This is a genomic window from Erwinia sp. ErVv1 (assembly GCF_900068895.1).
In the GTDB taxonomy this organism is placed as follows: Bacteria; Pseudomonadota; Gammaproteobacteria; order Enterobacterales; family Enterobacteriaceae; genus Erwinia.
Genome location: NZ_CDPK01000001.1, coordinates 298,772 through 356,442 on the forward strand (window position 1 = coordinate 298,772; position 57,671 = coordinate 356,442).

The window sequence follows — 57,671 nt, forward strand, 5'->3', positions numbered from 1 at the left end:
CAACCATGAAGCGCGTCACCAGTATGGCCTGATGCGCGAAGGTGGCAAATTGGACGGCAATAAAGTTGTTGATGAATATTGCAGAGCCCATGGTGATAATATTTTTAACCGTGGTGGAGCGAAATATAAAGACATTATCAAGACTGAATGTTATAATTTAAAAAACCTGGTTGAAAACGCCATTAATGATTTTTATACCCCTTCAAATAAAATGAGCACCACCTACCGTGGGCAGAGAATGACGAATGAGTCGATCAACACTTTAATCAGCCAATATAATACTGATATGAAACATAAAGATTATACTGTTTATCAGACTGGACAATTCTTTTCCACCTCCAGCGTTAAAACAATTGCTAATGGTTTCGCTAACCGCAGTCAGAGTAGCGATAAAGTGATGTTCACGGTGAAAGGCAACAGCGGCAATGATATATGTTCAAAATGGCATGGCATTTGGTCACGGTGAGGGAGAAAGACTGTATTCTCCTAAGGCTCATTTCATAGTTACCGAGATGACAATGCCATCATCGGATGTTTACAATATCACCCTTGAAGAGGTCGAAAGAGTCGACAATGCAATGTTCCTTCCAAGATAATTGTTCATGATGAAAAATATTTACTTCTAATATACTTCGAGAGCAGGATAGTTTCACCGATCCTGTGCTCGTGTCATCATCCGTAATTTCATGGATAATTAAGGATGCTTTTTATTCGTATTGTTCAGGCCATGGATCTGCTGGGGGAGTTTGGATATCTAAACCCGGCACGTTGAGAGCGTTTTCTAACGAAATATACGCTGGTTCACTCACCGCAGTAAACAGTATAAGCCCTGTGCGGCTGATCCCATAATTTACTCCCCGGGATGATATTTATAAAAACGACGCGATTCCTGGGTACCATTAACCCTGGTATTTATGGGTGTTCAAAGAAGGGAATATGATCCATCAAGGAACCCCGCCGGAAGGGCATCAGGCTTATTGCAGTGAGTCGTCATCTTACCCTACAGGTGCAGCTCGGCAAACTGGCCGCACTTTTCCGTAAACAAACTTAATTCATCCCTGCTGAATATTGCTGAAACGAAGCAGTTCGTTATTACACTCGTCAGAAGTTCCAGATTATGACCGGCCCGCCTGCGCAGGCTGAATCCGGAAAGTCGCGGCTACTGCAATGATAATTACGGTAGTTACTGTCCCATGATCGCCTAACGCGAAGCAAAGTATTAATCCTGCCGCGCCAGCCAGCCTGCGCCGCTGAGGGCATCGCCCAGCGGCGGTACCAGCATCGCCAGAATGTCGGGCGCAAGCCAGGGCTGGACAGGTTCTGCCAGGCCGCCCATTAACGCCAGACGGCCGCCGTCGGCCCCCATCAGACGCCGCACCAGCAGCGCGATATCATCAGCAGTTTGCTGTATCAGCTGGTTTGCGTGGGGATCGCCTGCCTGCGCCGCCGCGAACACCTCCGGCACCACGCTGCCCCAGTCGGCGGGCATTGCCCGCTGCGTCCACAGCAGCATGGCTTCCGGGCTGCGATCAAACCTGCCCATCACGCGGTCGGTAAACGCCGTTTCGGGCACAATGCCCTCATGTGCCAGCAACGCCAGCCGCAGGGTGCGGCGTCCCAGCTCGGCACCCGATCCGTGATCGGATAGCGCAAAACCCCAGCCGCCTACCCGGGAAAAGCGTTCGCCATCCCATAAGACGCCCTGACTGCCGGTGCCGACGATCAGCGCCGCGCCGGGCGCACCCTGATGTGCGCCCAGACAGGCAATATCCACGTCGCCTACCACCCGTAAAGAGGCGCAGACGGGCTGCCAGTCGGCAAGGCGGGCTTTGACCGAGGCGACATTGGCCCCCGCAAGACCGGCAACCATTGCGGTTTGTGCCCGCGCGGCGGGTGGCAGACCTGCCGCCGTCATCACCCGCTCTGTCAGTGCCTCCACGCTTGCCAGCGCCGCCTCAAACTGTGACCAGACGTTGGCGGGCCCGCCAACCGCTTCGGCCAGCAGATGATTCTGACGGTCAGTGAGCCGGGCGCGACATCGCGTACCGCCGCCATCAATACTTAGAAAATAGTGAGGTTGCACAGGTTTTATCTCCCTTCTCGCGCCCCAGGTGATCCAGCGTTATGGTGAAGATCCTGAGTTAAAACAGGCTGAACCGCAATCAAAAGATCGCCAAACTGACCCCGCTATGCTCCCCAACAACTTTAAGTAGCACCTCCGGTCTTTGCCCGGAGGCAAGGAGTCAACTGAATGCACTACAGCGAAAAGGCGCTTTTCGCCCTTACCTATTTCACCGCTAAGAGTAAGCTAAAAACCCGGTCTGGCTGGAAGGGGGCAAAATCCTGTTAGGTGCATTCGTTGACACCAGGAGCTGGTATTCCTGTCATTGTGTTAATAGTTCACACAGGGGGCGTTATGGCCAGAACAACAAGCGTTACGATTGGCGACCAACTCGATTCGTTTATCAGTCGATTAATAGACAGTGGCCGTTACGGCTCTGCGNCAGAACAACAAGCGTTACGATTGGCGACCAACTCGATTCGTTTATCAGTCGATTAATAGACAGTGGCCGTTACGGCTCTGCGAGTGAAGTTATACGCTCTGCTCTGCGATTGCTGGAGCAACAGGAAACAAATGATGAAGTTGTTCGCCAGGCTGTTATTACCGGGCTGGAAAGCGGTGAAAGCTCGCTATCACTGCGGGATATTGCAGAACAAAGAAAGCTGAGACATCGTGTATAAACTCACCGAACGGGCAGCAGACGACTTCACCGGGATTTATGATTATACACTCTTGAAATTTGGTGAAGTTCAGGCAGACCATTATACCGACGCACTTGAGGCATTTTTCGAGACACTGTCCGGAATGCCAAATATGGGGCGGGACTACCATGCTGTTCCTGGCGTGATGCGCATTGAATTTCAGCGACATGCCATTTTTTATACGCTTCGTGATACGGATATTCTGATTGCACGTATTTGCACCAACAGATGAACCATAAACGACATTTTTTGTAAAAATACCTGCCTTCTTCTTTTTTAGAAATTATACTTTAGTATTAAATTATGTGGTTTTTTTAATGTCCGAGCCTTGTCTTTAAATCTAAAATCAATCGTTGACGCAGAATTCATCCTCCCTGGTAGACGTTCTTTAACAATAATCCTGTTAATAAGAAGGTCGGAATTTTCCCATTATCTCATTTGAACATGTATATCTTTTAACTGTTTAAATATACGTTTTCATGCAGTTGGTTCCTGAAATGCAAAAAGGCCCACCGAAGTGAGACTATAAATACTTTTGAAATTGTCAGGCTGCGGTAAGTTCCAGCCGCCGATCCCGAGTGACAGATATTTAACCCAGTTTTTTATATTCTGACACTGCCAGATCATTATTATAAGGATAAGGAGACGTTTTATAACTATCGTGACCAGCAGCAAACGGCATCCCGTTTTTCTTAGCATCCTTGTCCATTTCTCTTCTGTATGCATCTTCTATATGTAATAACCTAAATCCCTTTTCTCTTTCTTCTGTATCATGAAAAGAAATAATTGTCTCAGTACCGAAATTTACTTTTTTTCTGTTTTCATGATGGTCTACCTTTTTCACTTCCGTGGTAAATTGCGTGTTAGTCACGGTATTAATCTTCCCCGCAAAAATAGCATTCCTGTTTCCCTCAGTTTGAGATGGAACACTGATATCGCGGATTTCAAGTAAATATGACAAGCTTTTTTGACCAGGTGAAATATTCATAATCACTGCCTCTTTTTGATAACTGGATAAATATTATATAGAGTTATTTAATATTTTATTGCAGAAATCGACTTTGCAGGGATCATGGCAGTATCATTAAGCGATGGACCCTGGTTCGCCAGCCCTGCAATCACCAACTGCGTCAGTATCAACTGGCACCGGGCCTCGCTCACGCCGGTAATACCGGGGTCAGTTTGGAGATCGGAAATTATTGTACGGTAAGCCTGTTTTTTGGACAGGCCAGGTTATCGCAATAGGGTGTACTCCCGCGCTATACGCCGTTTGCCGTGGGTTTTTTCTAATCGGATAACCTAAATGCGATACTGCTAAGGCGAGAATTTAAAAGCTATAGCCACTGGTACTAAATCAATCCCTTACGGGCTGACGTGGTTAAATAATGTGCTAAACGTTCAATAATTTCCGATATCCAAACTGCCCCCCAAAACATCGTCTGCGGAGAACAGTGGAGCGAGGCAAAAGTGCCAATAATCCGAATTTATCCCGAACCCGGCAAAGCGACGTGTAATCGCTTAAGAAAATTCTTACAATAGCGAAGACGACCCTCGACCATTATCATGGAGTGACCAATGGCATGTCATTTCGCGCGCTGGACGCCCGACTGGGCCGGGATACCCGCGCAGCACCTCCCGCCCACCCTGATCCGCTATGCTGCCGGGCTGCCTGACAGGCGTCGAAGGCGCTATCTGGCTTCCCGCACGCTGCTGGCACAGCTGATGCTGCACATTTATGGCATCACTTCCCTGCCCGAGCTTACCGTGACGGCCAGTGGCCGCCCCTGCTTTGTCGATCCGCAGCTTCCTGATTTCAGCATCGCCTATACCGGCAATATTGTCGGCATCCTGCTGGCTGATGAAGAGGGTGCAGTTGGGCTGGCAATGGATATTTTTCGGGCCCACAGTCGGCAGTTGCAGAAACAGTTTTCCACCCTCTTCTCTTCGGGCGAAAAAGCGTGGATTAACGCCCAAAACGATCCGGATGAAGCGGCGGCCCAGCTATGGATGATACGGCAGAGCATACTGAAGCTTCCGGATAATGACCCGTCGCAGCCGCTACGGCTGTTTCCCGCATCGGGGCGTCTGCGCTCAGAGGCCTTTCCCGACATTCAGGCCATTTCTGATGCGGAGGAGTTTATGGTCTGGTCCTGCGCACGCTCTCCGGGCAGCGAACGCCTGCATCTCTGGCAGTATGAAGGGGGCGATCGCTGGGTTTCTATTACCGCTATCGAGGGGAAGAAGATGGGGCCGCGCACGTTGAAATTAATCAGCTCCCTGCCAGAAAAACGCAGGGAGCCGTAATGACTCAGCTTACCAACAGCAGGCAGGTTTACCTGCTGTCCGCGATCTATCTTAGTGTGCGTCAATAAAGACGATCTTGAGAACAAACAGAAGAGTCACGGCGATGACGCAGGGGCTCATTTCACGCCAGCGGCCGCTGCCGAGCTTCATCACGCAGTAAGAAATAAAACCGAGTGCGATCCCCTCGGTGATGGAGAAGCTAAACGGCATCATGATAGCGGTAACGAAAGCCGGAACGGCTTCGGTCAGATCCTCCCACTTTATCCGCGTCAGGCTTGAGGTCATCAGTACACCAACGTAAATCAGGGCACCGGCTGCCGCATAGGGCGGCACCATACCCGCCAGGGGTGAAAGGAACATCACCAGCAGGAACAGGATCCCGGTGACCACCGCCATCAGCCCGGTGCGGCCACCGATAGCGACGCCCGATGAGCTTTCAATGTAGGCCGTCACCGAAGAGGTGCCGATATATGAGCCAACCACCGAGCTGATGCTGTCGACATAGAGCGCCTGCTTCATACGCGGGAAGGTGCCTTTCTCATCGGTCAGACCGGCTTTATCCGTTACGCCGACCAGCGTACCGGAGGAGTCGAACAGGTTCACCAGCATAAAGGAGAAGATGATCCCCGCCATGCCGACGTTGAGCGACCCGGCCAGATCGACCTGGCCGATAATCGACGTGATGCCCGTTGGCGCGGAGAATACCCCGCCGTACTTCACATCGCCAATGGCCAGGCCAATCAGCGTGGTCACCACAATGGAGACCAGTACCGCAATATGGATATTGCGTGACGCCAGAATGGCGATAATAAAGAAGCCCAGCGCCCCCAGCAGTACGCTATGGGAGGTTAAGTGGCCGACGGCCACCAGCGTCTCCGGGTTAGCAACCACAATGCCGGCGTTCTTCAGACCGATCATCGCAATAAACAGGCCGATACCGGCGGTAATGCCCACCCGCAGGCTGAGAGGAATATTGGCGATCATCCAGTAGCGGACGCGGAAAATAGTCAGCAGCAGCAGGCCCGTCGCCCCCCAGAATATCGCTCCCATGCCGACCTGCCATGAAATGCCCATGGCCCCTACCACCACAAAGGCAAAAAACGCATTCAGTCCCATTGCCGGTGCCAGCGCAACCGGCAGGTTGGCCACCAGGCCCATCAGAATACTGCCGAACGCGGCAATCAGGCAGGTGGTGACAAACACCGCCTGGGTATTCATGCCCGCTGCACCCAGGATCTGAGGATTCACGAAAACGATGTAGACCATCGTCAGAAAGGTCGTGAACCCCGCAATCACTTCCGTGCGCGCGGTCGTGCCGTGCTCCTGCAGTTTAAAGATCCGCTGTAACAGGCCAGGATTATTCATTGTGTGATTCCAGAACGAAGAGAAGTTATCGTCGGCTATCCTAACCTAAAAATTTAATATTGGTAGACGGCCGGGCGGTTTTTTCGCAACCGATTGCGCCGCGTTTACCTTCAGATCGCTGCCGCTAACGGGAATTGACAATTGCGGGTCGCATTTCGGTGTCAGACAGGTAAAGTGGCATGATGATAATGAATACAGGAACCCACCATGTCTGTTAGCTGTGTGTTTTTTGATTGCGACGGGACGCTGGTTGACAGCGAATTACTCTGTGCTCAGGCTTACGTCAACATCTTTGCCCGCTTTGGGGCGGAGCTGCCGCTGCAGGAGATGTTTGAGAAATATAAAGGCGTCAAGCTGTACGAGATTATTCCAACCGTCGCTAACCGGTTTAACCTGACCGTGCCGGTGGAGGAGTTTGAATCCGCCTGGCGGGCAGAAGTTGCACGCCTTTTTGACCTTGAACTTAAGCCGATATCAGGCGCTTATGCCCTGCTGGAGCAGATAACCGTGCCCGTCTGCGTGGTGTCAAACGGCACCGTGCCGAAAATGCAGCATTCGCTGGGCCTGACGAAGATGCGCCGCTTTTTTGATGACCGGTTGTACAGCGGCTACGATATCAACAGCTGGAAACCGGACCCGGACCTGATGGTCCACGCGGCGAATCAGATGGGTGTGCCACTGGAAAACTGTATTCTGGTGGATGACTCCGAAGCGGGCGCTAACGCCGGCGTTGCCGCGGGTATCCCGGTATTTTATTACTGTGCAGATGCCCATAATAAGCCGATCGACCATCCGCTGGTGACCGCGTTTAATGATATGGCGCAGCTGCCGGGGCTGTGGAAGGCGCGCGGCTGGGATCTGACCACAAAATAAAGGCAGTGAACACCCTAAGCCAGGCGTGTTCACTGGGTAAAAATGGGTTATCTTCCGTCAGGAAAGATAACCAGCTTTTCCTCCCGCGAGGGGGTCAGCCCCGAGGGCAGCATCAACTCAGTTAATCTGTTTCCATGCCATCTGCCAGTGCGAACCCACGCCGGGTTCAAACTGGTTTGCGCTCTGGCTCCACTGCTTGCAATACCCGCTGTTGGGGAACGGCAGACATTCATAAACTTTCTGGTTTTTTTGCTGAATAACGCGCGTCCCGGCTTTATAATCTGAAATACCGGCCGGGAAGACAGGCAGATCGTTTAATTCAGCGTCAGGCCTGGCATCTGAAGGATCGTTTTCCAGTTTGAATTTAATATATTCTGGTTGCAGAATATCGCCTTTTTCGTTAGTTGCGATAACCTTGAAAATATATTCCCCCGCTTCAACACCATCAAGGTGAATACTCAGCGCCCTGTTGGTATTATTCAGCTCGGATTTGAGATACCCTCTGACCAAATCAGCACTATCGTAAACTTTTGCCTCAATATTCAGCTTACCAGACACATGGACATTAAATTTAACCTCCGATTTCCCGCCTTTGATTTTTTCAGCCGTGAGATGGCTTAAGGTAATACGTTCCTGAATCGCCGGCGCCTGAGTTTCCTTATAAGAGAGTGCGAAGCTTTTAACGCTTGAGAGATCGCTACGGGAATAGAGGTTGTTATGTCCGAATACGGGCTCGATAGCTTTCGTGGTGCTGTTCATCACTCCGGCCTGAAGCCGCCCCTGAGATTCTTTGTTAATCACCTCCGCCAGGGCTTTTGACCAGCGATTTTTGTCAGTCAAATCTTCGCTGGTAATGTTCAGCTGATACTTAAGAGCGTTAACTATCCCATTGGTATCGAAAAAGCTGACTGAAACAGTATCACCGACCTTAAGGTCCTTGCCGTAAAGCACACCACTCAGCTGCGTCCATTCACTTTCTGCAGGAGTCTGGTTTTGATCGCCGCCGCTGCCAAAGTCCAGATCAATAGCCTGATAGAAGCTGTTAACCGTATCGGCAATATGCCAGACGCCATAAACAACCTGATAGCCGGTACGTTCTGGAACCCTACATTCATGGGTTACGAAGCGTGCAGGTGCCCGATTATTGCCCGGTACGGTACAGAAAGGCGTTAACTCAAAGGCGCTTCTGGTGAGGGGTTTGTTCGCGTCCCAATCCTGCCTGGTGATGTAATAGGTCCAGCTGACGGTTTTATGCAGTGCGGTATGATTCCAGGTAAATTTCTGCTTGCCTGATTTAAACGGCGTTTTCGCCCATGCATCCGCAGACTGGCGATCCAGCTGCGCAAAAGTAGGGATACTTGCGCTGGCCAGTTCACCGTCACGTGGCAGCTTAGTAAACGGAAAACCGGAGCTTTGCTCGACACTTTGTGGTTCCCAGGTGACATTACCACAGTCCAGATTTTTGCCCAGTTTACATTGATAGGCGCGGCTGGCAGGCTCCTGAATATAACCGTGCGCCCAGGCACCGGTAACCGTCAGAGTGGAAATAGCTAATGCGAGGATCTTCAACTTCATAACTTACATTCCCTTTAGATAAATATTCACCAGGCTGAAAAATACCGAAAAATCGGATACTCAGTGATTTACCTAAAGGGCTCAAGCAACATCCTCTTAAGCTTGAATAATTATACTTAACTAAGGCCGGTGGGATCAGCTATTGTCATCCGTTAACAGTTTATCCAGCTGATCCCCGCCGATGTGGCGGAAATCCTGCCCCTTTACAAAATAGAAGATGATTTCGCAGATATTCTGGCAGCGGTCGCCAATGCGCTCGATGGCGCGCGCGCAAAACAGGGCGGTGAGTACGCTGGGAATGGTGCGCGGATCCTCCATCATATAGGTCATCAATTGCCGCACGATGCCTTCGTACTCCTGGTCGACCTTTTTGTCTTCGCGATAAATTTCGACGGCGGCATTGAGATCCATACGCGCGAAGGCGTCCAGGACGTCGTGCAGCATCTGAATAGTATGGTGGCCCAGCGACTCCAGGCTCACCAGCAGCGACTGATGCTGCTGGCCAAACTTCTCCAGGGCGGTGCGGCAGATTTTATCCGCCACGTCGCCGATGCGTTCCAGCTCGGAAATGGTTTTGATGATCGCCATCACCAGCCGTAAATCACTGGCGGTGGGCTGACGCCGGGCGATGATCCGCACGCAGGCTTCATCAATCGACACTTCCATCATATTGACCTGCTGATCGCCCGCAATGACCCGCTTCGCCAGCTCGCCATCCTGATTATGCATGGCGGTGATGGCGTCGGTAAGCTGCTGCTCCACCAGCCCACCCATGGCCATCACCTGGGTACGGATATGCTCCAGCTCAGCGTTGAACTGCCCGGAGATATGTTTGTTGAGGTTAAGGTTATCCATCGTATTCTCCCGTCAATCAACCGTAGCGGCCGGTAATATAGTCTTCAGTCTGCTTCTGGTGCGGTTTAGTGAACAGCGTGTCGGTATCGCTGAACTCAATAAGCTCGCCCAGGTACATAAAGGCGGTGTGATCGGAGCAGCGCGCCGCCTGCTGCATATTGTGCGTAACGATCACCAGGGTGTAATCCTGCTTCAGCTCGGTGATCAGCTCTTCGATACGGCCCGTGGAAATCGGATCCAGCGCCGAGCAGGGTTCATCCAGCAGCAGCACTTCAGGGCGAATGGCAATGCCGCGCGCAATACAGAGCCGCTGCTGCTGACCACCGGACAGGCTGTAGCCGCTCTGATGCAGCTTATCTTTGGTTTCCATCCACAGCGCAGCCTTGGTTAGCGCCCATTGTACCCGCTCGTCCATATCGGCACGTGACAGTTTTTCAAACAGGCGTACACCGAACGCGATGTTTTCGTAAATCGACATCGGGAACGGCGTCGGCTTCTGAAAGACCATCCCCACCCGCGCGCGCAGCAGGGCGATATCCTGGCTGGCGGTCAGGATATTCTCGCCGTCGAGCAGGATTTCCCCCTCCGCGCGCTGCTCCGGGTAGAGCGCGAACATCTTGTTAAAGGTGCGCAGCAGCGTGGATTTCCCGCAGCCCGACGGGCCGATAAAGGCGGTCACCTGATTTCTGTAAATATCCAGGTTGATATTCTTCAGGGCATGGAATTTCCCATACCAGAAGTTCATATTTCGCACCTGAATCATATTACTGGAGGAGTTGTCAGCCATTGTTCTTCTCGCATGGTTCATGCCGCCGCAGCCGCACGCTTAATTAATGTTTGCCCCTGGCGAAGACCACGCGCGCCAGAATATTCAGCAGAAGGACGCAAAGCGTAATTAACAGTACGCCCGCCCAGGCCAGGCTCTGCCACTCCGTGAACGGACTCATGGCAAATTTGAAGATCGTCACCGGCAGGTTAGCCAGCGGCTGCATCATATCGGTGCTCCAGAACTGATTGGAGAGCGAGGTAAAAAGCAGCGGTGCGGTCTCTCCGGCGATACGGGCTATCGCCAGCAGCACGCCGGTGAGAATGCCGGAAACCGAGGCTTTCAGAGTAATCGCCGAGATCATCTTCCATTTTGGCGTACCCAGCGCATAGGCCGCTTCGCGCAGGCTGTCCGGCACCAGCCGGAGCATGTTTTCCGTGGTGCGGATGACGATCGGGATCTGCAGCAGCGCCAGCGCCACCACGCCCGCCAGGCCGGAAAAGTGCTGCATCCGCGCCACCACCAGCGTATAGACGAACAGCCCCACCACGATAGAGGGTGCGGAGAGCAGAATATCGTTAATGAAGCGGATAACCTCCGCCAGCCAGGATTTACGGCCATACTCCGCCAGGTAAATGCCGGCCATGATCCCCAGCGGCGTCCCCACCAGCGTTGACCAGAGGATCAGCAGCCCGCTGCCCGCGATGGCGTTCGCCAGGCCGCCGCCCGTCGTGTTTGGCGGTGGGGTATTCTCGGTAAACAGCGACAGCGTGAGGCCATCCATACCGCGCGTAACGGTGGCAAACAGGATCCACACCAGCCAGAACAGGCCAAACGCCATCGTCATCAGCGAAAGCGTCAGGGCGATGCGGTTTTTCAGCCGTCGCCAGGCCTGCATTTTGCGACGCGAGGCCGCCAGTCCGTCAGGGGTATGCATGTCCAGCGCGGTCATGAGCGCCCTCCTTCACTTTTCGCCAGGCGCAGGATCATCAGCTTAGAGCAGGCCAGCACGATAAAGGTAATGACGAAAAGGATCAGCCCCAGCTCCATCAGCGCGGCGGTATGCACGCCCGATTCGGCTTCGGCAAACTCATTCGCCAGCGCCGAGGTAATGCTGTTGCCCGGCATAAACAGCGACGGACTGTCGAGCTGGTAGGTGTTGCCAATGATAAAGGTCACCGCCATGGTTTCACCGAGCGCGCGCCCGAGGCCAAGCATTACCCCGCCGATCACGCCGTTTTTAGTAAACGGCAGCACCACGCGCCAGATAACCTCCCAGGTGGTACAGCCAATGCCATAGGCAGATTCCTTCATCATCACCGGCGTCTGTTCGAAGACGTCGCGCATAACCGACGCGATATAGGGAATGATCATAATGGCGAGAATAATCCCGGCGGCCAGAATGCCGATACCGAAGGCCGGACCGGAGAAGAGTGCGCCGACGATGGGAATATTCGCCATCAGATCGCCGAGCGGCGTCTGGAACCAGGTGGCAAACAGCGGGGCAAAGATAAACAGACCCCACATGCCATAGACGATGCTCGGGATCGCGGCCAGCAGTTCAATGGCCACGCCGAGCGGACGGCGCAGCCAGTTGGGCGCCAGCTCGGTCAGGAACAGGGCGATACCGAAGCTGACCGGTACGGCAATGATCAGCGCAATAAGTGAAGTGACGACGGTGCCATAAATGGGCACCAGCGCACCAAACTGTTCGTTGGGCGCATCCCAGGTTTTGGTCCATAAAAATGCGAAACCAAACTTCTGGATACTCGGCCAGGAGGAGATAATAAGCGAAACGATAATGCCGCCCAGCAGCAACAGTACAATCAGCGCCGCCAGCTTAACCAGCGCGCTGAAGATAATATCGCCCCGCCTGCCGGGAGGCCTGAATGTCGGCGTGGTTGCACCCATAGCGTTCTCAGTAGGTGAAGTGTAGGGGCGGCCCAGGGCTCGCCCCGTACCGGGGTCAGTCAGCGAGCCCCTTGACTAAAAGAGGACCTTGCCTGAGCTGTCTTTAACGTTGGTTTTCCATGCGGCGCGGATCTGCTTAACTACCGCATCCGGCAGCGGCGCATAGTCGAGGCTGGTGGTGGTTTTGCTGCCGTTTTTGTAGGCCCAGTCGAAGAATTTCAGCACGGCTGTGCCCTTGTCGGCGCTATCCTGCACGTTATGCAGCAAAATGAAGGTGGTGGAGGTAATCGGCCAGGCATTTTCGCCCTTCTGAAACGTCAGATCCTGAGCAAAAGAGCGCTGCCAGTCTGCGCCTTTCGCCGCATTGCTGAAGCTCTGCTCACCGGGTTCAACCGCTTTGCCATCGGCATCCAGCAGTTTGGTCCAGGCCAGGCCGTTTTGTTTCGCATAGGCATACTCGACGTAGCCAATTGAGCCCGGCAGCCGCTGAACAAAGGCAGCAACGCCGTCGTTACCCTTACCGCCCAGGCCAACCGGCCAGTTTACGGTATTCCCCTTGCCCACTTTGCTGTTCCAGTCGCTGTTCACCTTTGCCAGGAAGCTGGTGAAGACGAACGAGGTGCCGGATCCGTCGGCGCGGCGCACCACGTTGATATTGCTGTCGGGCAGCTTAACGCCAGGGTTCAGGCGACTAATAGCCGGGTCATTCCACTTTTTAACGTTGCCCAGATAAATATCGCCGACGGTTTTCCCGTCCAGCGTCAGCTGGCCGGATTTCACCCCAGGCAGATTAACGGCCAGTACCACGCCGCCAATCACGGTAGGAAACTGGAACAGGCCATTTTTTTGCAGTTCGTCGTCTTTCATTGGGGCGTCAGACGCGCCAAAGTCGACGGTTTTCGCGATGATTTGCTTTACACCGCCGGAGGATCCAATGCCCTGATAGTTAACCTGCGCACCCGTCGCCGTGTTGTACTCTGCGGCCCATTTGTTATAAACCGGTGCCGGGAAGGTGCCGCCCGCGCCGGTCAGATTGGTGGCCGCCATGACGGAAAGAGTGCTGAGTGAAAGGGTTACTGCGACGAATTGCGTCAGGGTTTTGCGTACCAGTGTCATATTCCCTCCGGGGGATTAAAAGTCAGACTACACGCGGTCTTAATCTCAGTATTTTTTGCTGCTGGAGGGAAAATAGGACATTTTGATGACAGTGACATGTACGCAATATGACATTTTTATGACACGGAAAGTGACTGACTGCCGGGCATAAAAAAACTCAGCGCAGGGTTATCCCACGCTGAGTTTTCGGGCTGACTGAGGCGTTACGCTGAATTAATGCGCGTATTACCGCTGCACATACCCCAGCACGCTATCTGGAACAGCGACGTCGCATCAGAAGTCGTAGCCGACGGTCGCCATAATAGTCCGCTCAGCACCCCAGTAGCAGTAACCGGTACCGTAACAGGCCGAGACGTAGTCACGATCGGTCAGGTTATTGGCGTTAACCTGCACGAAGGCGCCTTTCAGGCTGCTGTTCCAGGCGCCCAGATCGGCACGCACTGACGCGTCAAACAGCGTGACGGAGGGCAGGCGCGTAGTATTTTCGTTATCTGCCCACTGCTTGCCGATATAGCGCACGCCCGCACCGACGCTCAGCCCATAGTCAAACTGGTATTTAGCCCAGGCCGACGCCATGGAATTCGGCGTGACGTAAGGGGTATGTCCGTCGTTGCCGTCCACCGAGTCCTTATAGCGCACGTGATTCAGCGTATAGCTGGCAAGGGTGCTCAGGCGCGGCGTGAGCTGGTTGTGTGCTTCCAGCTCCAGCCCCTGTGAATGCACTTTTCCTGCCGGATCATAGTAGGAGCCCACCACCACGCGGTTGCCGACATCCTTCTGCGTTAAATCATAAACGGCGATGGAGTAGAGATCGGAGGTACCCACCGGCTGATACTTCACACCGGCCTCATACTGCTCAGAGGTCGTTGGCTTGAGCAGGTTACCGTCCCGACCGGAGAGGGATTGCGGCGTAATGGCCTGGCTGTAGCTGGCGTAAGGCGAAATGCCGTTATCGAAGGCATAAAGCAGGGCCGCGCGACCGCCAATATGGTCATCCTGACGACGATATTTGCTGTCGTAAGCATAGTTTTCCGTCTGCGAGACGATGCGATCGTAGCGGCCGGACAGGTCCAGATGCCACTTATTCCACACCATCTCATCCTGCAGATAGACCCCGGTCTGGTAATAGCGGCGCTGCGACTTACTGAAGGCGTAGTCCGGGTTCAGCCCCACAGCCCGACCGGTAACGGCATTCAGCTGGCTGGCATAGCCGCTGGCATCGCTCAGATCATTTTTATACTGATGATACTCAGCGCCCAGCACTACCTTGTGGTCAACCTCGCCGGTAGCGAAGTCTGCTTCCAGCTGGTTGTCGATGGCAAAGGCGTCCAGCGAGGAACGGGAGCCGGAGTAGTAGCGATTCAGCAGGTCAGGATTGGCGGTGTCCCAGCCAATCTGATACACCTGATCGAGATCGACGTTTGAGTGCGAGTAGCTGGCATTCGAGCGGAATGCCCAGGTATCGTTAAAGCGATGCGCGAATTCGGCGCTGTAGATTTGCTCATTGCGCTTGAACTGATCCAGCGAACTGTCGCCGTCATAGAAGCCGGTGCTCAGCTTACGACCATTATGTTCGGTGATGCTGCCGTCACCCGGCACCGCGCTGTGGTAGCCGCCGGAGGGGTCTTTTTGCAGATAGGCGCGCAGCAGCAGTGAGGTATCTTCATCCGGCTGCCACAGCAGCGACGGGGAGATAGCATATTTCTCTTCGCGGGTATGGTCATACTGGGTATCGCTGTTGCGGGTAATACCCGTCAGGCGAAACGCCCACTGTTCGTTGATTGCGTCGGTGTAATCAAAGGCCGCGCCGTTAGTGCTGTTGGTGCCGGTGAACAGGCGGAAATGGCCCTGCGGGGAGAACTGCGGGCGCTTAGAGGTTTCCATCACCAGCCCGCCCGGCACTGTCTGACCGTAGAGTGCGGAGGAAGGACCTTTGATGACGTCGATACGCTCAAGGAACCAGGGATCGACCTGTAGCACATTGTAGCTGCCGGGATCGCTCATCAGGCGCAGGCCATCAAGGAAGATGTTGTCCACGTCGCCGCCGTGGAAGCCGCGCAGCGAAACCGTATCGTAGCGCGTGGCCGCCCCTGCGAAGTTGGTAAAGGCCCCGGCGGTATAGTTCAGCGCCTGGTTGACGTCCATCGCGCCCTGATCTTCCATCTGCTGACGGGTCACCACGGAAACAGACTGGCCGGTGGTTATCAGTGGGCGATCGGTTTTGGTGGCACCGCTGCTGGTTTTCGCCGTATAGCCTTCGGTCGGCGAAGTAGCCGTTTCGACAGGCTGTGCGGTAACGACCAGGGTATCGGCGGCCCAGGTGAGAGCGGGTGTGCAAAGTGCGACAGAACAGAGCAGAACGGAACGCTTCAGGATAAAAGGCATTCTCATTATCAATCCCTTAAAAAGTAGGCTTATCGCTCCCGTCTCGCAGGAGTGAAGTAGAAAGACGCGCGTTATAGAGATGTAAGAATATGTGTAATCTCAATGAGAATTATTATCTTTCCTATTCAGCTTTTCAAGCGTTGATTTTTCTTATCTTTTCTCATTAAAAGTGTAGGGATATAGGCGGGTGGCCCTGATTCGGCTGCGCGAACCCCAGGCCGGGCCACGAATTAATAAAGTGCACACATTTCCTGCGCCAGTTTACTTATTTTGCCTTCTCTGAAGAGCGTGCTTGCACAGCTGGCAGACGGGTTTCAGGTAATGTCATTTTAATGCTTTCCCTTTTCCAGATATAACCTCATCTCGGTGTCAGGCACCATTCCTCCGCCTGTTGCCCAGACAAGGTGCGTCGCCCGGCGCATCACCTCAGGCGTCAGCCCGTGTAAGTGCTGATAGTCGGGGCTGGCCGAGACGCGCCATGGCCCCGCCATACCCGCCAGCGCAGAGGGTTCAAGCTGAATATTTTCACTTTGATCGAGCATGGCCAGCAGGTCATACATCGTCCGATCGCTCAGCGTATAGCAGCCGTCAGTTAACGGCAGCATGGCCCGGCCAACAAATCCCGACGCGCGGCCAACGGCGAGCCCGTCGGCTGCGGTTTTGTTATCGATCCCGATGTCCTGAACGGAGACGGCATCATGCAGGCCTGTGCTCATGCCGAGCGTCATGCAGGGTGAATGGGTAGGTTCAGCAAAAAAACAGTGAACATTATCACCAAATACCAGCTTCAGACCGAAGGCTACACCACCCGGCCCACCGCCTACGCCGCAGGGAAGATAAACAAAAAGAGGGTGCTGCGCATCAACGGTTAGCCCCTTCTGCTGCATCTGACGGTGTAATCTCAGCCCGGCCACGGAATAACCCAGAAACAGCGTGCGGGAATTCTCATCATCAATAAAGAAGCAGGCAGGATCGGCTTCCGCTGCACGTCGCCCCTGCGCAACGGCCATGCCGTAATCCTCGGCGTATTCGATGACCTCAACCCCGTGTGCGCGAAGTTTCTCTTTCTTCCACTGCCGTGCGTCTGACGACATATGCACGGTGACGTGGAAACCGAGCGCGGCGCCCATTATCCCAATCGAAAGCCCAAGGTTACCCGTTGACCCTACCGCAATCTTATACCGGCTAAAGAAGCGCCTGAACGCCGGCGTATGAAACACGCGGTAATCATCGCCCGCACGGATGATCCCTGCGTCCAGGGCCAGCTTTTCAGCATGGGCAAGCACGTCATAAATACCGCCGCGCGCCTTAATTGACCCGGAAATGGGCAGGTGGCTGTCTTTTTTGAGCCATAGCGCCCCGCTTATGGCTGCACGCTCCGCCAGTTTTTCCTGCATCCGCGGGATGGCAATCATGTCGGACTCGATCATTCCCCCAGCCGGTGCCGTTTCCGGGAAAGATTGTTACGTCACCGGCATAACCAGGCTGCGGCGCTGACGCTCGCGCAGAAATGCCCGTACCAGCCAGAGCCAGAGCAGGCCGCAGACCAGATTAAACAGGCTGAACCACGCGCTGCCTCCGCTGAAGTAAGCCGCTTTAGCAGCCTCAATCCCCAGCGCAAAGACCACGATACTCGCCATCCCTAACATCGCCGCCACGCTGCCTTTTCCGGCGCTGCTGGAAAACAGCGTCAGCCGGTAAAGCCCGGCATTAACCAGCCCGGTGCCAAAGCCGTAGAGGCTCAGTCCGGCGGTCAGCCACAAATAGCTGTGCGTATTGATGGCGGTGCTGATGGCCGCGATTGCCAGGCCAGCAAGGATCGGCCAGGCCCCCAGCCGCAGCGGCTGCTCAATGGGGAGGCGGCTGGCGAGGCGACCCAGCGTCAGGTTACCGGCGATCATCGCCACGAAGACCGGCAGCTGGAGCAGCGCGTAATCCATCCGGCTTAGCCCTTCGTCATGCATCAGGATAACCGGCGACAGCGCGACCCAGGCGAGGCAGGGAATGGTCACCAGGCCAATCGCCAGCGAACCGCCCATCACCTGGCGGTTCTTCAGCAGCGCGTAATAACCTGCCGCGAGCGATTTGACCGACAGCGAGGTATTTCTGTCGCCCGACGTTTCAGGCATTGTTCGCCACAGACCTATCAGCGCCACGGCGGTCACGCCGCCGAATAGCCAGAACATGGTGCGCCAGTCGCTGAACGAGAGAAACGCCGCCCCGGCCAGCGGGCCCGCCAGGGGTGCCAGCAGCGCCACGTTGGCCATCAGCGCCATGATCTTCACGCTGAGCGATTCGTCGAATGCCTCCTGAATGGTGGCGTAGCCCACCGCCCCGATAAAACATAGGCTTATCCCCTGCAGAAAGCGCAGCAGAACAAACTGCTCGATGCTTTGTACCCAGTGGGTTGCCATGCAGGTGAGCATGAAAAAGGCGACCCCGGAGAGCAGCACCGGACGGCGGCCCAACCTGTCAGACAGCGGCCCGAGCAGCCACTGGAGAACAATACCGCCAATCAGGTAAGCCGTCAGCGAGGCGGAGACCCATTCCGGCCCGACGTGAAACTCGCTGGTGACCAGCAGCATGCCCGGCTGGATCATGTCGTGCGCGATATAGGTGGCAAACTCGAACAGCACCAGCGACAGTGGAAAAATCAAATGTCGGCGGGTCAGGCGCGACACGGGTGTAAAAAGAGACATTGCGGTTCCTTCCCCAAAACAGAATGATAAAAAACGCGGCCACCGAAGCGACCGCGCCAACATACACCACTTTTTTAGCGGGCAGAGGAAAATATCTGCACAGCGGGGCGTAATACCGCGCCACGTTGTTGCCTACCCGGCTACGCCGTGCGCTCTTTTGAACGGCAGGTTAGCGCCAGCGGGCAATCGGGTTATCCAGCGTCCCGGCAAACTTCAGGTTCTCCGCCGGGTCGGTCAGGTTAATCATCTGCTGATTGTTCGCCAGCTGCAGGCGGTTCAGGCAGGAGCGGGTGAACGCCGGAGCGAACAGGTCGTAACGGGCAAACTTACTGGCAAACTGCGGATGCGCCTGCTGATACTCTTTCACGCAGTCGGCAACGGCCTGCCAGAACCTCTCTTCCGACAGCGTGCCGGACTGGTGCAGGACGGCGCTGATAAAGCGGAAAATGCAGTCGAAAACGTCAGTAAATATCGACAGCAGCTTGAGGTTTTCCGGCACGTCCACCGCCAGGCGCTGGACCTTCTCAGGCAGTACCGCATCCGGGTTCATGACGGCGATCTCTTCACCGATATCCTTCATATAGGCGCTAACGGGGACGTTGTTTTCCAGCAGCAGGATCAGGTTTTCCCCGTGAGGCATAAAGACCAGGTCATACTGATAGAAGCAGTGCAGCAGCGGGCTGAGGTAGCAGGTCAGATAGCGCGCCACCCAGCGTTCTGCTGACAGACCGGAATCGGCGATCAGCGCGGGCAGTAGCGGCTGCTGGTGTTGATCAACGTGCAGGAAGGAGGCCATGGTCATCAGCCGCTGGCCCGGTTGCAGATCGGCGACCGGGTTGTCCCGCCACAGGGCTGCGAACATTTTCTTATAGGCCGAGTCACCCTTAATGGCGCTTTCGTAGTAGCGATTGTGGTAGCCCACGGCCGCTACCTCACGCAGTATGCGGAAGTCACAGCGCTGTAGCCACGCATCCTTCGCCACCAGCTCTTCCAGCCATTCATTAATCGCCGGCGTGGTAGCCATATAGTAAGGCGACAGGCCGCGCATAAAGCCCATATTGAGCACCGATAACGCGGTTTTCACATAGCGTTTAGTGGGCTGACTGCGGTTAAAAAAGGTGCGAATGGATTGCTGAGCCTGGTACTGGTCATCGCCGGTGCCGAGGTAAACAATATCATGACTGGCAATATCCGCAGCAAAGACGGTCAGCAGTTTGTTCTGCCACTGCCAGGGGTGAACCGGCATAAAAATATAGTCATCGACCGGCAGCGCTTTCTCCGTCAGCAGCGCGTTGAAATGGTCCAGGGTTGACTCCCCCAGCTCGTCGCGCATGAGCTGCTCGTATTCCAGCGTGCTGATGCTGGAAAAGTGCGCGTTGCGCAGATGCACGGCCACCCAGACGAGGTTAACTGGCGTGGCGGCTTCCGGCGCGAACGCCAGGTAGTCGCGAGCATCAAAGCCAATGCGACCATTGTTAGCAACAAAACAGGGATGGCCTTCGGTCATGGCGGCCTCAACGGCCTGAAAATCCGCTTTGACCAGCGCCTGGCTGTCCGGGTTGTTCTTCTGCAACTTGTAGACGCTGCTGCACAGCGTGCTGCTGATCTCTTCCATGTAGGTCGCCAGTAGCGCCTGCGGAATGTTTATCTGCTCATTGAATTCGACAATGAACTGCAGGGCGTCCAGCGTCAGAGGATGGCCGTTCTCCTGTTTAATCAGCGAATCAGCCTCAATTTCCCAGTGATCCAGCGCCAGGCGGTGTGCTTTGAACAGGTATTGCGCTTCGCCACCCGGCACGGCGAGCACGTAACGCCCCTCGCTGGCTTCGACTGGCGTCACGATTTTTTCATGGGCAAATTCGGCAATCGCTTTGCGGATAAGCAGACGGTTAGCCTGCGCCCAGTTGTCACCTGACAGATGGGTTCCGGTCAGTAACGGCGTGATGTTATTCATATTCAGCGATTCCCTCATTAAGGCTTGTTGATAATCTTCACGCTGGCAGAAGGCCAGCCAGGCGGTTTTGTGGCCCATATCAATGGTGTGCTGGTAGCGAAAACCCGCGCGCTTGTTGAGTGGATGAATTTTGTTATTGCGTACGTCCGGCTCGACGACCACGCGGCCTACCCCGGGCTGGCTAAACATGTAGTCCATCACCACGTTGAAAACCTGCCAGCTGAACTGCTTAACCGGCCTGCTGGCGGGCGCAATCAGGATATGCATCCCGTAATCATCGGGCTGTGCAGAGTAGAACTTGCCGACCTCGTCCTCGCTGGCACGGTAAAACTCCATCAGGAACACCGGCTCCTCATCGCAGCAGCCAATGAGCGCGGCGTGTGGATGGGCGGCCGTCAGCCGTTGATAAAAGGCCGCGACCTGTTCAAGGCTGTCGTGTTGCATCCCCCAAAAGCGGGCATAGTCGCGGGTGACCCAGTCGTGAATGCGTGAAGCATCTTCGGCGCGCAGCGGCCGGAGCGTAAAATGACCCGCCGGACGGGCGGTACTGAAAAGTGGGCTCTGAGACATATCAACGTTCCGATTGTGCCGGGAAGGTCTGAAAAGCAATCTGCCGTTCGATGGGATAGATTTCCCGCCCGGTCAGCTCGCGCAGTAAGACGGAATTACGGTAGCAGGCCATCCCCAAATCCGGGGTGACAAAGCCGTGCGTATGCAGCTCGGCGTTCTGCACGAAGACCTGATTATGGTTATCGATGCTGTAATTACGCTGGACGTCGTAGCGGCCTTTCTCATCCCAGCGCAGGCGCTGTGCTATCCCCTCAATAAACATCGGCGGGCGATACTGGTAGCCCGTGGCCATGACGACCCCTTCGCTACGGCGGGTAAAGGCGCGATCCTGCTCCTGCTGATGCAGCGAAAGTTCGAATTCGCCCTCCGGCAGCCAGCGCATATCGGTTAGCTCGGAATGGGTAAAGAGATTAACGTCCAGCCTGCCATCAAGCTGTTTAACGTACATCAGGTCGTAGATGTCGTTGATCAGGCTGCTGTTAATGCCTTTATAAAGGTTTTTATGGCGCGCGTTGAGCTCGTCCCGTTTTGCTGGTGACAGGCTGTGGAAGTAGTCAATCCACTCCGGCGAGGTCATTTCCAGCGTCAGTTTGGTGTATTCCAGCGGATAGAAGCGTGGCGCACGGGTAATCCAGTTCAGCTGATAGCCAAAGCGGTCGATTTCCGTTAGCAGATCGTAATAGATTTCAGCCGCGCTCTGCCCGCTGCCCAATACGGTGATCGAACGCTTTTTCTGGAGCTGTTCTTTATTTCTGAGGTAGTCGCTTGAGTGAGTGAAGCGGTCGCGATGCGGGCGGCTACACTCCGGCATCCACGCGCTGGGGCCGGTGCCCAGTATCAGGTGGCGCGCCAGCCATTCCTGCTGTTTGCCGCTAACCGTATCAAGGGTACGCACGCGATAGCATTGCCGTGCATCATCGTAGCTCACGTAATCCACACGCGTATTCCAGCGCAGGTTACTCAGCTGAGAGCAGGCCCACTGGCAGTACTGATTGTACTCTTTACGCATCAGGAAAAAGTCTTCACGAATGTAAAAGGAGTATAATTTCCCTTTCTGCTTCATGTAGTTAAGCAGGCTGTAAGGACTGGTGGGATCGGCGAGCGTCACCAGATCGGCCATAAACGGCGTCTGCAAATGGGCACTCTCCAGCATCATACCGGTGTGCCAGTCAAAGCCGGGATTTTGATCGAGGAAGACGCCGCTCAGCCCCTCAACCGGCTCGCTCAGACAGGCCAGACCAAGGTTAAAGGGACCAATACCAATGCCGATAAAATCATAGAGAGTGTTATTCATAACGGAGTTCTCACTGGTTAGCCGCATTCAGCGCAGCGTCCCGCGCCCGCTCACGGCCATAATGCACAATCAGCGCAATGACATCTTCAATGTCAGCCGCCGTGGTGGTGGGATTTAAAAGCGTAATTTTCAGATACTGACGACCCTCAACCCGGGTGCCGGCGATCACCGCATTGCCGGAGCGGAACAGCGCCTTACGGATGCTGGCATTGATCTCATCAAGCTGTGCGTCGCCCATGCCGGGACGGGGTACGTAGCGAAAAACCTGGGTAGTCAGTTCTGGCGCATGAAGAACCTCCACGCAGGGATGGGCGCTCAGCAGCTGATGCGCTTTTTGCGTCAGGGTCAGAATGCGATCAAAAGCCTCACCCAGCGCCGATGGCCCCATAATGCGCAGCGTCAGCCACATTTTTAGTGCGTCAAAACGGCGGGTGGTCTGGATACTTTTATTGACCAGGTTTGGTGTGCCTTCCTGCTGCGCGCTAAGCGGGTTGAGGTAATCCGCATGGTGCGTAACGTGACTCAGGTGCTGCTTATCACGCACAAAGAACGCGCCGCAGCTGACGGTCTGGAAGAACGACTTGTGGTAATCCACGGTCACGGAATGGGCTTTTTCAATGCCGGAGAGGCGCTGGCGGTGATTTTCCGACGCCAGCAGGCCGCAGCCGTATGCTGCATCGACGTGCATCCACAGACCGTAGTGCTCACAGAGGGTGGCAATATCGTCAAGCGGGTCGATGCTGCCAAAATCGGTGGTGCCGCTGGTGGCCACGATGGCGACAGGGATCAGGCCCGCCTGCTGGCAGCGCTGAATTTCCTGCTCCAGCTGAACGGCATCCATGCGGTAATGTTCATCATGATCCACCGCAATAACGGCATCGTAACCCAGCCCCAGAATCGCCATCGATTTCTGAATGCTGAAATGGCTCAGTTTTGAGGTGAAAACGCGCCACTTAACCGCATCCGGCGGCAATCCCTGATGCTTAATCAGGTGGCCGGGATGATGTGCCGCACACCAGCTGTCTCGCGCCAGCAGCATCGCCATCAGATTGGACTGGGTGCCGCCGCTGGTGAAGATCCCGTCAGCGGTGGACGGCAGGCCAATTCGGCCCAGCGTCCAGTCAATGACCTTCTGCTCAATCAGCGTGCCGCCTGCGCTCTGATCCCAGGTATCCACGGAGCTGTTTACCGCCGCCATAATTTGCTCGGCCAGCAGTGACGGCAGCACCACCGGGCAGTTGAGGTGTGCCACGTATTTGGGATGGTGGAACCAGACGGCATCGCGCAGGTAGAGGCGTTTAAGCTCCTCCAGCGCCGCATCGTTGCTGCCCAGCGGCCGGTCGAGATCGACATCGCTAAATTCCGCAGCAAGCTCGTGAGGCAGAATACCGCTGAACGGTTTTTCAACGCCTTTCAGCGTGCGGGTCATCAGCGCCAGCACGTCCTGCGTCTGCTGTGCCCAGGCCGACAGCTGCTGGTCATTAAAAATATAATCCTGAGGATCGGTAGCGCTATGAGGCAGATGCAGGCGAGGCACTGCCTGAGTTTGCGAACGTAAGACCATACCCTGTTCCCTTATTGAAGACATAAAAGGCCCTGCCGCCATCTGAACATGGCAGCGCTATACGCCTGGCGACGAGTCGCGAGTGTTGATTTGTCAGTACCTGACAGGAAGGCTGAAGCGCTACGATCCAGCACGATAGTTTTTCTACCTGTTAAAGATAAAAAAACGACACTTTGTGTGGCTTTAGCGCACCATCCTGCTATTTGTTATTGAGAATAGTATTATAAATAATAATCATTATCATTCAACACCATTAATGAGACAAATTTGTTATAAGTGTTGTTAATGATGTAAATGTGATTTGAATCACAAAAACGGACTGCCGTTTAGGGTTTTGGCATGAAACAAAATCCATTCGGGAAAAGCGGCAATATGCGGACGCGGGACATAAGGGGGAGCGCTGTCTGGGAAGCGATAAGGGAGGGGATAAATACCACCCGATGGAACCTTTGCCTTTTGTCGCCCACTTAGTGCTCATACTTTGTCCAACTAAGGAATGAGTTATGCGCCTTTCTGGTTTTTCATCACAAAATCTGACGACGCCGCACAACAGGAATCCTGGTAATGAGGGAGTGAGCACCCCGTTACAAGGCGCATCAACCCGGCTGGCTGGAAACGGCTTTTCCGTTGTGTCACGTCTACCGTTAAGCGGCGATGGGTCCTCACTCGCGACGGGCGAAAAAACGGACAGCGAAGCAGGAACGGCGCTTCCGTCGCAGAGCAATACGTCCATCGATTCCCTGCTACAACAGATAATGTCGTTAATAACGGGCAGCCTGTCTGGCGGTGGCACGTCAGCTTCATCCACATCCGACAGCAGTGCTGAAGAAAATCCACTGTTTAGCCGCCAGGATGGGCAGATGTCCTTTGCGCAGGCGACCACCACGCTTGGCCGCCACGAAGATTTGCTCAAAAAACCGCTCGACCGTGAGGGGCTGGAAAAACTGCGCGACGACCCGCAAACCCCCTCCGATGCGAAACAGGCGCTGAGTACGATACTGGATAATCCGGAGATGTATGCGGCGCTCGATCAGGCTAAAAATGGAAAATCCGACGGTAAAATTAGCGCGAAAGATATTCAAACGGTGCAGCAAAATCCACAGATAAGACGCTATGCCGATGCCAAAGCTGAAGACTACACACACAACTATGTTCCCTCTGATGCCGAGCCGGGTTCCGCCTCGCGTGAGATGAGCGCAAATGATGCGATGCGTGAGCTCTATCTCTATTCAGAAAGCCTGCCGAAGAACATCAGTCAGGAAACGCTGCAAAAAATCGCCGATGGATCGCAGGATATGGGCAAATGTCCGCCTCAGGTCGCCGCCGCCGCGAAGTTCTTTACCGATCATCCCGATCAATGGCAGCAGCTAACCAGGAAGGATGACCCTTCCGCCAGCGTCTCACGGGACCGTTTATGTGACCTTGCGTCTTACAATGTCGCGCTCTCTCCTCAGGAGCATAACGCACTGGAAACGGTTAAAAATAACGAAGACATTTTCTTTAAGGGCGGCGGAATTAAGAAAGACAAGCTGGTGGATATTGCCAACGACTCCAGCAACAGCCAGGAGGTGCGCGATGCGGCAAATCTGCTCAGCCAGCCTAACTCCATGCTGTTTTCCATGCTGGATAACGGCAAGCACGGCGCGGGCGGTAATTTCTTTAATGAAGCGAACGATAAAAATATCAGCAAGGGCGATGTGGATGCCTTTATTCGTAAAGGGAACAGCGCCATTGCCACACCGGATAAGCTCTCAAGGCCCTCACTGAACCCGGCCGATCTCTCTGCGCAGCAGGAGATGGCCGAAGGGCAGGAGACCCAGCCCGATGAGAAGAAAAAGAAAGGGGGCGGCTTTAAGAAACTGCTCGAAGCGCTGAGCTATGTCGTGAGCGGTCTGACGATATTGATCCCCGGCGTGGGTGCTGCGGGCCTGGCCGCAACGGCGGGACGCGCTGCCGCAACGGCAGCCATTAAAGAAGGCGTAAAAGCGGGGGTGAAAGAGGGCGCTAAGGATGCGGCTAAGGAGGGCGTTAAAAACGCCTTGCATGACGGGCAGAATGGGTCGGGCGACGCCTCTGAACTCAATTCCCCGCGGGTTTGGGCGCAGAGCTGACAATTTTTTCGCCCGGCATGGGCGCTGGCATATGGCCCAGGCCGATCGGCCAGGCGGCCTGAACCACCGCGTCTGATACCAAAAAAAACCGGCCATGCTTTTGCTGCATGGCCGGTTTTATACCCTTTAACCCCGGCTAACGCGCTGCCTGAGCACGATAGCCGGAAATGACACAGCGTTTAGGGCTTACTCCACCGTAACGGACTTCGCCAGATTACGCGGCTGATCGACATCGGTGCCTTTGATCAGCGCCACGTGATAGGCGAGCAGCTGTAGCGGAACGGTGTAGAAGATCGGTGCAATAATCTCTTCCACATGCGGCAGAGGGATAATTCGCATTCCTTCGCTGTTGCTGAAGCCCGCATCCCGGTCGGCAAAGACGTACAGCAGGCCGCCGCGCGCGCGCACTTCCTCAATATTTGACTTCAACTTTTCCAGCAGCTCATTATTGGGCGCAACCACAATGACCGGGATATCGGCATCGATCAGGGCCAGCGGGCCATGCTTTAATTCCCCGGCGGCATAGGCTTCGGCGTGAATATAGGAGATCTCTTTTAACTTGAGCGCCCCCTCCATCGCAATCGGGTACTGATCGCCACGGCCCAGGAAGAGGGCGTGATGCTTGTCGGAGAACTCCTCCGCCAGCGCTTCAATCAGCTTATCCTGCGACAGCATCTGCTCAATGCGGCTCGGCAGCGCCTGCAAACCGTGCACAATATCGTGCTCAATCTGCGCATCCACGCCTTTCAGGCGCCCTATTTTCGCCACCAGCATCAGGAGTACGGTCAGCTGGGTGGTAAAAGCCTTGGTGGAGGCCACGCCAATTTCCGTTCCCGCTTTGGTCATCAGCGCCAGATCGGATTCACGCACCAGCGAAGAACCCGCCACGTTGCAGATGGCCAGCGACCCCAGGTAGCCCAGATCCTTTGACAGGCGCAGCGCGGCCAGCGTATCCGCCGTTTCACCCGACTGGGAAAGGGTAATCATCAGGCTGTTTTTACGCACGGCAGATTTGCGGTAGCGGAACTCCGACGCAATCTCGACGTCACAGGGCAGATTGGCCAGCGCTTCAAACCAGTAGCGGGAAACCATTCCCGAGTTATAGGAGGTCCCGCAGGCGACAATCTGGATATGCTCAACCTGACTCAGCAGGTCGTTCGCCTTCGGCCCCAGTTCGGCGAGATCCACTTCACCCTGGCTGAAACGCCCGCTCAGGGTGTTTTTAATCGCCATCGGCTGTTCGTAAATCTCTTTCTGCATATAGTGGCGATACAGGCCCTTATCGCCCGCATCGTACTGGACATTCGATTCAATTTCAGCGCGCTGAACCTCTTCCCCTTCGCGGTTAACGATGGTGAAGTTACGGCGGGTGATTTCGGCGATATCCCCCTCTTCCAGGTAGACAAAGCGGCGGGTCACCGGCAGCAGCGCCAGCTGGTCGGAGGCGATAAAATTCTCACCCACGCCGCGGCCAATAACCAGCGGGCTACCGGAGCGGGCAGCGACCAGTACCGAAGGATCGCGACTGTCCATAATGACCATGCCGTATGCGCCGCGCAGCTGAGGGATCACCCGCAGCACCACATCGCGCAGCGAACCGCCCTGCTGCTTCTGCTCCCAGTGAACCAGATGCGCCACCACTTCCGTATCGGTTTCAGAGGCAAAGCGGTAGCCCCTTTCGATCAGCAGCTCGCGCAGCGGCTCATGGTTTTCGATAATGCCGTTGTGGACGATGATGATGTGCTCAGAGATATGGGGATGCGCATTGGCTTCAGATGGCTCGCCGTGCGTTGCCCAACGGGTATGGGCAATCCCGGTCCCGCCGACCAGAGGGATGGTTTCAGCGGCTTCCACCAGCTTCTGCACCTTACCCAGCCGACGCAGACGCGTGACCTGACCTTCTGCGGTGACCACGGCCACACCCGCAGAGTCATAGCCCCGATACTCAAGGCGACGCAGCCCTTCAAGCAGGATTTCAGCGATATCACGCTGGGCAACTGCACCTACAATTCCACACATAATGTTATTCCTGTCGTTATGGCCGTTCTGGCCATTAACTTTGTCTTCTGACCTGATAAGTCCGGAATTTCCGGTTCCCCGAGCCTTGTAGAGAGTGGGGATTATTTTTATTACTGCCTGACTGCGGGCGGTATTTTCCGCCCGGCAAAAAAAGTGGGCAACGCTGGCCCGGATACGGTGCTATTTTTTCTTCACTGGCCGCTGCCAGTCTGTTTTCAGGTTCTGATCTTTACGGTTATACACCAGCCCTTCAGCGATGACATCCTTCATCACCGTGGTACCTGCGGCAATGGTCGCGCCATCGGCAACCGATACCGGTGCCACCAGCTGGGTATCCGATCCAATGAAGACGTTATCGCCAATCACCGTCAGCGATTTATTGACGCCATCGTAGTTACAGGTGATGGTGCCGGCCCCAATATTGACGTTCGCGCCAATTTTCGCATCCCCCAGATAGCTGAGGTGCCCGGCCTTCGAACCTTTACCCAGCGAGGCCTTTTTCATTTCCACGAAGTTGCCTACGTGCGCTCCCTCCGCCAGCTGGCTGCCGGGCCGCAGACGGGCGAAAGGTCCAACGGTGCAGGCGGCGGACAGCTCCGCTTCTTCAATCACGCTGTAGGGGCTGATTTCGCAATCGTCATGAAGGGTGCAGTTTTTCAGTATACAGCCACTGCCGATTTTCACGCGGTTTCCCAGGGTGACTTTACCTTCAATAATCACGTTGGTATCAATGAGCACGTCGCGGCCGTGGATGAGTTCGCCTCTCAAATCGAAGCGTGACGGATCCGTGAGCATTACCCCTGCCAGAAGCAGCTTCTCAGCCTGTTCGGCCTGCCAGACCCGCTCCAGGGTTGCCAGCTGTAAACGGTTGTTAACGCCTTCGGTTTCGGTAGCCCGTGAAGGATGCACCGCCGCTATCGTGCGTCCTTCACGGTGGGCGAGGGCGATGATATCGGTAATGTAGTATTCACCCTGGGCGTTATTATTGGTCAGCTTGCTTAGCCAGCGCTTCAGGTCGGCACCGTTCGCCAGCAGGATACCGGTATTGATTTCATCAATGGCCAGCTGCTGCGCTGAGGCATCTTTCTGCTCGACGATACCTACCACCGAGCCCTCCTCACGAATGATGCGCCCATAGCCCGCTGGGTTATCCAGCACTACCGTCAGCAGGGCAATTCCCCCCTCAGGCTTCGCGGCCTGCAGGCGTTGCAGGGTGCCGACCGAGATCAGCGGCACGTCGCCGTAGAGCATCAAAATATCTTCATCATCGGTAAAGTGCAGCGCGGCCTGCTGCATCGCATGGCCGGTTCCGAGCTGCTCCGCCTGCAATACCCAGTTCAGCGCGGGGTCGGTCAGCGTGGACTGTAAGCGCTCACCGCCGTGACCATACACCAGGTGAATATGGGCGGCGCCAAGCTGGTTGGCGGCATCAATAACGTGCTGCACCATGGGTTTTCCAGCCAGCGGGTGCAATACCTTGGGCAGGTCTGAATACATGCGAGTACCTTTGCCAGCGGCAAGGATCACCACGCTCATTGAACTGTTAGACATAGAAATTCCGATCGTTCCGTTAATGAACTGAAGTAAAGCGCTTTAGCCGTGAGTTTACTACATTTTTCTCGGTCCGAAATTAGACGTATCTGTAGGGGTTTACTGATTTGGCCAACTGAACAGAGGCGATATGCTCACCTCAGAACAGCACAGGTGCACCAATGAAAAGAAGAAATTTTAGTCCTGAATTCAAACGTGAATCCGCTCAGCGGTGAGTTTATACACGATGTCTCAGCTTTCTTTGTGCTGCAATATCCCGTAGTGATAGTGAGCTTTCAACGCTTTCCAGCCCGGCAATAACAGCCTGGCGAATAACTTCATCGTTTGTTTCCTGTTGCTCCAGCAATCGCAGAGCAGAGCGCATAACTTCACTCGCAGAGCCGTAACGGCCACTGTCTATTAATCGACTGATAAACGAATCGAGTTGGTCGCCAATCGTAACGCTTGTTGTTCTGGCCATNGCAGAGCCGTAACGGCCACTGTCTATTAATCGACTGATAAACGAATCGAGTTGGTCGCCAATCGTAACGCTTGTTGTTCTGGCCATAACGAGCCCTGTGTGAACTATTAACGCAATGACAGGAATACCAGCTCATGGTTTCAACTAATACACCCTAACGGATTTTTGCCCCTTTCTGCCAGACCGGGTTTTTTCGTTTACTGAGCTGGAGATTACGCCCGAAAAAAAGGATCTCAAGAAGATCCTTTTGATTTTGTAGAGAGTTACCTCTTACCAATTACCGTATGGATAGGTTTTCCCTTTGATAAACTCGGGTGTTTTTCCGTAATAAACATACCCGTTAGGGTGCTTAGTTATCCCCTTGCATATCAACATATCATCTCCCGTCAGGGTGAACTGTCTGGCCGGGTGTTGGGGTACAACCTGATTACCGTTGTCCTCAAGCCAGATCCGCACCGTACCTCCGGGAGCCAGACCAATAATCATATTGTCCCGGTAATAAACCTGTCCAGGTTTGTAATTATCAGGATAAGCCGTTGTCATTTGTCGCCACGTTTCCCGATCAAACCAGATCTCCGTCTCATACGATTTTTTATCAATTACCGAGTCCCAGCACACTGACATCCTGACCGGCAGCGCCTTACCGATATTAAAGTTGGCAGAAAAACCGCCAACAACCCGACTCCATGCTCCCACGCTACTCTGGCTGGGTTCTGTCGGGTCAAGCCGCCGGAAGATGCTTTCCCGGATATCCCCGTCCTCCAGATACACCTGCGTCACCAGTGCGGGCAGATTTTTAGGGTAAAAAAAATTAAACTGCCAGTGATCGTAAGGCAGCTTTTTGCCCCACTGCTCTACGCCGTCCCCTGGCGGGGTGGTCACGCCAGCCCGCCTGTCGTGGCACCCCGTCAGTAACAGCAGTACCCCGAGCGCCCCCACAGCAATATGTAATGTTCTCATCCGAAAACCTTGTCCAGTGCATCCACATGAGCTTTTCGCTGCTCTTCCCACTGCTGCGGGTCGTCCATCAGCCACACCGTCCTAACCCACCCTTCACCCGGTGCGTTAGGCCAGACAAATGACCGCTCCCCCGTCGGCGCATAGTGATTCCGCAGGAAAACCTCCCCCGTTGACGGATCCACCCACAGGCTGCGGTCGGAATCAATATTCCAGTTCGCCGAGCAGTGCAGGTAACGCCCGATGATGTGCATTTCATCGGCGGTAAAACTCACCGGCTCACCGCCTCGTCGTACGGCGCGGCCCTGCGCTAACGCTTTATCGCACAGAGGAAGCAATTCCGCAGGAAGGGATGTATCTGGGTTTTCCGGATCGATATCCCCAAACATAACGCCAGCGTCCAGCGCCGCATCCAGCATCACCCGCAGGCTCACCTTTTCCCAGTCGTTCGGGATGGCCTCCCGGGTCAGAAACACCGCCGCCCCGGCTTTCTTCTCAAAAATATGCGCCCGCGCCTTGTCCCGGTTCACCAGCGGCCACGAAATCATCCGCGTTTTAACGTCACCGTGCGGCAGCAGGTATTTCAGCGCCGGCAGGCTGTAAAATTTCTCCCGCATCGCTTCCGTCTTCCGGTAAACCTCGGTACGAAGCTCTTCCGCATCATCGCGCACCACCTCAAAATCCGGCATGGTCAGCAGCGTATCCTCACTTTCCCCCGCGTTGTACCCGCCACCGATATCCGAGTGTACCCCCGGCAACGCCAGCTCCGGCCACATCCCTTTGATGCTGTTCAGGCTGAAGTTGTGCCGGCACTCGTGCATCGCGCTTATCTGAAACACCTTCTGCGCCACGGACGGCCGCAGTTCAAGGTTAACGCCGGGATTGCTGCGTCCATTGACGTTGTAGAAATTCTGCAGGCTGCCGATAGCGGCCACCGTGTCAAACAGCCCCATAAAGCGCACCTCTCCGGCTGCTTTTCCGTGGTGTCCTGCCAGATCCAGCCCTTTGTCTATCGCCGCGGCTACCGCCGTATCCTGCTTCATCACCCGGTTGGCAAAGTGGCGCGCCGCCGCCGCGCCCCGGCTGAACCCGAACACGTCAAACTGCACCTTCGCTATCGCTATCTGGTCGCGGTTTAGTTTGATAAAGCGGGCCAGCTCGGCGCTGATATTATCCAGCGCCTCATCCGTCTTCGTCACCACCCCCTCAAACTGCCTGATCAGACTGCTGCCCAGCGCCATCCCGAACAGGGCATCACTTTTGCCATCGGCCGTACCAATACCGCTAACGTAGGCTTTTACCTGTGCCTCTGTTTCGCTGTTTGTGAGTTCATCACTCCGCTGATAAAGATCGTAAAGCCGGGATATATTGGTCAGCCCGCCCTGCCAGCTCTGATTACTCAGACCCTGTTTTGCGCGGGTCTCGTATTCCGCACAGGCTTTTGCCCGCGCCTCACTCACCAGGTTTGCGCACTGTGCGTAGGCCAGCCGCAGGTCGTTCGAATTATTTCGGTTGTTGCCGGTACCGTCAAAGAACACGCCCACCGTCAGCGTCACGCCCCTGACCGGCACTTTCCGACACTGGACGGTTTTTACGGTCCCGATAGCGCTGGTCCGGAGGGTGCTGTCCCCGACAATTTCATACCGGTAATAGCCAGTATCACACGGTACGTCTTTTTCGTCTGTCGCCATAAAAAATCCCTTTAATCTGAAAGGTTAAAATCACCGCATCATACCCCCGTCCGTCCTTAACCCAAATCAGTCCGCTACAGCTCCAGCGACGGCCCCGGATACTCCCATAAAACCACACATCGTCCGCAATTCCCCGAAGGCGCTATCGCACCTGGTTATCTCATCAGCCAAAACACCAGTCACTGGCAACAGCTATTGGTAACTGGAGGTATACGGGAGAGAGATTTGGTAGCGGTGGTTTTTTTGTTTACAGGTCGCAAGACTACTGTTAGCTGTCAGTCATAACAAGAAGAACACGGCAGGATTTAACAAAACGTGAGCGAACGCACGAATAAGAACCATGCAAAGAAGCTATGGTTATAATGGATTAATAAATGGAGGCGACAATGAAATGGACGTTATTATTTATGGCTCCCATCATGTGGTCCACGATAATCTCAGCCACCCCTCACCAGGAAATAGAATTATCATCCGTTAGATTATTTTCTATTGGATTTAATGGATTTGTAGCAAGAAAAATGCCACAGCAATTAATCTATGAAAAAGCCTTAAATAGGAAAAACGCCATATTCCTATTTGAAATCGTGATGGAAAGTGACACCTCTACACCAGAGAGCAAGGCCTATGCTGCATGCGGTCTCTGGGCAAATAAAGAAGCAGGAAAGATAAAATTAAAAGAGAAGTACAATGATTTAAATGTCACTGTTTTAAACGGCGACATACTCAGGCAAGAAACTTTGGGGAAAATTATTAAAAATATAATATCAAATGGATGTAAATAAAGAAGATTGAAATGGAAACTTTAGGCAAAAAAAAAGGCCGGTGAGAGGTTAATCTCGCCGGCCTTTTTCACCCACTGATATTACATCGCTTTTTTGGTTAACTCGATCACGCGCAGTTTGGCGATCGCTTTAGCCAGTTCAGCCGACGCGGTAGCAAAGTCCACATCACCGTGAGAGCTGTTCATATGCTCTTCGGCTTTGCGTTTCGCTTCAAGCGCGCGGGCTTCATCGAGATCGGTACCGCGAATCGCCGTATCAGCCAGCACGGTGACCGCGCCAGGCTGAACTTCAAGCAGGCCGCCGGAGAGATAAATATACTCTTCGTCGCCCTTCTCCTTCACGATGCGAATCATACCAGGTTTAATGGCGGTCAGCAGCGGGGCGTGACCAGGGAAGATCCCCAGTTCACCTTCGCTACCTGACACCTGAATCTTCTGCACAGTGCCGGTGAACATCTGCTGCTCTGCACTGACAACGTCCAGGTGATAAGTCATAGCCATAGTCAATAACCTCCCGCGAAACCGTTATTACAGTTTCTTCGCTTTTTCCACGGCTTCTTCGATGGAACCTACCATGTAGAAAGCCTGCTCTGGCATATGGTCGAATTCACCTTCCATGATGCCTTTAAAGCCACGGATGGTATCTTTCAGCGACACATACTTGCCTGGAGAACCGGTGAAGACTTCTGCCACGAAGAACGGCTGAGACAGGAAGCGCTGCATCTTACGAGAGCGTGCAACCACCAGCTTGTCTTCTTCTGACAGCTCGTCCATCCCGAGGATGGCGATGATGTCTTTCAGTTCCTGATAACGCTGCAGCAGAGACTGAACGCCACGCGCGGTATCATAGTGTTCCTGACCCACAACCAGCGGATCCAGCTGACGGCTGGTAGAATCCAGTGGGTCAACCGCCGGGTAGATACCCAGTGACGCGATCTGACGGCTCAGTACCACGGTTGCATCTAAGTGAGCAAAGGTGGTGGCTGGCGATGGGTCAGTCAGGTCATCCGCGGGGACGTATACGGCCTGCACGGAGGTGATTGAACCGGTTTTGGTTGAGGTGATGCGCTCCTGCAGAACACCCATCTCTTCCGCCAGCGTTGGCTGGTAGCCTACCGCTGAAGGCATACGACCCAGCAGTGCTGATACTTCAGTACCGGCCAGGGTGTAACGATAGATGTTATCAATGAACAGCAGAACGTCACGACCTTCGTCACGGAACTTCTCAGCCATGGTCAGGCCGGTCAGCGCAACGCGCAGGCGGTTTCCTGGTGGCTCGTTCATCTGGCCATAGACCAGGGACACTTTGTCGATAACGTTTGAGTCGGTCATTTCGTGGTAGAAGTCGTTACCCTCACGAGTACGCTCGCCCACGCCGGCAAAGACGGAGAAACCTGAGTGCTCAGCCGCAATGTTACGGATAAGCTCCATCATGTTTACGGTTTTACCCACACCCGCACCACCGAACAGACCGACTTTACCGCCCTTAGCGAACGGACACATCAGGTCGATAACCTTGATACCGGTTTCCAGCAGCTCCTGCGAGTTGGACTGGTCTTCGTATGAAGGTGCTTCGCGGTGAATTGACCAACGCTCTTCTTCGCCGATGTCGCCTTTCATATCGATTGGCTCACCCAGCACGTTCATGATACGGCCAAGCGTTGCAACGCCTACCGGCACCTGAATAGGGTGCTGGAGGTCTGCCACTTCCAGACCGCGCTTCAGGCCGTCTGAAGTACCCATGGCGATAGTACGAACCACGCCACCACCCAGCTGCTGCTGAACTTCCAGCACCAGACGAGCATCACCATTTTGCACCTCAAGCGCGCTGTACACCTGTGGTACTGCGTCCTGAGGGAACTCGACGTCCACCACGGCGCCGATAACCTGGACAATCTTTCCAGTAGCCATCTTGAATCCTCTACCTAATTCGTTTATACCCCGCAGCCTGATACCGCTGCAGGGTATACCTGGTTAAACCGCGGAGGCCCCACCGACAATCTCGGTAAGTTCCTGGGTGATGCTGGCCTGACGAGCCTTGTTGTATACCAACTGCAGCTCTTTAATCAGGTTTCCGCCGTTGTCGGTGGCCGCTTTCATTGCCACCATACGTGCGGCCTGTTCACTGGCCAGGTTCTCTACAACACCCTGGTAAACCTGAGACTCGACGTAGCGGCGCAGTAATGTGTCCAGCAGCGCTTTCGGATCCGGCTCGTACAGATAATCCCAGGTACTTTTCTTCACCACGCCTTCGCTATTGTCTGCTGGCGGTAACGGCAGCAGCTGAACGATTTGTGGAGACTGGGACATGGTGTTGATAAATTTGTTGCTGACGATGAACAACTTGTCCAGACGACCTTCATCATAGGCTTGCAGCATCACTTTCACTGGGCCAATCAGGTCAGAAAGGGAAGGTTTATCGCCCATGCCGGTGACCTGAGCAACCACGTTGCCACCCGCAGATCTGAAAAATGACAAACCTTTAGAACCGATAATCGCCAGATCGCTCTCAACGCCTTTATCGGACCAGGCTTTCATATCAGCCAGTAATCTTTTGAACAGGTTAATGTTCAAACCACCACAAAGCCCGCGGTCGGTAGACACGACCAGATAGCCGACGCGCTTAACGTCACGCTCATCCAGGTATGGGTGCTTGTATTCCAGATTACCTAACGCAATGTGACCAATCACTTTGCGCATGGTTTCTGCATAAGGACGGCTGGCCGCCATACGTTCCTGCGATTTACGCATTTTGGAGGCGGCGACCATTTCCATCGCTTTGGTGATCTTCTGCGTGTTCTGCACGCTTCCGATCTTACTACGTATCTCTTTTGCGCCGGCCATAAGCTTCTCCTCAAAGCCTTGCGGCTTGTCCGTTAAGGAACAAGCCGCCAGACATTACCAGGACTGGGTTTTCTTGAACGTCTCGAGGAGGCCTTTCAGCTTCTCTTCGATTTCGCCGTTGTAGTTACCCGCCTGGTTGATTTCAGCCATCAGCTCAGCGTGATCGCGATCGGCGAACGCCAGCAGTGACGCTTCGAAGCTACCGATTTTCGCCAGTTCGACGTCATTCAGGAAGCCACGCTCGGCGGCAAACAGCACCAGACCCTGCTGCGCTACGGACATCGGCGCATACTGTTTCTGTTTCAGCAGCTCGGTCACTTTCTGACCGTGGCTCAGCTGTTTGCGGGTTGCTTCGTCCAGATCGGAAGCAAACTGAGAGAACGCTGCCAGTTCACGATACTGTGCCAGCGCGGTACGAATACCACCGGACAGTTTCTTGATGATCTTGGTCTGAGCAGCACCGCCCACACGAGATACCGAAATACCTGGGTTAACAGCCGGACGAATACCGGAGTTAAACAGGTTAGTTTCCAGGAAGATCTGACCATCGGTAATCGAGATTACGTTGGTTGGAACGAACGCAGAAACGTCACCCGCCTGGGTTTCGATAATTGGCAGCGCGGTCAGGGAGCCGGTTTTACCTTTCACTTCACCGTTAGTAAAACGCTCAACATAGTCGGCGCTTACGCGGGAAGCACGCTCCAGAAGACGGGAGTGGAGGTAGAACACGTCGCCAGGGAAGGCTTCACGGCCCGGTGGACGACGCAGCAGCAGAGAAACCTGACGGTACGCGACGGCCTGTTTGGACAGATCGTCATAAACGATCAGCGCATCTTCACCGCGGTCACGGAAGTATTCGCCCATGGCGCAACCGGCGTAAGGTGCCAGATACTGCAGCGCAGCAGACTCAGAAGCAGTCGCCACTACCACGATGGTGTTAGCCAGCGCGTTATGCTCTTCCAGCTTACGTACCACGTTAGCGATGGTAGACGCTTTCTGACCGATAGCGACGTACACGCACTTGATGCCGGAATCGCGCTGGTTGATGATCGCATCAATCGCCATCGCGGTTTTACCGGTCTGACGGTCGCCGATGATCAGCTCACGCTGGCCACGACCGATTGGAATCATCGCATCGACTGACTTGTAGCCGGTCTGTACAGGCTGGTCAACCGACTGCCTGTCGATAACGCCAGGTGCAATCACTTCGATTGGCGAGAAGCCATCGTTGTCGATCGCGCCTTTACCGTCGATTGGTGCACCCAGGGTGTTTACCACGCGGCCTAACAGACCACGACCCACCGGGACTTCAAGAATACGGCCAGTACACTTAACTTTCATGCCTTCGGCAAGGTCAGCGTAAGGGCCCATGACCACTGCACCTACGGAGTCGCGCTCCAGGTTCAGTGCGATTGCATAACGGTTGCCCGGCAGTGCGATCATCTCACCCTGCATAACATCGGCCAGGCCGTTTATGCGGATGATACCGTCACTAACGGTAACAATAGTACCTTCATTGTGAGCTTCGCTCACTACATTGAACTGAGCAATGCGCTGCTTGATCAGTTCGCTGATTTCGGTGGAATTCAGTTGCATATGCTCCAGTCCCCTTAAGACTGCAAGGCGTCTGAAAGACGCTCAAGACGGCCGCGTACGCTGCCATCGATGACCATATCACCCGCACGGATGATTACGCCCGCCATTACAGACTTATCAATTTTGCAATTCAGCTTAACTTTGCGTGACAAACGTTTTTCCATAGCGGCGCTGATGTTGGTCAGCTGTTCGTCACTCAATGTCATGGATGAGATTACCTCAACGTCTGCGGTCGCATCATGTGCGGCACGTAGCTGGATAAACTGAGCCAGTACATCGGGAAGCGCAGGTAAACGTTTGTTTTCAGCCATGACCTTAATCAGGTTCTGACCGGCTTCGTCCAGCTGTGAGCCGCAGATAGCGATGAACTGTGCAGACAACGATTCCGGCGCAAGCGCGCCGGAGAGAAGTTCTGCTACCTGTTCATTGCTGGCTACCTCGGTAGCGAACGCCAGCATCTGCTGCCAACCATCGACACTTTGATGCTCAACAGCATAGTCAAAAGCTGCTTTGGCGTAGGGGCGAGCTACAGTAGTAAATTCAGACATCAGCCCCTCCCTCCTTACAGTTCAGCGACCAGTTTATCAACGATGTCGCTGTTAGCAGCTTCATCCACGGAACGTTCAATGATTTTCTCGGCGCCGGCTACTGCCAGCATCGCGACTTGCCTGCGCAACTCTTCACGTGCACGTTTGCGTTCGGCGTCAATTTCAGCCTGCGCCTGGGTGACGATCTTGTTACGTTCCTGCTCAGCCTCAGCTTTGACTTCGTCCAGGATCTGCGAACGACGCTTATTAGCCTGTTCGATGATTACCTGAGCTTCTTCTTTCGCTTTCTTCAGCTGGTCGGTCGCATTAGCCTGCGCGAGATCCAAATCTTTTTTGGCACGTTCAGCGGAAGCAAGGCCTTCGGCAACTTCTTTCTGGCGCTTTTCGATAGCTGCCATCAGCGGCGGCCATACGTACTTCATGCAGAACAGGACAAACAGGATAAACGCGATGGCCTGGCCGAGGATTGTTGCGTTAATGTTCACAGCACAATGCCTCTTGTTAAGTTAACTTTCTTCTACCCTTTTCGTTCAAGCTGTAGCTGCGTTAGCGGTCCTTTCTCACTCCAGTCACTGACTTAAGTTAGCGCCTGGAGGTTTACCGGGTAGCTGCCTTGCTACAACTTGACGTTTTTGAGTATCAGTAGAGCAATCTGTTAAACCCACTCATCAAGGGCCAGGCCCTGTGATGAGTACTCGGTTACTTCGCGACGGCGAACATCACGTACAGACCCAGACCAACAGCGATCATCGGGATTGCATCCACCAGACCCATTACAACAAAGAACTGCGTACGCAGCAGAGGGATTAGATCCGGTTGGCGCGCGGCGCCTTCCAGGAATTTGCCTCCGAGGATGCCGATACCGATCGCAGCACCGATTGCCGCTAAGCCCATCATCACAGCGGCAGCCATGTACAGCAGATCCATATTCAGGTTTTCCATGACAGTCTCCAGTTTGTTTCAGTTAAAACGCAGTAGTGTTAAGAAAAGTATCAATGTTCTTCAGATGCCATCGACAGATAGACAATCGTTAAGACCATGAAAATGAAAGCCTGCAACGAGATGATCAGGATGTGGAAAATGGCCCAGGGCACATTCAGAATCCACTGTGACCACCACGGCAACAGACCGGCAATCAGGATAAAAATCAATTCACCCGCATACATGTTGCCGAACAGTCGCAGACCGAGAGAAACCGGTTTGGACAGCAGGCTCACACCTTCAAGGATCAGGTTGATCGGAATGAAAATGGGGTGATTGAAGGGTTGCAGAGTCAGCTCTTTGGTAAAGCCCCCAATGCCTTTCATCTTGATGCTGTAGAACAGAATCAAAATAAATACGCCAAGCGCCATAGAGAGCGTGATATTCACGTCTGCAGAAGGCACCACACGCAGCGCTGGCAGCCCAAGAACATGCTCGCCAATCCAGGGCAGCAGATCGATAGGCAGCAGGTCCATGAAGTTCATCAGGAAGACCCAGACGAAAATCGTTAATGCCAGCGGAGCGATAAGTTTACTTTTACCGTGGTACATGTCACGGACGTTGGCGTCGACAAAGCCTATAACCAGCTCAATCGCGGCCTGCATTTTTCCCGGTACGCCGCTGGTGGCTGACTTCGCCACTTTGCGAAACAGCACCAGGAAAATAATCCCCAGTGCCACAGAGAAAAACATGGAGTCGATATTCAATACCCAGAACGTCGCCGGTGCGTCGTGTGGATTCACTAGCTCGAAGGTACGCAGGTCGAGCTGAAGGTTATTCAGATGATGACCTATGTATTCCTGCGGCGTAGAGATTTCTCCTGCAGCCATGATGCCTCTTACCCTTTGTTGTTAATTACAGCCGGTGCGACGATTTGCACAATCACCACCGATAACCAGGCCAGTCCGAGCGGCATAAAGACCGCCCCAAACACCGCCAGCGCCACGACCAGCAGGAGAATGGTGGAGAGAACCTTCAGCACTTCACCTAATGCGAAGCTCCAGGCCACTCGCCCCTTGACGGGATCGCCTGCCCGATGGCGCCAGGCAAAAATCATAAACACTACGTTCGGCAGCCAAGCTGCCAGCCCACCAAAAAGCGCGGACAAGCCCCATGTCAGATCTTTCAGGGCAAACAGCGCACCGATTATGACAAAGGTCACCAGCTGAAGAAGCAGCACGGTTCGGGCAAATTTTACTCTGTAAAGGGACACTGACATGACGCTGAAACTCTCCTGCCCCATCCGGGGTATGTCGCGTGTCGTATAAAACTGCCTTTGCTCTTTTGAGTCAAGCAGCAAAAAACGTGCAAATTATACGGTGCGCCCCTGCGATTTCAATGGATAAGTAGCGAAAAGGTGAACAATTATTTAAATTTCTTTCCAGAGGCCCATTTTAGTAATCTGCGCAGATCGTCATTTCGGTGTAAATTCTTCACCGGCAGGCCGCAATATTGGTTACAAAGCGTGCGTGAGATCACATTTCAGCAATTAACTGCCGCCCATTCAGGCAGGAATAATCCTGGTTTTGGGCATACAAAAATATAAATAACATTACATTTCAACTAACTGGGAAAATTCACGTTAACAAAGGCCGTTATTTGGGTTGCTTTGTGTTTAATACCAGGTTGTGCCACGCAGGATTAGTACGTAATCCATTGCTCTTGTGGACTTATAAAGGGAATATATTTACATCCGTGACTATCGCGTTAAGCATTCCCCCTACTCAACGTGATATTCATGATAATGAGATGTGAAATTAACGTTAAATGTAACAAAGTAATTCACAGAACTATAGTGCTCCGTTTTAACCTGGATGAAACAATTCACCGAATAAAAAAGTGATAAAGAAAAGCACTCAAGAGCTGTTTTTTCAAACAGCGTCTTTCAGATCGGTTCTATCACGACTGGATATCCTGCCCCTGTAGTCACTCAATGTAACTAAATTTGAGTGATATAAAGCACTTAGTGTTTGTAAGGCTACTCTGCATCCAGGCTATTATTGAGGGTTATTTAGCGCAAAATCTTTGCCGCAGGGGCGGCAAAAGGGCGCAAATAAGTGACGATTATCGACGCTGCTCTGACCCGGTCACCATAATTAAATGACGTTCACCCTCAAGCTGGGGCACCGTGAGTTTTACCACCTTCCTAAGAGTAAACCCTTCAGGTAACGCGGCGATTTCGTCCTGCGGAACGGTGCCTTTCAGGGCGTAAAACAGGCCATTTTCGCCCGGCAGATGGTGGCACCAGGTCAGCATATCATTTAAAGAGGCGAAGGCCCGGCTTATCACGCCATCAAACGGCGGCTCGGCAGGGAAATCTTCAACCCGGCTTTGCACAGGCGTAATATTGTCGAGCTTAAGCTCATGCTGCACCTGCTTAAGGAAGCGTATACGCTTGCCCAGGCTGTCTAACAGGGTGAAGTGCGCATCGGGACGGACAATCGCCAGCGGTACGCCTGGCAGGCCCGGCCCGGTTCCGACGTCGATAAATCGCTGCCCCTGCAAATGCGGTTCAACCACGATGCTGTCCATAATATGCCGTACCAGCATCTCCTGCGGATCGCGAACCGACGTCAGGTTATAGGCCTTATTCCAGCGGTTAAGCATCTCAACATAGTCCACCAGCTGTTGCTTCTGCCGATCGGAAAGAGAGATGTTGGCCGCACTGAGCAGCGAAGAAAGTTTGTTTATCACGAAAGGGCCCAAAATAGGCGGGCGAACGCGTCGCCCTGGTTTATCACGACAAAAACAGGCGGACGGAAGCAGGTTCCGTCCGGTGAATCAGGCGCTTTTGCGCAGTAATCCCTGTTTTTTCAGGTAGATCAGTAGAATGGATATCGCCGCTGGGGTGATCCCCGAGATGCGCGAGGCCTGACCGATGGATCCCGGCTTGTGATCGTTCAGCTTGGCGATCACCTCGTTTGAAAGGCCACTCACCTGCTGGTAGTCCAGCCCGGCAGGCAGCGCGGTATTTTCATTACGCAGCTGGCGATCGATCTCCTCCTGCTGACGGGCGATATAGCCTTCATACTTGACCTGGATTTCAACCTGATCGGCTGCCTGATCGTCATCCAGCGCGGGCGCAAAGGTGCTCAGGGTCATTAGCTGCGCGTAGGTCATTTCCGGGCGGCGCAGCAGATCTTCGCCGCTGGCCTCTTTGGTCAGAGCCGCACTCAGCACGCCATTCACTTCCTCAACGCAGGCCGACGCCGGGTGAACCCAGATATCACGCAGGCGCTGGCGCTCTTTCTCGATGCTTTCCAGCTTCTGATTGAAACGCGCCCAGCGGGCATCGTCGACCAGACCCAGCTCGCGGCCCGCTTCTGTCAGACGCAGATCCGCGTTGTCTTCACGCAGCATCAGACGATACTCCGCGCGTGAGGTGAACATACGGTAGGGTTCTTTGGTTCCCAGGGTGCAGAGGTCGTCCACCAGTACGCCCAGGTAAGCCTGATCGCGACGGGGAGCCCAGCTCTCTTTATCCGCAGAGAAGCGTCCGGCGTTCAGACCGGCCAGCAGGCCCTGAGCTGCCGCTTCTTCATAACCGGTGGTGCCGTTAATCTGGCCGGCAAAGAACAGGCCATGAATAAATTTACTTTCCAGCGACGGTTTCAAATCGCGGGGATCGAAGAAGTCATACTCAATCGCATAGCCCGGGCGCACGATCTTCGCGTTTTCCAGCCCCTGCATAGAGCGGACGATCTGCATCTGCACGTCAAACGGCAGGCTGGTAGAGATACCGTTGGGGTAAATCTCGTTGCTGGTCAGCCCTTCCGGCTCCAGGAAGATCTGGTGCGCATTGCGATCGGCGAAGCGCATCACCTTATCTTCGATGGAAGGACAGTAGCGTGGTCCAATCCCTTCGATCACCCCTGAGTACATCGGGCTGCGATCCAGGTTATTACGGATGACGTCATGCGTTTTTTCGTTGGTATAGGTGATGTAGCAGGGCACCTGCTGGGGATGCTGTGACGCATTCCCCATAAACGAAAATACCGGCATGGGCGTATCACCGTGCTGCGCTGCCAGCACGCTGAAATCAATGGTTCTGGCATCAATGCGTGGAGGCGTGCCGGTTTTAAGACGGCTAACGCGCAGGGGAAGCTCACGCAACCGGCGCGCCAGAGGGATCGAAGGCGGATCGCCAGCACGACCGCCGCTGTAGTTATCCAGCCCGATATGGATCTTGCCATCCAGGAAGGTGCCCACGGTCAGTACCACCGCTTTTGCGCGGAACTTCAGGCCCATCTGGGTCACAGCACCGACGACGCGATCGTTCTCCACGATCAGATCGTCAACCGCCTGCTGGAAGATCATCAGGTTTGGCTGATTCTCCAGAGCGGTTCGTACTGCCTGACGGTAAAGCACGCGGTCAGCCTGAGCACGGGTTGCCCGTACCGCCGGCCCTTTGCTGGCGTTTAGTATCCTAAACTGGATACCGGCCTGGTCGATCGCATGCGCCATCAGACCGCCAAGGGCGTCCACTTCCTTCACCAGATGTCCTTTCCCGATGCCACCGATCGCCGGATTGCAGGACATTTGTCCAAGCGTATCAATGTTATGGGTTAATAACAGGGTTTGCTGACCCATTCGGGCAGCCGCCATAGCGGCTTCGGTGCCCGCATGACCACCACCGATTACGATGACGTCAAAAGGATCTGGATAGAACATGGTACTGGACCTCGCGGTTGTGCGATTGAGTGATTGCTGTCTGGGGTGAGGATTCTACTCAACTTTAGGCGATGGCGAAAGCGCATGGCCTGACAGGTAATTAAAAAGAAGATCTTTTTATTTAGAGATCTCTTTATTAGATCTTCTATTAGGATCGACGATCTCTGTGGATAAGCCTTTTTTACCCATAGCGATCAGGGTCTTAAGCACGATCCTTTGCTGTGAACGATCGGTGATCCTGCGGCGTATAAGCTGGGATCTAAATGGCATGTTATGCACAGGCTCCGGCAAGGTGCCAGGTTGTTACTGGGATAATAACCGGTTATTACCGTGAAATGAGCATAGTTATCCACAGGTGGCCGCCAGTTAATTGAGCAAAAACGGGCATAATTTACAAAACTTCCCGCGTTTTTTGCCTGAACGTCGATCGAAAATGTTGATCGACGGTCAGGATCGTCAGCCGATCAGCGTTTTCCAGCCGGTTAACCAGGCTTCTGCGGGATCTTCGGGGATCTCATGTTCCTGTACATCTATATCCAGACGATCGCCCAGCCGTTTTGCCCCACAGTCGGTCAGCAACTGGTCCATTTTTTCGATGGCACCGCAGAACAGATCGTATTCACGGTTGCCGATACCAATGGCGCCATAGCGAACCGCACTGAGATCTGGCTTCTTCTCTGTGAGTTCATCAAACAGCGGCTGAAGATTGTCCGGGAGATCGCCCGCGCCATGGGTCGAGCTGATCACCAGCCAGATTCCGGACAGGGCAAGCTCATCCAGCTCGGGGCCGTGGAGAATTTCGGTTGAAATACCCTCTTCTTCCAGCTTCTCAGCCAGATGCTCAGCGACGTATTCTGCGCTGCCTAAGGTACTTCCGGTGATTAAGGTAACATCAGCCATAACGGGATCCCTGTATCGCAAAGGCGAACATTGTACGCTGTGATCAACGTGGGATCTACCTGTGGATAATTGGGGTTATTACGTTGTTGTACCTGGGATGATCCGCGCCACGCAGCGCCCTGTCAGGACAGGCCCGGTACGCAGGCAATTGTGGACAGTTTAGTACACAGCTTAGGGGGTAATGGTACGCATGATGGGGTTTTGCAGAGAGATAAGCGTTTCCGTGGACTGAATTTCATCAATGGTCTGGATCTTGTTGATCAGCACCTGCTGGAGGGCATCAATTGAGCGACACATCACCTTGATAAAGATGCTGTAGTGCCCGGTGGTGTAATAGGCCTCGACCACTTCATCCAGCATATCGAGCTTTGCCAGCGCGGACGGGTAGTCTCTGGCGCTTTTCAGGATGATGCCGATAAAGCAGCAGACATCATAACCCAGGTGTTTGGGGTCGATTTCCACCCGGGTCCCTTTGATGATCCCCGCCTGTTTCATTTTCTCAACGCGAACGTGGATCGTGCCCGGACTGACGGCAAACTGCTTGGCCAGCTCGGCATAGGCCGTGCGGGCGTTGGCCATCAGGGCCGTGAGGATCCCACGATCCAGGTTATCAATTTGTAGGTTTTCAGCCACGCAGGCTCCGTTATTCATCATGATAAAGACGGGTGCCGGGCGGCACCCGTGACAGGGACTAGCGCTTACGCCATACCGTTAGCTGCGCAACGGTGTGCTGATATTTACGCGCCGTCTCGCGGATAACAAAAGGCACATCCTGTGGGGCGGCGATCTCTTCGAAATCGGCGGCCAGCAGCCGTGAAAGCGCCTGACAGGTCGTTAATGCCTCACCGTTCTCACGGATGCCCCCGAGCCAGTTCTCTTTCGGTGTGAAGCTCTCCAGCCACGTATAGGGGGAAGAGATCATCAGCACGCCGCCCTGCCGTAGCGTCTGCGTAATATCATGCAGAAAGCGGGCGGGCTGGCGCAAGCGATCGATAAGGTTTGAGGCCAGCACCAGGTCGTAACGGTCCGGCTGCGGCTTCAGGTTACAGGCGTCGCCCTGCACAAAGTGGACACGCCCGGCTTGCTCCCCAGCCAGGCCTGACTCGCTGAGGTTAACCTGGCGCAGAGCGACCAAATCCCCTTCCTCCTGAATGGCGTAGCGGAACGTCTCACCGCGTGCCAGCTGCAGCGCCACGTCGATAAAGCGCGCCGAGTAGTCCATGCCCGTTACGCTATCGAAGTGGCGGGCAAGTTCAAAGCTGGCGCGACCGGTGGCACAGCCAATATCCAGCGCGCTGCCGCGCCTGTCGGTCAGGCGACAGGCGATATCGACCAGCGTTTTACTGTAGTTCTCCGTGCCGAAACAGGCAGGACCGTACTGGAAATCCAGATACTGAGAGACCATGACGTCGGTTTCGTAAGGGTTAACCACGCTTTTCTCCTGATGCGTAGAGACGACGTAACGAAATCCCGCATGCTGGAAAAAGTGGCGGCGGAAAGCATAGCGGGCGGACTTAAGCGCCTCATTGCCGGTGGAGATCCAGCTGCCGCCTTTAATCAGGGCATGTTTGCCATCAAAGGTGGGGGTGGAGAAATCATCATAAAGCGGATGCACCTTAAAGCCGTCCAGGCCGTTGATCGGCGTGGTGGTCCACTGCCAGACGTTGCCTAACAGATCGTAGAAATTCCCCTGAGGAAAACGGTCGACCGGACAGGATGATGCCCACCAGGCAAGGTTGATATTGCCCGGTGTCGCCACCCAGTCAGGCTGGTCGCCGGGTACGCTTTCGCGCAGCAGCAGCCATTCGGCCTCGCTGGGAAGCTGGACGCGCTGACCGGTTTGCTCCGCTTTCCAGCGGCAGAAGGCGGCAGCCTCCAGCTGGTTGACTTCTGCCGGCCAGTCCCACGGCATCGCCACCTCTTCGGTCATCAGGCGCAGGGTAAGGCTCCCGGGCTGGTCGGGCGATCCCCGCCAGAAGGTGGGCATAGTGGCGCGGGCAAAATCCCGCCAGCCTGACCCCTCTTCGTCCCACCAGCGGTTATCCTGATAGCCACCGTCGGCGACGAATTCAAAATACTCGGCGTTGCTGGTGAGCATCTGGCTGGCTTTGAACGGGGCGAGGTCGCTGACCAGACGGCCATATTCATTATCCCAGCCGTAGGTTTCATCGGTTTTTCCCTGCACAACCTGCCCACCCGCCACGTCCAGCAGGCGGTTTGCTGGCACATCGGCGCGCTGTTGACGTGCATCCGGGCAGATCGGCCAGGCGGGCTGCGGTTTTACCTCCCCGATGGGCAGCTGGCGGATCAGCACGCTGGAGGTTTCCAGGTGGATGCGCTCGTGCTCAATCCCCATCAGGATAATCCACGCCGGGCTGTCCCAGCCTATCGGCAGCGTGAGCGGCATCTCGTTAATCAGTTTTTCAACCAGCGTGCGGACCCGGCTGCGGTAGTCGCGCAGCCTCGAGACGGACGGCCACTGATAGTGGCCCGTGTCCAGGTCATCCCAGCTCATCTCATCGACGCCAATCGCCATCATCGCTTCGATCTGCTCGTCAACGCGGCTGTCGATCAGGCCACCCGCCATCAGCTTATTGATATAGAAGGTGGCGGTATGACCGAAATAGAAGATCAGCGGGTGCCGCAGCGTGATGGCACGGGTGTAGTAAGCCTGTTCGTTAGCCAGGCACTCAAACAGGCTCTCATACAGCGTCCAGGTCTGCGTAAAGTAAGTGAGGAGTTCGTGACGTTTCTGTTCAGCGCTGCCGCCGTTGAGCAGTAGCGTACGGGTGGGGGCAGGTAATGCCGAAATCATCTCTGGCTGGTGTAATGCCACATTAAGCTCCTGGTGCGCCGGTTGGCTAAAGCGAAGCTATGACTATAGCAAATAAGCATTGCCAGATTTTATCTGAGCAAGGGTTAGCGCCCCCAGCGCCTCAGCAGGCGGCTTTTCAGCCCGGTGTCGAAGCGCCAGATATGGTCGAAGATACGCATGATGCCCGGTTTTCCATGATCGGACAGCGCAACGGCGTGAAACCGCTGTTGCTGCTGCCGCTGGTGGTGGCGGATGCGTTTGACCAGCTCTTCCGGCAGACGCTGAGCGATGAAATCGGAGATAATCACCGCATCGGCATCGATCCATAAAGGGGTCGCCAGCTGAATAAGTACCTCATCAAGACAGGCAGTGAGATCCGTACCGCCGCGAAAGCGCTGGCTGAGAAAGCGGATTGCCTGGGCAATCCCGTCTGCGGCGGTCAGCTCATAGCTCACCACTTCGTGGGCAAAAAGCATGATATAGCAGCGGCGGTTATCGGCGAGGGCAACCTTAAGAAGCGCCAGACAGAATGCCTTGGCGCAGCGCTCGTTAAAGCCGCCCATGGAGCCGGAGGTATCTACGCAGACGATAAAAGGCCCTCTGGGCTGCTCGTCATGATGCTGGTGGCTGGCCGGTCGCTGGGTCACTTTATCATGCCAGGTTTCACCCTGTAGCCGGTAGGTCAGCAGGCGCTTTTCCACCAGCCGACGGTAAAACTCCATTTCAATTTCACTGATGCCAAGCGTCGCCAGCTCCGGCGGCAGCAGTCTGAGAATATCATCGCTCTGGTGCAGCCCGTTTACCTCCTCCGGTACGCTTTCTGGCTCTCTGACCCACTGGTGAAACGCCTCGGGAGGGGCGTCCTGCGTCGGCACCGATTTGGCATCACGGCTGCGGCCCAGCTGTTCTGCCAGCCTGAGCAGCATCGGCTGCCCGGCCAGAAAGTCGCCGTAGTCGACGATCAGCTGATAGTCGCCGCGCTGGAGGGGGGCGCGGGTCAGATCCCACAGGCGACCCGCCGCCGCTTCGTCGCTATCTGACAGCACCGGGGCGAGCTGACCACTCATTGCCATGCGCTGCTGTAGCTCCGCCATCAGCCGCTCCCGCTCCTGCTGAAGGACCTGCTGGTTCAGCGTCAGGGTTTGCAGCGTCAGGCTCAGTCGCCAGCGCTGAATAAACAGCTGGTGCTGAGGCGAGCTCAGGGCATAGCCCGCTCCGGCGTTATCCACCAGCGCCCGGGCTTTTTCACTAAAAGGGGAGTGATGTTCTGTCAGATAGCGCAGCAGATCGGGTAGCTGCCGACAGAAATCCGCATGGCTGAGGCTCTGAACGTGCTGAAAGCGGGTAAACTCTTCGGCCAGATCGTCCGGCACGGTACTGTTTTTAAGCTGTTCAAGGATTTCTGCCTTTCTGCGGGGTAAATCCTGTAGCAGCGCCTTTTTCAGCCCGGGAAACGCCTCGAAAAACAGCACCAGCTGCGGGCTGGCCATCAGTGCGACCAGCAGATCCTCAATCAGATCGTTTCCGTTGATGGAAAAGAACAGGCTCAGGGTGTCGAGCGAGATCACCGGCGCGCCTGCTTCAGACCGTCGGCAACCTGCTGCAGGCTCTCTTCGATACGGGCCAGCCAGTCATCGCTGATAAACAGACAGCGGTGATGCTGGCTGAAGCGCGTTCTCTGCATGCGCAGCTCGGTTTCCAGATCGTCCAGCGCCTGGGTGATCTCTTCCGGCAGGCCGCTGGGTCGGTCTTTGCAGGGCAGCATTAAACGCGATACCTGTAGGCTGACGTCGCGCAGGGTCAGGCAGTCGTTAGCCTCAACGTGCAGATCCAGCGTCTGGGCAAACCCGATGCCGTTAAGCTTGCCGCGCACGTCGCCGCCCTTGAGCAGCCAGTTGTGCAGCGTTTCACGGGCGATAACAACGTGGGTGACCTGCATATCATGCAGCATCAGCGGTTTTTGCAGCATCAGCGTCAGGGTGTCTTCCGCCAGGCTGGCAGGCAGTTCGTAATGGGGCTTACGGCTAAACATGCCGCCGTGTTTCTCCAGCCGGATAGCCTGCTCAATGCTCTTTTCCTGCTGTAGCGCCAGGCGGCGCGACTCTATTTGCTGTAGCTTAAAGAGCATGGACTGCTGCTGCCAGGCCTGCTGAACGATCAGATTGTCTATCTCACGGTCAAGAAGTTTCATTGAGGCAACGTCGTGCCACAGGCAGTCTTTCAGAAGAATGAGATCGACGGGGGCAATGCTCTGCCGTCCGCTGTAAAAGGCACTGGCCTGCAACAGATGAAGCGCTTTTTTCCAGCGGCGATCGGAAATATAGGGTGCTTCGGGCTGCTTCTCCAGCTGCTGTCGCAGCTGAAAAATCAGTTCAAATATCTCATCGGGCAGCGAAACCTCGGTAATGCCCTTTTGCCACGCGATGTACTCTTCATCGCTGATGCAGAGACTCTCTGCCACCGGATTGCTGTTTTCGTCCTGCTGGTGGGTCAGCATGCTGCGGAAGTTCTGCTTTTCATGAACGTTGTCCAGCCACAGCCGGATAAGCATACGGTCGTATAGCGCTTCCAGGCCGCTGTCGCTTTCGGGGAGTTCGTTTGAGGCGGTCACCAGCAGGCGCATCGGGATCTTTTCTTCGCAGTCGCCGTTGCGAAAGCGTCGCTCATTGATGGCGGTCAGAAGCGTATTGAGGATCGCCGGGCCAGCTTTCCAAATCTCATCAAGAAAGACGATTTCGGCATCGGGCAGATAGCCCTTAGTTAAGCGCTGATAGCGGCCTTCATCTTTCAGCGCCTGGATGGAGAGTGGACCAAAAACCTCTTCCGGCGTGGAGAAGCGGGTCATCAGATACTCAAACGCGCGCGAGTGCTGAAACGCATATTTCAGACGGCGGGCAATCAGGCTCTTGGCGATGCCGGGCGGCCCAAGCAGAAACACGCTCTCGCCGCACAGCGCTGCCAGCAGGCAGAGGCGAATGGCATGGTGCCGCTCATAAAGTCCTTTTTCTAACGCATTACTAAGGCGGCCAATCCTTTCGGCGAGGAGATGGGGCTGAGGCATCAAACATTTATCCTTTTCTACGGTCTTGCCAGCACGGTGACTGGCGAGCGCATACACTACTGGCTATGATGCTTGAAAGAGTTGATACGCGTCAGCTTTTTTCTTTTCAAAGGGTGACCCAGGCCATTGAAGTGACGTCCTGTTGCGTAATTAAGGTGGGCATTCATGATGAATCATGCATACTGTGCGCTTTTTGATGGCCAGATAAGCGGCGCAAGATTGAGCGACCCTCGGCCCCAACAAAAGATGACTCTATGAGTTCTGAAAAGAAGCAGTCCCTGAGTGCCGTCACCCTGGCGGCAATAGGCGTGGTGTATGGCGATATCGGCACCAGCCCCCTGTATACCCTGCGTGAATGCCTTTCCGGCCAGTTTGGCTTTGGGGTGGAACGCGATGCGGTGTTTGGCTTTCTCTCTCTGATTTTCTGGCTGCTGGTGCTGGTGGTGTCGCTGAAATATATCAGCTACGTGATGCGGGCCGATAACGCGGGCGAAGGGGGGATCCTGACCCTGATGTCGCTGGCGGGCCGCAATACCGGGTCGAAAGCCACGGCGATACTGGTGATCATGGGACTGATCGGCGGCAGCTTCTTCTACGGTGAGGTGGTGATTACCCCGGCGGTATCGGTGCTGTCTGCCATTGAAGGGCTGGAAATCGCTGCGCCAAATCTGGACACCTGGATTGTACCGATGGCCATTGCCGTCCTGACCCTGCTTTTTGTCATTCAGAAACACGGCACCGGTATGGTCGGCAAACTCTTTGCCCCGGTGATGCTGGTGTGGTTCCTGGTACTGGCGGTAATTGGCGCGCTCAGTATCAAGGAAAACCCGGACGTGCTCCACGCTCTGAACCCTTACTGGGCAGTGCACTTTTTTATGGAGTACAAAACGGTCTCCTTCTTTGCGCTGGGTGCCGTCGTGCTGGCCATCACCGGCGTGGAAGCGCTGTACGCGGATATGGGCCATTTCGGCAAGCTGCCGATCCGACTGGCCTGGTTCGTGGTGGTGTTGCCGTCGCTGGTGCTCAACTACTTTGGTCAGGGCGCGCTGCTGCTCAAACATCCTGAGGCGATCAAGAACCCGTTTTTCCTGCTGGCACCCGACTGGGCGCTCTATCCGATGCTGGTGCTGGCAACGCTGGCGACCGTTATTGCCTCTCAGGCGGTGATTTCCGGCGTCTTCTCCCTGACCCGGCAGGCCGTGCGGCTGGGCTATCTGCCGCCGATGCGTATCGTGCATACCTCAGAAGAGGAGTCCGGCCAGATCTACATCCCGGTGATTAACTGGATCCTCTATTTTGCGGTCGTGATTGTCATTCTCGGCTTCCAGCACTCAAGCAATCTTGCGGCGGCCTACGGCATTGCCGTGACCGGCACCATGGTGCTGACCGCCATACTCTGTTCCGTGGTGGCGATTAAGAACTGGCACTGGAACCGCTATCTGGTGCTGACGCTGCTGGTGGGGATGTTATGCATTGACGTGTCGCTGTTTTCCGCAAACCTGATCAAAGTGTTCTCCGGCGGCTGGCTGCCGCTGTGCCTGGCGCTGGTGATGTTTATTGTCATGACAACGTGGAAAAGCGAGCGCTTCCGCCTGCTTCGGCGTATGCACGAGCACGGTAATTCCCTTGAGGCGATGATTACCTCGCTGGAAAAATCCCCGCCGGTACGCGTGCCGGGTACTGCCGTTTATATGTCGCGTGCGCTGAACGTCATTCCCTTTGCTATGCTGCATAATCTCAAGCATAACAAGGTGTTGCACGAGCGGGTGGTGCTGCTGACGATGCGAAATGTCGATGCGCCCTACGTGCATAACGTGAAGCGCGTGACGATCGAACAGCTTTCACCCACCTTCTGGCGCGTGGTGGCAAGCTACGGCTGGCGTGAAACGCCCAATGTGGAAGAGATTTTTCACCGCTGCGGCCTTGAGGGGCTGAGTTGCAGAATGATGGAGACGTCGTTCTTTATGTCGCATGAGTCGCTGATTATTGGCAAGCGGCCCTGGTATCTGCGGCTGCGCGGCAAGCTGTTTCTGGCACTACAGAGGAATGCGCTGCGCGCGCCCGACCAGTTTGAGATCCCGCCCAACCGGGTTATTGAACTGGGTACCCAGGTCGAGATCTGATAACAGAGGGGACGGGCATAAGGCCTGGCCCCGCTACCTCAGATTACCAGCCGATTTCCGCCGCAAAGCCGCCTTCCGGGCGGTTACCGAAGCTCGCCTGCATACCGTGCTGGCGGGCAATATGGCTGACGATTGACAGGCCAAGCCCACTCCCCGATTTCTCCTGCCCCGGCGGCCGAAAAAAACGTTCGCCAATGCGCGACAGTGCCGTGCTGCTGACGCCCGGCCCATTGTCCACCACCTTCAGACCCCGGGCAGAAAGCGCCAGTCTGATGCTGCCGCCCGGCTCGCTGTAGCGGATCGCGTTATCCAGCAGGTTGCGTACCAGCAGGGCAAGCAGCAGCGGGTTACCCGCCCGCATCACCGGTGAATCAGGCGCATCCAGCATTATCTCCACCCCGGCATCCTGAGCCGCAGCGTAATGGTCGATAACCGCCTGTTGCAGGAGCTGTTGCAGATTGATCGGCTCTGTTTGCAGCGTTTCATCGCTGTCGAGCCGCGACAGAGTAAGCAGCTGATCAACCAGTCTGGTGGCCCGATCGATACCGGCATCCAGGTTTTTCAGGGCATGGTGTCGTACGGCGAGATCGTCATGCGCCAGCTGCGCCACTTCGGTTTGCACCTTTAATGCGGCGAGCGGGCTCCTCAGTTCATGGGCGGCATCGGAGGTAAAGCGGCGTTCGCGCTGAAGCATCTCGCCGATGCGGACGAAAAGCGCGTTCAGCTCATCCAGCAGCGGGCGCACCTCCTGAGGCACACGAGGCTCAACCAGCGGCCTCTCATCCGCGGGCGCGCGCAGGCGAAGCTGCTGGGCGATTCGTTTCAGCGGGGCCAGCTCGTGCGTAACCAGCCACAGCAGCAGCAGCAGCATGATCGGCAGCACCACCAGCCAGGGGATCAGATTCGCCTGGACGATATCGCGGGTCATATCATTGCGGTATTCCCACTGCTGGCCAACCATCACCACAAACTGATTGTCCGCCGTGGGAAGCCTGACCAGTCGCCACAGATCGTCCTCGCCCTTTAATTTGCCGTTGCTAAAGCCGTTGCGCGATGGCTGAAAGCGAAAATCTCTGCCGTTATCGCCGTCATTAATGACCATCCTGCCGTCGCGGGTAAATACCGCAAAGGCCAGCACATCATCATCCTGTTCTCCGCGATGGTGGCGCAGCAGCTTTTTTGTTTTCGGCAGCGTCAGCGGTTGCCGGGTTAGCTGAGCAGGATCCATCGCCGTCAGCCGCTTAGCAAACAGCATCTGCTGCGTATCAAACAGCTCGTTGATTTTATCCCGCGTCTGCCACCAGGATCCTACGCTGGCCACGCCCCAGCAGATTAACGTGAGCAGAATAAACCCCAGCATCAGGCGCAGGCGCAGGCTGAGGGAGTTCATGCTGAGCCCCCCAGCGTGTAGCCAACGCCGTGTACCGTACGGATAAACTGGCTGCCGAGCTTTTTACGCAGGTGATGAATATGCACCTCAACGGCATTGCTGGAGATCTCCTCATCCCAGCTGTACAGCTTCTCCTCAAGCTGCGCGCGCGTCAGTACCCTGGACGGGTTCATCATAAACAGCTCGAGCAGCGCCAGCTCGCGGGACTTAAGCGTCAGAGGTTCGCCGTTGTGGGTGACGCGGTGAGAGTGAGGCTCCATCGACACCGGTCCGTGGTTAAGGACAGGCTGTAACTGACCGTGGCGGCGGCGGATCAGCGCCTGTAACCGTGCGGCGACCTCACTCAGCGCAAAGGGTTTGCAGAGGTAGTCATCGGCACCCTGCTGAAGGCCGGCGACCCGCTGTTCCAGCGCATCCCTGGCCGTCAGGATCAGTACGGGGATATCCTGGCCCTGCTGACGCCACTGGCGCAGGATCGCCAGCCCGTCCATGCCCGGCAGGCTCAGATCCAGCACCACCGCATCATAAGGCGCGCCCAGCAGCGCAGACAGCCCCTCGCTGCCATCGGTAAACCAGTCCACGCTGAAGCCCAGCTTGTGCAGACCGGCTTTGATGCCGTCGCCAATCAGGCGATCGTCCTCAATCACTAAAATACGCATTGGCGGATTCCTTATATCGTTAAGGATTTATACGTAACAGCGTGACGTTTTGTACAGGACGTTCGGCGCTTTTCGTGGATATTGCCCCACTTAATGAAAAAAATTCACCGCAGGCGCCCTCTTAAGATCCTGTTAAGAACGCTGTGGTGTAATCCTTTCTGAAGACCACAGCCTGCGCGGTAAAAACTACCGCGCCTCAAGGGAATACAGGAGAATATGATGAAAAAGAGCGCTGCGTTATTTGCTATTGCTGCCCTGGTATCCACGCCGGTACTCGCGGCCCAGAGCGGCGGCTTTGTTGACCCAAATGCGCCGGCGGCTGCCGTACAACAGGGCGGATTCAGCGGCCCTGACGGCACTCAGGCCACGGTGAAACAGGCGCTGGAGATGAAAGATGATGCCTGGGTGACCCTGCGTGGGCATATTGAAAAACGCGTGGGTGATAACGAGTATCTGTTCCGCGACGCAACCGGCACGATGACGGTTGAGATTGACCACAAACGCTGGCAGGGGCAGAACGTAACGCCCGCTGACAACGTAGAGCTGCGGGGCAAAGTCGATAAAGATCACGGCACCCTGGAGCTGGACGTGAAGCACATCAGTAAGGTGCAGGGCTGATCCCAGGGCGCAGGTAAGAAACGTGCGGGCATTACTCCGCCGTGAGCATCGCGACCAGGTGCAGGACCGCCGGTGAGCGGTCAAAACGCCGCCATGCCAGCGCAATATCGGTATTGAGCGTGGCGTCATCGATCTGATGAAAGGTGACGCCCGGATAGCTGATACAGCACAGCGAAGCGGGCACGATGGTAAAGCCAAACCCGGCAGCAACCATGCCAATGGCCGGTAATATCTGCGGTGACTGCTGGCCTGGTTTCGGCTGGAAACCGGCGCGCAGGCAGGCCGCAATCACCATCTCATACAGGCTGGGCGACACCTCACGCGGGAAAACAATCAGCGGTTCATCCGCCAGCTGGGCCAGCGACAGGCATGGCTCGCCGCCAAGGGCGTGTCCTTCGGGCAGCACCACCCGCATCTGCTCAGTGGCGATCACCTTCAGATTAAATGCCTTACTGCTTTCGCAGGGCAGACGCACGATCGCCGCATCCAACAACCCTTCCTGTAAATCGTGCATCAGCGCGGACATGTTCTGCTCACGCGACAGCAGGGTCATATCCGGATAGCGGTCCTGAAACCGTCGGATGAGGGTAAAAACGGCGGAATGAAAGGCGACGGAACTGGCAAACCCCAGTGACAGCTCTCCGCTAATGCCGCGCGCAATCCCCCTGGCCTTTTCCAGCGCCAGCCCGGTCAGTTCCAGGATCTGGCAGGCATCCTGATAAAAGGCCTCTCCCGTTTCCGTTAGCTCGACCCCACGCGTCAGCCTTTTCAGCAGCGGCGTACCTATTTCCCGCTCCAGCCTGAGGATCTGCTGGCTGAGCGGCGGCTGAGAAATTCCCAGCATTTCGGCGGCGCGCGTAAAGTGGCGCGTTTGTGCAACCGCCACGAAATAACGCAGATGGCGAAGTTCCATATTAAATTCGTCTCAAAGTAGTGGCTTTTCTATATTGGTATCCCCGACTGAATCGAGTCAATATTCAGTTAACAAATCTTAACTGTTTAGATCCTGAGGGGCGTGATGAAACATTCTGTAACCGACTGTATGTGCGAACAACAGCTGGCGTCTACCGTCAGTGCATTACGGCAACATAAACCAGAAAGCGTTATCTATCAGACCTCTTTGATGAGTGCGCTGCTCAGTGGCGTTTACGATGGCACCACTACCGTTGCCGACCTGCTGCGTAAGGGCGATTTTGGCCTCGGCACCTTTAATCAGCTCGACGGCGAGCTGATCGCCTTCGACAAAGAAGTTTACCAGCTGCGATCCGACGGCAGCGCAACCTCGGCCGATCCGCAGCAGAAAACGCCGTTTGCCGTGATGACGTTTTTCAATCCGCAATATCGTCACGTGCTGAACGGCCCGGCCAGTCGTGAAGCTGTTCATCAGATTATCAATGAGCAGGTCACTTCCGATAACCAGTTTTGTGCGCTGCGCATTGACGGCCTTTTCTCCTCGGCGCAGACGCGCACGGTTCCCTGCCAGCATCGCCCTTATCGTTCCATGCCGGAAGTGCTGGGCCAGCAGCCCACGTTTCACTTCACCGACCGTCGCGGCGTGGTGATTGGTTTCCGCACCCCGCAATACATGCAGGGCATCAACGTGGCGGGCTATCACGAACACTTTATTACCGACAATCGTCAGGGCGGTGGGCACCTGCTGGACTATCAGCTGGAAGAGGGCGTACTGACCTTCGGTGAAATCAGCAAGCTGGTTATCGATCTGCCCAACGACAGCGATTTTCTCAAGGCTGACCTGAATCCTGAAAATCTGGATTCCGCTATTCGCTCTGTTGAGAGCTAAACCCTTTTTAGGAGCTATGATGAAAAATCCAACCGAGACTCCGGTATGGCAGCACGGTGCCGATCTGGTCGTGGCGCAGCTTGAAGCGCAGGGCGTAAAG

At 55.0% G+C, this 57,671-nt stretch carries 50 protein-coding genes and 2 pseudogenes (2 of these 52 running past the window's edge); 12 read left to right on the forward strand and 40 right to left on the reverse strand.

Features of this window, described 5'->3' with window-relative positions; genetic code table 11:
* Positions 1-466, forward strand: the end of a protein-coding gene (locus A1830_RS01255; RefSeq protein ID WP_156484910.1) for a hypothetical protein. Its footprint begins 620 nt before the window's first position; the window shows 466 of its 1,086 coding nt (coding positions 621-1,086); its start codon lies off the left edge, out of view; its stop codon occupies positions 464-466.
* 753 nt (positions 467-1,219) lie between these two features.
* Here the strand turns inward: A1830_RS01255 and A1830_RS01260 are convergent.
* On the reverse strand, positions 1,220-2,083 hold the full coding sequence (locus A1830_RS01260) for a glucosamine kinase nucleotide-binding domain-containing protein (protein WP_067700549.1): 864 nt from the start codon (positions 2,081-2,083) through the stop codon (positions 1,220-1,222).
* Between the two features lie 333 nt (positions 2,084-2,416).
* On the opposite strand from A1830_RS01260, the gene A1830_RS23820 reads away from it, so the two are divergent.
* The 3 genes and pseudogenes from A1830_RS23820 to A1830_RS01265 all read left to right on the forward strand — a co-directional run bounded on the left by A1830_RS23820 (position 2,417) and on the right by A1830_RS01265 (position 3,018).
* Entirely contained in the window at positions 2,417-2,560 is a 144-nt protein-coding gene (locus A1830_RS23820; protein ID WP_082804054.1) for a ribbon-helix-helix domain-containing protein, read from the forward strand.
* The gene (locus A1830_RS20980) at positions 2,524-2,742 is read left to right on the forward strand and encodes a type II toxin-antitoxin system ParD family antitoxin (RefSeq protein ID WP_369815682.1); all 219 of its coding nucleotides are present in this window, start codon (positions 2,524-2,526) and stop codon (positions 2,740-2,742) included. Before A1830_RS23820 ends, A1830_RS20980 begins: the two co-directional genes overlap by 37 nt.
* Positions 2,735-3,018 (forward strand): annotated as a pseudogene (locus tag A1830_RS01265) (type II toxin-antitoxin system RelE/ParE family toxin). The gene A1830_RS20980 and the pseudogene A1830_RS01265 overlap by 8 nt, the downstream one beginning before the upstream one ends.
* Before the next feature lie 334 nt (positions 3,019-3,352).
* Here the strand turns inward: A1830_RS01265 and A1830_RS01270 are convergent.
* Together A1830_RS01270 and A1830_RS23825 are read right to left on the reverse strand one after the other, a co-directional pair.
* Complete coding sequence (locus A1830_RS01270; protein WP_067700552.1) at positions 3,353-3,751, reverse strand: hypothetical protein; 399 nt, start codon at positions 3,749-3,751, stop codon at positions 3,353-3,355.
* 47 nt (positions 3,752-3,798) lie between these two features.
* Positions 3,799-3,963, reverse strand: a complete 165-nt coding sequence (locus tag A1830_RS23825; RefSeq protein ID WP_369815683.1) for a hypothetical protein — start codon at positions 3,961-3,963, stop codon at positions 3,799-3,801.
* 375 nt (positions 3,964-4,338) lie between these two features.
* On the opposite strand from A1830_RS23825, the gene A1830_RS01275 reads away from it, so the two are divergent.
* Entirely contained in the window at positions 4,339-5,067 is a 729-nt protein-coding gene (locus tag A1830_RS01275; RefSeq protein WP_067700555.1) for a 4'-phosphopantetheinyl transferase family protein, read from the forward strand.
* 51 nt (positions 5,068-5,118) lie between these two features.
* On the opposite strand, the gene A1830_RS01280 is transcribed toward A1830_RS01275, so the two are convergent.
* The gene (locus tag A1830_RS01280) at positions 5,119-6,432 is read right to left on the reverse strand and encodes an NCS2 family permease (protein ID WP_067700558.1); all 1,314 of its coding nucleotides are present in this window, start codon (positions 6,430-6,432) and stop codon (positions 5,119-5,121) included.
* 207 nt (positions 6,433-6,639) lie between these two features.
* Between A1830_RS01280 and yieH the strand changes: the two genes are divergently transcribed.
* Complete coding sequence (yieH, locus tag A1830_RS01285; RefSeq protein ID WP_067700562.1) at positions 6,640-7,305, forward strand: 6-phosphogluconate phosphatase; 666 nt, start codon at positions 6,640-6,642, stop codon at positions 7,303-7,305.
* A gap of 117 nt (positions 7,306-7,422) precedes the next feature.
* Here the strand turns inward: yieH and gbpA are convergent, their stop codons facing one another.
* The 12 genes and pseudogenes from gbpA to A1830_RS01345 form a co-directional block, all read right to left on the reverse strand.
* Positions 7,423-8,880 (reverse strand): N-acetylglucosamine-binding protein GbpA, encoded by a 1,458-nt coding sequence (gene gbpA / locus A1830_RS01290; RefSeq protein WP_067700565.1) that lies wholly within the window; start codon positions 8,878-8,880, stop codon positions 7,423-7,425.
* A gap of 135 nt (positions 8,881-9,015) precedes the next feature.
* Positions 9,016-9,735: a phosphate signaling complex protein PhoU gene (gene phoU / locus A1830_RS01295; RefSeq protein ID WP_067700568.1), complete on the reverse strand. Its 720-nt coding sequence runs from the start codon at positions 9,733-9,735 to the stop codon at positions 9,016-9,018.
* 16 nt (positions 9,736-9,751) lie between these two features.
* A complete protein-coding gene (gene pstB / locus A1830_RS01300) occupies positions 9,752-10,522 on the reverse strand; it encodes a phosphate ABC transporter ATP-binding protein PstB (RefSeq protein WP_067700571.1) in 771 nt (256 codons plus the stop codon).
* Between the two features lie 43 nt (positions 10,523-10,565).
* Positions 10,566-11,453: a phosphate ABC transporter permease PstA gene (gene pstA, locus A1830_RS01305; RefSeq protein WP_067700574.1), complete on the reverse strand. Its 888-nt coding sequence runs from the start codon at positions 11,451-11,453 to the stop codon at positions 10,566-10,568.
* Positions 11,450-12,412 carry a phosphate ABC transporter permease PstC gene (pstC, locus tag A1830_RS01310; protein WP_067700577.1) on the reverse strand — a complete coding sequence of 321 codons (963 nt, stop codon included), beginning with the start codon at positions 12,410-12,412 and terminating at the stop codon, positions 11,450-11,452. The genes pstA and pstC overlap by 4 nt, the downstream gene beginning before the upstream one ends.
* Before the next feature lie 75 nt (positions 12,413-12,487).
* Positions 12,488-13,528 carry a phosphate ABC transporter substrate-binding protein PstS gene (gene pstS, locus A1830_RS01315; RefSeq protein WP_067700580.1) on the reverse strand — a complete coding sequence of 347 codons (1,041 nt, stop codon included), beginning with the start codon at positions 13,526-13,528 and terminating at the stop codon, positions 12,488-12,490.
* A 273-nt stretch (positions 13,529-13,801) separates the two neighbouring features.
* Positions 13,802-15,919 carry a TonB-dependent siderophore receptor gene (locus A1830_RS01320; protein WP_067700583.1) on the reverse strand — a complete coding sequence of 706 codons (2,118 nt, stop codon included), beginning with the start codon at positions 15,917-15,919 and terminating at the stop codon, positions 13,802-13,804.
* A gap of 323 nt (positions 15,920-16,242) precedes the next feature.
* A pseudogene (locus tag A1830_RS01325) lies at positions 16,243-17,376 on the reverse strand (D-serine ammonia-lyase); the annotation flags it as partial.
* Complete coding sequence (locus tag A1830_RS01330; protein WP_067700586.1) at positions 17,377-18,612, reverse strand: MFS transporter; 1,236 nt, start codon at positions 18,610-18,612, stop codon at positions 17,377-17,379. It abuts the pseudogene before it with no gap.
* A 169-nt stretch (positions 18,613-18,781) separates the two neighbouring features.
* Positions 18,782-21,136 carry a GNAT family N-acetyltransferase gene (locus A1830_RS01335; protein ID WP_067700589.1) on the reverse strand — a complete coding sequence of 785 codons (2,355 nt, stop codon included), beginning with the start codon at positions 21,134-21,136 and terminating at the stop codon, positions 18,782-18,784.
* 1 nt (position 21,137) lies between these two features.
* Complete coding sequence (locus A1830_RS01340) at positions 21,138-22,430, reverse strand: lysine N(6)-hydroxylase/L-ornithine N(5)-oxygenase family protein (protein ID WP_067700592.1); 1,293 nt, start codon at positions 22,428-22,430, stop codon at positions 21,138-21,140.
* 10 nt (positions 22,431-22,440) lie between these two features.
* On the reverse strand, positions 22,441-23,994 hold the full coding sequence (locus tag A1830_RS01345; RefSeq protein ID WP_067700595.1) for a pyridoxal phosphate-dependent decarboxylase family protein: 1,554 nt from the start codon (positions 23,992-23,994) through the stop codon (positions 22,441-22,443).
* 572 nt (positions 23,995-24,566) lie between these two features.
* On the opposite strand from A1830_RS01345, the gene A1830_RS01350 reads away from it, so the two are divergent.
* Positions 24,567-26,105 carry an HrpF/NolX family T3SS translocon protein gene (locus A1830_RS01350; RefSeq protein WP_231877548.1) on the forward strand — a complete coding sequence of 513 codons (1,539 nt, stop codon included), beginning with the start codon at positions 24,567-24,569 and terminating at the stop codon, positions 26,103-26,105.
* Positions 26,106-26,291: 186 nt separating this feature from the next.
* On the opposite strand, the gene glmS is transcribed toward A1830_RS01350, so the two are convergent.
* From glmS to A1830_RS01370, 5 genes are all read right to left on the reverse strand, one after another.
* Complete coding sequence (gene glmS, locus A1830_RS01355) at positions 26,292-28,124, reverse strand: glutamine--fructose-6-phosphate transaminase (isomerizing) (protein WP_067700598.1); 1,833 nt, start codon at positions 28,122-28,124, stop codon at positions 26,292-26,294.
* Positions 28,125-28,304: 180 nt separating this feature from the next.
* On the reverse strand, positions 28,305-29,675 hold the full coding sequence (gene glmU, locus A1830_RS01360; protein ID WP_067700602.1) for a bifunctional UDP-N-acetylglucosamine diphosphorylase/glucosamine-1-phosphate N-acetyltransferase GlmU: 1,371 nt from the start codon (positions 29,673-29,675) through the stop codon (positions 28,305-28,307).
* Positions 29,676-29,892: 217 nt separating this feature from the next.
* Positions 29,893-30,222, reverse strand: a complete 330-nt coding sequence (locus A1830_RS20985) for a type II toxin-antitoxin system ParD family antitoxin (protein ID WP_082804056.1) — start codon at positions 30,220-30,222, stop codon at positions 29,893-29,895.
* A 183-nt stretch (positions 30,223-30,405) separates the two neighbouring features.
* Positions 30,406-31,095, reverse strand: a complete 690-nt coding sequence (locus tag A1830_RS01365) for a DUF2931 family protein (protein ID WP_067700605.1) — start codon at positions 31,093-31,095, stop codon at positions 30,406-30,408.
* Positions 31,092-32,783 (reverse strand): phospholipase effector Tle1 domain-containing protein, encoded by a 1,692-nt coding sequence (locus tag A1830_RS01370; protein ID WP_067700607.1) that lies wholly within the window; start codon positions 32,781-32,783, stop codon positions 31,092-31,094. Before A1830_RS01370 ends, A1830_RS01365 begins: the two co-directional genes overlap by 4 nt.
* A 386-nt stretch (positions 32,784-33,169) precedes the next feature.
* Between A1830_RS01370 and mchS3 the strand changes: the two genes are divergently transcribed.
* A complete protein-coding gene (gene mchS3, locus A1830_RS01375) occupies positions 33,170-33,565 on the forward strand; it encodes an MchS3 family protein (protein ID WP_156484911.1) in 396 nt (131 codons plus the stop codon).
* A gap of 80 nt (positions 33,566-33,645) precedes the next feature.
* Here the strand turns inward: mchS3 and A1830_RS01380 are convergent, their stop codons facing one another.
* The 16 genes from A1830_RS01380 to ravA form a co-directional block, all read right to left on the reverse strand.
* Positions 33,646-34,065, reverse strand: a complete 420-nt coding sequence (locus A1830_RS01380; protein ID WP_067700613.1) for a F0F1 ATP synthase subunit epsilon — start codon at positions 34,063-34,065, stop codon at positions 33,646-33,648.
* Positions 34,066-34,092: 27 nt separating this feature from the next.
* Positions 34,093-35,475, reverse strand: a complete 1,383-nt coding sequence (atpD, locus tag A1830_RS01385) for a F0F1 ATP synthase subunit beta (protein ID WP_067700615.1) — start codon at positions 35,473-35,475, stop codon at positions 34,093-34,095.
* A 63-nt stretch (positions 35,476-35,538) separates the two neighbouring features.
* Complete coding sequence (atpG, locus tag A1830_RS01390; protein WP_067700618.1) at positions 35,539-36,408, reverse strand: F0F1 ATP synthase subunit gamma; 870 nt, start codon at positions 36,406-36,408, stop codon at positions 35,539-35,541.
* A gap of 54 nt (positions 36,409-36,462) precedes the next feature.
* On the reverse strand, positions 36,463-38,004 hold the full coding sequence (atpA, locus tag A1830_RS01395) for a F0F1 ATP synthase subunit alpha (RefSeq protein WP_067700622.1): 1,542 nt from the start codon (positions 38,002-38,004) through the stop codon (positions 36,463-36,465).
* Between the two features lie 14 nt (positions 38,005-38,018).
* Positions 38,019-38,552: a F0F1 ATP synthase subunit delta gene (gene atpH / locus A1830_RS01400; protein ID WP_067700625.1), complete on the reverse strand. Its 534-nt coding sequence runs from the start codon at positions 38,550-38,552 to the stop codon at positions 38,019-38,021.
* A gap of 14 nt (positions 38,553-38,566) precedes the next feature.
* The gene (atpF, locus tag A1830_RS01405) at positions 38,567-39,037 is read right to left on the reverse strand and encodes a F0F1 ATP synthase subunit B (RefSeq protein WP_067700628.1); all 471 of its coding nucleotides are present in this window, start codon (positions 39,035-39,037) and stop codon (positions 38,567-38,569) included.
* 214 nt (positions 39,038-39,251) lie between these two features.
* Positions 39,252-39,494 (reverse strand): F0F1 ATP synthase subunit C, encoded by a 243-nt coding sequence (gene atpE / locus A1830_RS01410; protein WP_012443146.1) that lies wholly within the window; start codon positions 39,492-39,494, stop codon positions 39,252-39,254.
* 50 nt (positions 39,495-39,544) lie between these two features.
* Positions 39,545-40,363, reverse strand: coding sequence for a F0F1 ATP synthase subunit A (gene atpB / locus A1830_RS01415; protein ID WP_067700631.1), 819 nt, complete (start codon positions 40,361-40,363; stop codon positions 39,545-39,547).
* A gap of 8 nt (positions 40,364-40,371) precedes the next feature.
* The gene (atpI, locus tag A1830_RS01420) at positions 40,372-40,752 is read right to left on the reverse strand and encodes a F0F1 ATP synthase subunit I (protein WP_067700634.1); all 381 of its coding nucleotides are present in this window, start codon (positions 40,750-40,752) and stop codon (positions 40,372-40,374) included.
* An 845-nt stretch (positions 40,753-41,597) separates the two neighbouring features.
* Positions 41,598-42,227 (reverse strand): 16S rRNA (guanine(527)-N(7))-methyltransferase RsmG, encoded by a 630-nt coding sequence (gene rsmG / locus A1830_RS01425; protein WP_067700637.1) that lies wholly within the window; start codon positions 42,225-42,227, stop codon positions 41,598-41,600.
* A gap of 87 nt (positions 42,228-42,314) precedes the next feature.
* The gene (gene mnmG / locus A1830_RS01430) at positions 42,315-44,204 is read right to left on the reverse strand and encodes a tRNA uridine-5-carboxymethylaminomethyl(34) synthesis enzyme MnmG (protein ID WP_067700640.1); all 1,890 of its coding nucleotides are present in this window, start codon (positions 44,202-44,204) and stop codon (positions 42,315-42,317) included.
* A 456-nt stretch (positions 44,205-44,660) separates the two neighbouring features.
* The gene (gene mioC / locus A1830_RS01435) at positions 44,661-45,104 is read right to left on the reverse strand and encodes an FMN-binding protein MioC (protein WP_067700643.1); all 444 of its coding nucleotides are present in this window, start codon (positions 45,102-45,104) and stop codon (positions 44,661-44,663) included.
* A 171-nt stretch (positions 45,105-45,275) separates the two neighbouring features.
* A complete protein-coding gene (gene asnC, locus A1830_RS01440) occupies positions 45,276-45,737 on the reverse strand; it encodes a transcriptional regulator AsnC (protein ID WP_067700744.1) in 462 nt (153 codons plus the stop codon).
* A gap of 58 nt (positions 45,738-45,795) precedes the next feature.
* Positions 45,796-47,919 carry a 5-histidylcysteine sulfoxide synthase gene (gene ovoA, locus A1830_RS01445; RefSeq protein WP_067700646.1) on the reverse strand — a complete coding sequence of 708 codons (2,124 nt, stop codon included), beginning with the start codon at positions 47,917-47,919 and terminating at the stop codon, positions 45,796-45,798.
* A 104-nt stretch (positions 47,920-48,023) separates the two neighbouring features.
* Positions 48,024-49,487: an ATPase RavA stimulator ViaA gene (viaA, locus tag A1830_RS01450; RefSeq protein ID WP_067700649.1), complete on the reverse strand. Its 1,464-nt coding sequence runs from the start codon at positions 49,485-49,487 to the stop codon at positions 48,024-48,026.
* On the reverse strand, positions 49,484-50,980 hold the full coding sequence (gene ravA, locus A1830_RS01455) for an ATPase RavA (protein WP_067700652.1): 1,497 nt from the start codon (positions 50,978-50,980) through the stop codon (positions 49,484-49,486). The genes viaA and ravA overlap by 4 nt, the downstream gene beginning before the upstream one ends.
* 254 nt (positions 50,981-51,234) lie before the next feature.
* Here ravA and kup point away from each other — a divergent pair, with 254 nt between their 5' ends.
* Positions 51,235-53,103, forward strand: coding sequence for a low affinity potassium transporter Kup (gene kup / locus A1830_RS01460; protein WP_067700655.1), 1,869 nt, complete (start codon positions 51,235-51,237; stop codon positions 53,101-53,103).
* Between the two features lie 43 nt (positions 53,104-53,146).
* Here kup and qseC read toward each other — a convergent pair whose 3' ends face one another.
* Together qseC and qseB are read right to left on the reverse strand one after the other, a co-directional pair.
* Positions 53,147-54,493 carry a quorum sensing histidine kinase QseC gene (gene qseC, locus A1830_RS01465; RefSeq protein ID WP_067700659.1) on the reverse strand — a complete coding sequence of 449 codons (1,347 nt, stop codon included), beginning with the start codon at positions 54,491-54,493 and terminating at the stop codon, positions 53,147-53,149.
* The gene (gene qseB, locus A1830_RS01470; RefSeq protein WP_067700661.1) at positions 54,490-55,152 is read right to left on the reverse strand and encodes a quorum sensing response regulator transcription factor QseB; all 663 of its coding nucleotides are present in this window, start codon (positions 55,150-55,152) and stop codon (positions 54,490-54,492) included. Before qseB ends, qseC begins: the two co-directional genes overlap by 4 nt.
* 219 nt (positions 55,153-55,371) lie before the next feature.
* On the opposite strand from qseB, the gene A1830_RS01475 reads away from it, so the two are divergent.
* Positions 55,372-55,770, forward strand: coding sequence for a YgiW/YdeI family stress tolerance OB fold protein (locus tag A1830_RS01475; RefSeq protein WP_067700664.1), 399 nt, complete (start codon positions 55,372-55,374; stop codon positions 55,768-55,770).
* A gap of 31 nt (positions 55,771-55,801) precedes the next feature.
* Here the strand turns inward: A1830_RS01475 and A1830_RS01480 are convergent, their stop codons facing one another.
* Positions 55,802-56,683, reverse strand: a complete 882-nt coding sequence (locus A1830_RS01480; protein WP_067700667.1) for a LysR family transcriptional regulator — start codon at positions 56,681-56,683, stop codon at positions 55,802-55,804.
* Between the two features lie 105 nt (positions 56,684-56,788).
* Between A1830_RS01480 and budA the strand changes: the two genes are divergently transcribed.
* Both budA and alsS read left to right on the forward strand, forming a co-directional pair.
* A complete protein-coding gene (gene budA / locus A1830_RS01485) occupies positions 56,789-57,571 on the forward strand; it encodes an acetolactate decarboxylase (protein WP_067700669.1) in 783 nt (260 codons plus the stop codon).
* A 19-nt stretch (positions 57,572-57,590) separates the two neighbouring features.
* Positions 57,591-57,671: the 5' end (the start) of an acetolactate synthase AlsS gene (gene alsS / locus A1830_RS01490; RefSeq protein ID WP_067700672.1), read on the forward strand. 1,599 nt of this gene lie beyond the right edge of the window; the window shows 81 of its 1,680 coding nt (coding positions 1-81); the start codon lies at positions 57,591-57,593; its stop codon lies off the right edge, out of view.

Excerpts from the sequence above, each read along its gene's own strand:
- qseB (WP_067700661.1), bottom strand. The coding sequence starts at position 55,152 with ATGCGTATTTTAGTGATTGAGGACGATCGCCTGATTGGCGACGGCATC.
- ovoA (WP_067700646.1), bottom strand. The coding sequence starts at position 47,919 with ATGATTTCGGCATTACCTGCCCCCACCCGTACGCTACTGCTCAACGGC.
- budA (WP_067700669.1), top strand. The coding sequence starts at position 56,789 with ATGAAACATTCTGTAACCGACTGTATGTGCGAACAACAGCTGGCGTCT.
- A1830_RS01330 (WP_067700586.1), bottom strand. The coding sequence starts at position 18,612 with ATGTCTCTTTTTACACCCGTGTCGCGCCTGACCCGCCGACATTTGATT.
- mioC (WP_067700643.1), bottom strand. The coding sequence starts at position 45,104 with ATGGCTGATGTTACCTTAATCACCGGAAGTACCTTAGGCAGCGCAGAA.
- phoU (WP_067700568.1), bottom strand. The coding sequence starts at position 9,735 with ATGGATAACCTTAACCTCAACAAACATATCTCCGGGCAGTTCAACGCT.
- atpA (WP_067700622.1), bottom strand. The coding sequence starts at position 38,004 with ATGCAACTGAATTCCACCGAAATCAGCGAACTGATCAAGCAGCGCATT.
- pstC (WP_067700577.1), bottom strand. The coding sequence starts at position 12,412 with ATGGGTGCAACCACGCCGACATTCAGGCCTCCCGGCAGGCGGGGCGAT.
- atpE (WP_012443146.1), bottom strand. The coding sequence starts at position 39,494 with ATGGAAAACCTGAATATGGATCTGCTGTACATGGCTGCCGCTGTGATG.
- A1830_RS01475 (WP_067700664.1), top strand. The coding sequence starts at position 55,372 with ATGAAAAAGAGCGCTGCGTTATTTGCTATTGCTGCCCTGGTATCCACG.
- yieH (WP_067700562.1), top strand. The coding sequence starts at position 6,640 with ATGTCTGTTAGCTGTGTGTTTTTTGATTGCGACGGGACGCTGGTTGAC.
- A1830_RS01365 (WP_067700605.1), bottom strand. The coding sequence starts at position 31,095 with ATGAGAACATTACATATTGCTGTGGGGGCGCTCGGGGTACTGCTGTTA.
- gbpA (WP_067700565.1), bottom strand. The coding sequence starts at position 8,880 with ATGAAGTTGAAGATCCTCGCATTAGCTATTTCCACTCTGACGGTTACC.
- pstS (WP_067700580.1), bottom strand. The coding sequence starts at position 13,528 with ATGACACTGGTACGCAAAACCCTGACGCAATTCGTCGCAGTAACCCTT.
- atpG (WP_067700618.1), bottom strand. The coding sequence starts at position 36,408 with ATGGCCGGCGCAAAAGAGATACGTAGTAAGATCGGAAGCGTGCAGAAC.
- A1830_RS01340 (WP_067700592.1), bottom strand. The coding sequence starts at position 22,430 with ATGAATAACACTCTCTATGATTTTATCGGCATTGGTATTGGTCCCTTT.
- ravA (WP_067700652.1), bottom strand. The coding sequence starts at position 50,980 with ATGCCTCAGCCCCATCTCCTCGCCGAAAGGATTGGCCGCCTTAGTAAT.
- atpD (WP_067700615.1), bottom strand. The coding sequence starts at position 35,475 with ATGGCTACTGGAAAGATTGTCCAGGTTATCGGCGCCGTGGTGGACGTC.
- A1830_RS01380 (WP_067700613.1), bottom strand. The coding sequence starts at position 34,065 with ATGGCTATGACTTATCACCTGGACGTTGTCAGTGCAGAGCAGCAGATG.
- atpI (WP_067700634.1), bottom strand. The coding sequence starts at position 40,752 with ATGTCAGTGTCCCTTTACAGAGTAAAATTTGCCCGAACCGTGCTGCTT.
- pstA (WP_067700574.1), bottom strand. The coding sequence starts at position 11,453 with ATGACCGCGCTGGACATGCATACCCCTGACGGACTGGCGGCCTCGCGT.
- A1830_RS01280 (WP_067700558.1), bottom strand. The coding sequence starts at position 6,432 with ATGAATAATCCTGGCCTGTTACAGCGGATCTTTAAACTGCAGGAGCAC.
- atpB (WP_067700631.1), bottom strand. The coding sequence starts at position 40,363 with ATGGCTGCAGGAGAAATCTCTACGCCGCAGGAATACATAGGTCATCAT.
- glmS (WP_067700598.1), bottom strand. The coding sequence starts at position 28,124 with ATGTGTGGAATTGTAGGTGCAGTTGCCCAGCGTGATATCGCTGAAATC.
- kup (WP_067700655.1), top strand. The coding sequence starts at position 51,235 with ATGAGTTCTGAAAAGAAGCAGTCCCTGAGTGCCGTCACCCTGGCGGCA.
- A1830_RS01370 (WP_067700607.1), bottom strand. The coding sequence starts at position 32,783 with ATGGCGACAGACGAAAAAGACGTACCGTGTGATACTGGCTATTACCGG.
- A1830_RS01335 (WP_067700589.1), bottom strand. The coding sequence starts at position 21,136 with ATGTCTCAGAGCCCACTTTTCAGTACCGCCCGTCCGGCGGGTCATTTT.
- atpH (WP_067700625.1), bottom strand. The coding sequence starts at position 38,552 with ATGTCTGAATTTACTACTGTAGCTCGCCCCTACGCCAAAGCAGCTTTT.
- A1830_RS01270 (WP_067700552.1), bottom strand. The coding sequence starts at position 3,751 with ATGAATATTTCACCTGGTCAAAAAAGCTTGTCATATTTACTTGAAATC.
- mchS3 (WP_156484911.1), top strand. The coding sequence starts at position 33,170 with ATGAAATGGACGTTATTATTTATGGCTCCCATCATGTGGTCCACGATA.
- A1830_RS01275 (WP_067700555.1), top strand. The coding sequence starts at position 4,339 with ATGGCATGTCATTTCGCGCGCTGGACGCCCGACTGGGCCGGGATACCC.
- A1830_RS01320 (WP_067700583.1), bottom strand. The coding sequence starts at position 15,919 with ATGAGAATGCCTTTTATCCTGAAGCGTTCCGTTCTGCTCTGTTCTGTC.
- glmU (WP_067700602.1), bottom strand. The coding sequence starts at position 29,675 with ATGTCTAACAGTTCAATGAGCGTGGTGATCCTTGCCGCTGGCAAAGGT.
- mnmG (WP_067700640.1), bottom strand. The coding sequence starts at position 44,204 with ATGTTCTATCCAGATCCTTTTGACGTCATCGTAATCGGTGGTGGTCAT.
- pstB (WP_067700571.1), bottom strand. The coding sequence starts at position 10,522 with ATGGCTGACAACTCCTCCAGTAATATGATTCAGGTGCGAAATATGAAC.
- A1830_RS01345 (WP_067700595.1), bottom strand. The coding sequence starts at position 23,994 with ATGGTCTTACGTTCGCAAACTCAGGCAGTGCCTCGCCTGCATCTGCCT.
- qseC (WP_067700659.1), bottom strand. The coding sequence starts at position 54,493 with ATGAACTCCCTCAGCCTGCGCCTGCGCCTGATGCTGGGGTTTATTCTG.
- A1830_RS01480 (WP_067700667.1), bottom strand. The coding sequence starts at position 56,683 with ATGGAACTTCGCCATCTGCGTTATTTCGTGGCGGTTGCACAAACGCGC.